The sequence below is a fragment of the Pseudomonas sp. GW822-FHT04H02 genome (assembly GCF_058800645.1).
The window spans coordinates 1452945-1495037 of sequence record NZ_JBXAMM010000001.1 but is presented as its reverse complement, the minus strand read 5'-3'; the positions used below and the strand labels follow the sequence as shown (position 1 = coordinate 1495037).

Genomic DNA, 42093 nt, shown 5'->3' with positions numbered 1-42093 from the left:
GGCGAAGGCTGTTCGCCGGCAAGCCGGCTCCTACAGGGGAGGTTTCAGTGCGGCAGGTACACCGTCAGCATCTGGCCGGGCTTGAGGGCCTGGGCCGCGCGGGGGTTCCAGCGCTTGAGGTGCTGCATCTCGACATTGAAGCGCTTGGCTACCATGTACAGCGAGTCGCCCTGCTTGACCTTGTACTGAGTCGACTTCTTCTTGTTGCTGGCCAGGCTGGTTTTCTTGCTGGCCACCTTGCGGGTGTCCTGCATCACCAGCGTCTGGCCGACCTTGAGGTTCTTGCCGCTGAGCTTGTTCCAGCGCTGCAGGTCCTGGACGTCGACCTTGTTGGCCTTGGCAATGAGGGTCAGGTTGTCGCCATTCTTGACCCGGTAGATGCGCTTGGCCCGCAGCGAATCACGCCCTTCGTCGCGGTCGAAGACCGGTTTGAGGGAGCGCTTGCTGATCAGTTCTTCGGGTTTCATGGTGGACAGGCTGGTGGTCAGCAACTGTGCCTTGGAAGTCGGCACCAGCAGGTGCTGGGGGCCGTCGATGGTGGTGCGCTGCTTGAACGCCGGGTTGAGCTGGAACAGCTCGTCCTCGTCGATGTTGGCCACCGCCGCGACCTTGGACAGGTCCATGCGCTGGTTGATCTCCACCACCTGGAAGTAGGGTTCGTTGGCGATCGGGTTGAGGTTCACGCCGTAGGCCTGCGGGGCCAGCACCACCTGGGACAGGGCCAGCAGCTTGGGCACATAGGCCTGGGTCTCGGCCGGCAGCGGCAGGTTCCAGTAGTCGGTGGGCAGGCCGAGCTTTTCATTGCGCTCGATGGCCCGGCTCACCGTGCCTTCACCGGCGTTGTAGGCGGCCAGTGCCAGCAGCCAGTCGCCGTTGAACATGTCGTGCAGGCGGCTCAGGTAGTCCATGGCCGCGGTGGTGGACGCGGTGATGTCGCGGCGGCCATCGTAGAAGCGGGTCTGGCGCAGGTTGAAGTAGCGCCCGGTGGCCGGGACGAACTGCCACAGCCCCACCGCATCGGCCCGGGAATAGGCCAGGGGGTTGTAGGCGCTTTCGATGACCGGCAGCAGGGCCAGTTCCAGCGGCATGTTGCGCTCTTCGAGACGCTCGACGATGTAGTGGATATAAAGGCTGCCGCGCTCGCCGGCATTTTCCAGGAAGGAAGGGTTGCTGGCGAACCACAGGCGCTGCTGTTCAATACGCGGGTTGACGCCCAGGCCTTCTTGCAATTGGAACCCCTGGCGCATGCGTTCCCAGACGTCCTGGGGTACTTGCGGGGTGGGCTGGTTGCTCAGCCAGATGGGTTTCTGCTTGATGCGGGCGTTGAAATTCTGTGTGTGTGTCGCGTCGCTCTGCGGGGCATGGCCGGTGCTTTGGCAGCCCGCAAGAGTCGCTGACACAGCTACCGCGATGGCCTGGGCCAAGCGCGTCAATGCGTCTGAACTGATGGAATAACGAATAGATGACGACATTGGCTGGAAGTAAGTTCCGGGCAAAAATGTCGGGCGATTCTAGAAAGCACCCGGGGTGCGGTCAACCATTCAGAATTTTTGTACCAATCGATAGCCTGCTTAGAACTTATCTTTCCAAGCCCTCAGAGCCGCAAAGACCGCACTCTGCGACTGGTTATCCTGGCCATTCCGTTCGTCCGCTTTTTGTTTAACGGATGTTTCACCGGTACGCAGGAACGGGTTGGTCAATTTCTCCAGGGCCAGGGTCGAGGGCAGGGTCATGCGCCCTTGCTCACGCATCTGCGTAACCTTCGCCAGGCGTTCGGCGATGTCCGGGTTGGCCGGTTCCACCGCCTGGGCGAAGCGCAGGTTGCTCAGGGTGTATTCGTGGGTGCAGTAGATCAGGGTGTCGTCCGGCAGCGCGGCGAGGCGGCCGAGGGAGTGGTGCATCTGCTCCGGGGTGCCCTCGAACAGCCGGCCACAACCGGCCGCGAACAGGGTATCGCCACAGAACAGCAGGCCATGGTGGTAGTAGGCGATATGCCCCAGGGTGTGGCCGGGCACGGCGAACACCTCGAACTCCCAGCCGAGGATGCTGACCCGCTGGTTGTCTTCGAGGCCGATGTCGCGGGCCGGGATCTTTTCCCGGGCCGGGCCATAGACCGTGGCCGCGCTGTGCTGCTTGAGGCGTTCGACGCCGCCGACGTGATCGTGGTGATGGTGGGTGATCAGGATGTCGCTGAGCACCCACCCCGGGTGCTGTTCCAGCCAGGCCAGTACCGGCGCCGCATCCCCCGGATCGACGACTGCGCAGCGCTGGCTGCGATGATCTTGTAACAACCAGATGTAGTTATCGGTGAAGGCGGGCAGGGCACTGATCTGTATCATCTTCGGATTCGCCAAGCGGAAAACAATGGCGCATCTTAGAGCTTCTTGGCGTGTTGGAGAATGCAATGACCGATAAAGCCTTCGCTCAGGCAGATCCCGACTGGCTGGCCCTGATCAGTGCGGCCCGGGAGTGGCTGTCCGGCCCCCTGGGGCAATTTCTGCTGGATGAAGAGCGGCGCATGCTCGAAGAGGAACTGGGGCGTTTCTTCGGTGGCTACCTGGTGCACTACGGGCCCTCGGCGCAAACCCCGCCGGCGGCGCCCCAGGTGCAACGCAACGTGCGTCTCGGCGCGCCCTTGCCCGGGGTGGAGATCGTCTGCGAGGAGCAGGCCTGGCCCCTGAGCGAGCACGCCGCCGATGTGGTGGTGCTGCAGCACGGCCTGGATTTCTGCCTGTCGCCCCATGGCCTGCTGCGCGAGGCGGCCAGCAGCGTGCGCCCTGGGGGGCATCTGCTGATTGTCGGCATCAACCCCTGGAGCACCTGGGGCCTGCGCCATGTGTTCGCCCATGATGCGTTGCGCCTGGCCCGCTGCATCTCCCCGTCGCGTGTCGGCGACTGGCTCAACCTGCTGGGCTTCGCGCTGGAGAAACGCCGCTTCGGGTGCTATCGTCCGCCGCTTGCTTCAACGGCATGGCAGGCGCGGCTGGCCGGCTGGGAGCGCAGGGCCGGGCACTGGCAACTGTCCGGCGGCGGCTTCTACCTGTTGGTGGCACGCAAGATCGCCGTGGGCCTGCGCCCGGTGCGCCAGGTGCGGCGCGAGCCGATGGGCAAGCTGGTACCGCTGCCCATGGCCAAGGTCAACCGCCGCAACGCCGAGCCTTGATGAACTGTTGAAACCCTCTTTTTATACACTCCCGGCCGGCGTAGCCCGGCCCTGGGCCCGGTCGATCGCGGTCGGCGGGCCAATGGCAATTTTCTGATGGAAGGCGTGGATGAGCGATAGCGTAGAAATCTTTACCGACGGTGCCTGCAAGGGCAATCCCGGCCCCGGTGGCTGGGGCGCGCTGCTGGTGTGCAAGGGCGTCGAAAAGGAGCTCTGGGGCGGCGAAGCCAACACCACCAATAACCGCATGGAGCTGATGGCGGCGATCCGCGGCCTGGAAGAGCTCAAGCGCCAGTGCGATGTGCAACTGGTCACCGACTCGCAGTATGTGATGAAGGGCATCAACGAGTGGATGGCCAACTGGAAGAAGCGCGGCTGGAAGACCGCCGCCAAGGAGCCGGTGAAGAATGCCGACCTGTGGCAGCAGCTCGACGAACAGGTCAACCGCCACAACGTCACCTGGAAATGGGTGCGTGGCCACACCGGCCATCACGGCAACGAGCGGGCCGACCAGTTGGCCAACCGCGGTGTCGACGAGGTCCGCGGCTACAAGCAGTCCTGATGCCCTGAGCGGCCAATCAGCGACAAGGCAGCGGCCGTTCGAGCCGCTGCTTCATTTCCCCCATCGCACGGGGCGAATCCACCAGCACCGCATCCATCCTCAGGCAAGTGGCCGCCTGGTAGTCCTCGGCCGTATTGATGCCGATCGCCAGCATCCGCACCTTGCCCCGTGACTGAAAGCAATCCACCGCAGCGGGCGTCCACAGCCGGGCATCGACCTGGGAGCGCGCCTCGCCCAGGGTAAAGGTCTCGACCAGTTGCACCGGGCGCCGGTACTCGAAAGCCACCCAACTGCCGGGTGCAGGTGGTGCGTTGCAGTGGTGGGCGAGGGCGACGCTGGCCAGCCGGTCCCGGGTACTGTCCCTGGATTCGAACAGCCGGGCCTGGGGATAGGGCGCGAAAGCCTGCTGGTAGCCGGCATCGGTGGAGTAGATCAGCACCCGGTTCCAGGCGTGCAGCTGTTCCAGCAAGCGGGCGACGGCCTGGGCCTGGGGGGCAGCCGGCAGGGCCTTCATGTCGAGAATCACCGGCACCGACTCGGGGATCGCCATCAGCGCCTGACGCAACGACGGCAGGCTCACCGGCTGGGCGCGATAGGGAAAGCTCACCTGGCCATCGGCTGCTGTCTGCTTGAAATTCCACCCGGCATTGAGTGCCTGCAACTGCGCCAGGGTGTGCTGGTTGACTGCGCCTGTGGCCTGGGTATTGGTGCTCAGGTCGGCCGGTCGGTACAGCACCGGTACGCCATCGCGGCTGAGTTGCACTGTCAGCCAGAGCATGTCGACGTTATTGCGCAGGGCGTTGTCGATGGCCAGCAGGGTGTTCTCGGGAAAGTCCGCGGCGCCGCCGCGATGGGCAACGATCAGCGGCCGTTGTCGGCTGTCGCTGTCGGTGTGCGCAAGGGAAGAGCAGCCACTGATGCAGGCCAAGGCCAGCAGCAGTGGGAGCATCTGTCGAGTCTTGAGCATGGGAGGGCGGTTCCTGTGGGGTGAGTGCAACGCCGGGTATCAGCACCCGCGCGCCTGGGTGGGGCCGCACGGTAACGCAATAGCCTTGTTCGCATAAAGGAACGGCTGGGGCGCGCGATGAATTAGCTGCGGATGCGCCTGGGGGCTCAGAGCGCAAGCATGGCGCTGGCCAGTTGCAGGTCGCTACAGGGCGGGACGCCGAGCTCCTGGCGAATGTGCATCAGGGCGGCTTCCAACCGGGCGCCACGGATCTCGCCGGCGCTGGCCACGAAGGCCGCGGCATCGCTCTGGGCGGCGAGCACAAGTTTGTCGTCCTTGAATGAGCTGCTGGCTTTGGAGCTGCCCTCGGTTGAGCTCAGGGTCAGGCTCATGCTGATGTCGGTGCTGATCACCAGGGCGCTGGCCTGGACGAGGTCGGCGCACAGGCAGGCGCAGAGCGCGCAGGCCAGTCGGGTTTTGCTGGGGGTCATGGCAGGGCTGGGTCCGGCGGAAAATATCGTCGGGCACCCTAGCGCTTTGCGTTGCAGCGAACTGCAGCAGCTTTGCTAAGGATTGTTAAAAACTGCACAGGCTGGGGGCTGATGAATCCGCCATGGGTGTCCTGCCGCCAGAGCGTGCTAAAATCCCGCGCTTTGAAACACTTCCACCGTTGAGAACTGACCCCTGATGGCCAACAGATCTGTTGTACTCGATACCGAAACCACCGGCATGCCGGTGACCGACGGCCACCGGATCATTGAAATCGGTTGCGTCGAGTTGATCGGTCGGCGCCTGACCGGCCGGCACTTCCACGTTTACCTGCAACCGGATCGCGAGAGCGATGAGGGCGCCATCGGCGTCCACGGCATCACCAACGAATTCCTGGTGGGCAAGCCGCGTTTCGCCGAAGTCGCCGACGAGTTCTTCGACTTCATCCAGGGCGCGCAGCTGATCATCCACAACGCGGCGTTCGACGTTGGCTTCATCAACAACGAATTCGCCTTGATGGGCCAGCACGAACGGGCCGACATCACCCAGCACTGCACCATCCTCGACACCCTGATGATGGCCCGCGAGCGGCACCCGGGGCAGCGCAACAGCCTCGACGCCCTGTGCAAACGCTACGGCGTCGACAACTCCGGCCGTGAACTGCACGGCGCCTTGCTCGACTCGGAGATCCTGGCCGACGTCTACCTGACCATGACCGGTGGCCAGACCAGCCTGTCGCTGGCCGGCAATGCCTCGGACGGCAACGGCTCTGGCGAGGGGGCCGGCCAGGCTTCGGAAATCCGCCGCTTGCCGGCCGATCGCCCGCGCGGGCGGATCATCCAGGCCAGCGAGGCCGAACTGGCCGAGCACCAGGTGCGCCTGGAAATCATCGCCAAGTCCGCCGGTGCCCCGGCGCTCTGGACCCAGTTGCTCGAAACCCAGCAGTAAGCCTTTGCTGTGGCCGCTGCCGCTGCCGCTGCCGCTGCCGCTGCCGCAGGCGGCGAACGGCGCCGTAGGAGGCGCCGCGATATTGAGGGCCGCAGGGGCCTGGCGGGAGATCGCCAGGCAAGGCCCTTCGTTCCTTTTCGCAGCTTCGCGGGCCCAGCAGCGGCTACAGGCGTGGCTGGGAATGGACCGGCAATTGTTCCAGAGCGACGTTTTGTTACACCCAGCCCATGCCTGGGGTGACACGAAGCGTGCGCAGCTTCTACCCTGAGTTGATTGGCGGGGCCTGCCCGCCGTTTCAGGACACTGAGCCCCATGTATAAAGACCTGCAGTTTCCGATCCTGATCGTGCATCGCGACATCAAGGCCGATACGGTCGCGGGGGACCGGGTCAGGGGGATCGCCCGGGAACTGGAAAAGGACGGGTTCAGCATCTTTTCCGCGGTGGACTATGCCGAAGGGCGGCTGGTGGCTTCGACCCATCACGGCCTGGCCTGCATGTTGATCGCCGCCGAAGGGGCCGGGGAAAACAAGCACCTGTTGCAGAACATGGTGGAACTGATCCGCCTGGCGCGGGTACGTGCGCCGCTGCTGCCGATCTTTGCCCTGGGCGAGCAGGTGACCCTGGAAAACGCCCCCGCCGACGCCATGAGCGAACTCAACCAGCTGCGGGGCATTCTCTACCTGTTCGAGGACACGGTGCCGTTCCTGGCCCGGCAAGTGGCCCGGGCCGCGCGGGGCTACCTGGATGGCTTGCTGCCACCGTTCTTCAAGGCCCTGGTACAGCACACCGCCGACTCCAACTATTCCTGGCACACCCCGGGGCACGGCGGTGGCGTAGCCTATCGCAAGAGCCCGGTGGGGCAGGCGTTTCACCAGTTCTTTGGCGAGAACACCTTGCGTTCGGACCTGTCGGTGTCGGTCCCGGAGCTGGGGTCGCTGCTGGATCACACCGGCCCGCTGGCGGAAGCCGAGGCCCGTGCCGCGCGCAACTTTGGCGCCGATCACACCTTTTTCGTGATCAATGGCACCTCCACCGCCAACAAGATCGTCTGGCATTCCATGGTCGGTCGCGATGACCTGGTGCTGGTGGACCGCAACTGCCACAAGTCGGTGCTGCACTCGATCATCATGACCGGGGCCATTCCCCTGTACCTGTGCCCGGAGCGCAACGAACTGGGGATCATCGGGCCGATTCCCCTGAGCGAGTTCAGCGCCGAGTCGATCCAGGCCAAGATCGATGCCAGCCCGCTGACCCGCGGCCGGCCGCCCAGGGTCAAGCTGGCGGTGGTCACCAACTCCACTTATGACGGCCTGTGCTACAACGCCGAGCTGATCAAGCAGAGCCTGGGCAACAGTGTCGAGGTGCTGCACTTCGACGAAGCCTGGTACGCCTATGCGGCCTTTCATGAGTTCTTCGCCGGGCGCTACGGCATGGGCACGTCCCGCAGCGCCGACAGCCCGCTGGTGTTCACCACCCATTCCACCCACAAGCTGCTGGCGGCCTTCAGCCAGGCCTCGATGATTCACGTGCAGGATGGCGGCGCCCGGCAACTGGACCGCGACCGCTTCAACGAAGCCTTCATGATGCATATCTCCACCTCGCCGCAGTACAGCATCATCGCCTCGCTGGACGTGGCTTCGGCGATGATGGAAGGGCCGGCAGGGCGCTCGCTGCTGCAGGAAATGTTCGACGAGGCCCTGAGCTTTCGCCGGGCCCTGGCCAACCTGCGGCAGAACATCGCCGCCGATGACTGGTGGTTCTCGGTGTGGCAACCGGAGCGGGTCGAGGGCATCGACCAGGTGCGCACCGAGGACTGGCTGCTGGAACCTGAGGGCGAGTGGCACGGTTTTGCCGGGGTCACCGATGACTATGTGCTGCTGGACCCGATCAAGGTGACCCTGGTCATGCCCGGCCTGACCGCGGGCGGCGCCCTGAGCGAGCACGGGATCCCGGCGGCGGTGGTCAGCAAGTTTCTCTGGGAGCGCGGGCTGGTGGTGGAAAAGACCGGGCTCTATTCGTTCCTGGTGCTGTTCTCCATGGGCATCACCAAGGGCAAGTGGAGCACGCTGCTCACCGAACTGCTGGAGTTCAAGCGCAACTACGACGCCAATGTCAGCCTGGCCAGCTGCCTGCCCAGCGTGGCCGGGCAGGACCCGCAGCGCTACCAGGGCATGGGCCTGCAGGACCTGTGCGACCAGTTGCATGCCTGCTACCGCAGCAACGCCACGGCCAAGCACCTCAAGCGCATGTACACGGTGCTGCCGGAGGTGGCCATGAAGCCTGCCGATGCCTATGACCATCTGGTGCGGGGCGAGGTCGAGGCGGTTTCCATCGATCAGTTGCAGGGGCGTATCGCTGCGGTGATGCTGGTGCCCTATCCGCCGGGCATTCCGCTGATCATGCCGGGCGAGCGTTTCACCGATTCAACCCGTTCGATCATCGATTACCTGGCCTTCGCCCGGGCCTTTGACAGCAGCTTCCCGGGGTTTGTCGCCGATGTGCACGGGCTGCAGCATGACGATCTGGGCGACGGGCGCCAGTACACCGTCGATTGCATCAAGGCATGAGGAGTTTCCCGGCCATGCAACCTGTTGTGAATCCCCGTTATCCGGGCCTGGCGGTGCGAGTCGCCGATGAGGGCTTTGCCGCTTATATCTGGGGCAGCGACTTCAGCTTCGAGGTCAGCGCCTATGCCGTGGCCGAACGCGAAGTGCCGGTGGCGGACTGGGCCCTGCGACGGATCGTGCCCTATCGCAAATGCTATGGCATCGACCCGGAGGAGTTCAGCAGCTACCGCAATGCCGCGGACAGCGAGATCTTCATGGCCTATCTGGACGACCAGCCGGTGGGCCATGTGGTGGTCAGCACCAACTGGAACGGTTACGCCCATATCGATGAGCTGGCGGTGCATGCGCCGGCCCGGCGCCACGGGGTAGCCAGGGCGCTGCTGGATGTGGCGCAGTTCTGGAGTCGCAGGAAAAAACTGCCGGGGATGATGCTGGAAACCCAGAACAACAACCTGGGGGCCTGCCGCCTCTACGAGCAATGCGGCTATGTGGTAGGGGGCGTGGACCACCTGCGTTACCGCGGTATCGACCCGCAGACCGCCGAGGTGGCGATCTTTTGGTACCGGCTGTTCGCCAATGAGCTGGAGGAGCCGGCGCTTTAACCTGCCAGCAGGGCCTCGGCCTGTTCCGTGAGCAGCTCCAGCAGGGCAGTGGTCAGCGGCGAGCTGTCGCTGCCGTGGCGCCGCAAGGCGTACAGCGTGACGCTGATGGGGGGCGACAGCGGGCACACATCGAGCCCGGCGCTGCGGGCGCCGACGGCGGTGAAGGGGTCGACGATGGCCAGACCTTCGCCAGCTTCCACCAGGCTGCGCATCATCTGATAGGTCTGCACCCGGGTCTGGATCACCGGGCTGGGGCGCAGGTTCTGCAATTTGCTGGCAAGCATCACGCTTAGCGGGTCCTGGCCCTCCAGGCCGACCATGGCCTGGCCGGCCAGATCCTGCAGGGCGACGTATTTCTGCTTGGGTTGCAGCCAGCCGTGGGGCGCCAGGAGAAACAGCTTGCCCTGGGCCAGGGCCTGGCTGTGGATGTCCGGGTGCTGCGGGTCGTGCAGGCTCAGGCCCAGATCGCAGTCACGCAGCAGCAGGCTGTGGACCATGTCCCGGGTGCTCTGGCCGAGCAGGCTGCAAGGGGTGTCGGCGAAGCGCCGGCGCAGGGCGGCGATGCACTGGGGTAGCAGTTGCTGAACCAGCGGCGGGGTGCCGACGAGGCGCAGCGGTGGCGCCTGGTGGAACCTCAGGCTGTCGGCCAGGCGCTGCACCGGCTCGAAAGCGTCATACACCCGGGTGATGGCTCCCTGCAGCTCCCGGGCTTCACGGGTGGCCTGCAAACGGCCGCGAACACTGGCGAACAGCATGAAGCCCAATTGGCTCTCGGCGTCGCGCAGCAGGGCCTCGACCTCGGCCACCGAAAGTTGCAGCAGTTCGGCGGCAGTGCCCAGGTGAGCGGTTTGCAGGAGCGCCTGAATCACTTCGATATGACGTAAACGCATGCTTGAAGTCCATCTCCAGCCGTCGAGGGGTCAAGCAACGAATCCTAACCCAAGTGTGGCGACACAACAGCTGGCGATGATGCTCGCGAAGAATCACTGAGCTACATAGGTCTCGGGCTCGCGCACGATGGTTACATCCGACTGCACCAGCAGGAACTGGTTGTCATCGAGTTTCTTGACCCGGTCGCCGATGGCCAGGCGGTAGGTGGTCACGGGCTCCGATCCGGCCGCGCCGTCCTCCGGGGGCATGGATTCCTGGAATTCGTGCACTGAGTACACCCGTCCCTCGGCATCTCTTGCATGGAATTGTCCGACAAGTACTGCTGCCATTCTTTAGAGCCTCTGGAGATAAAACACGCAAATTCGGTGGTGTAGACCCGGTGTCCCCAGGGGAAGTTTTACCCCGGGAAAAAAATAATCCGCTACCGGTGCCAGCCTCGTTATCGCGGGCTCGCTGGCAACAGGCCATGGCTTGGGAATTATCGGGGTGGGGTAGCAGATATCACCTCGGGTCATCTATAACTAACACCTTCTTTACGCCAACGGTTGGAAACTCCCATGAGCAATGTCTACAAGGTCGCAGTACTGGTCGGCAGCCTGAGAAAGCAGTCCCTGAACCGCAAGGTCGCCCTGGCCCTGGCCGAGCTGGCGCCTGCCAGCCTCCAGCTGAACATCGTCGAGATCGGTGACCTGCCGCTCTACAACGAAGACATCGATGCCACGCCACCAGCGGCCTACACCCGTTTTCGCGAACAGATCCGCGGCGCCGACGCGGTGCTGTTCGTTACCCCGGAATACAACCGCTCGGTACCGGCGGCGCTGAAAAATGCCATCGACGTCGGCTCGCGGCCCTACGGTAAAAGTGCCTGGAGCGGCAAGCCGGGGGCGGTGATCAGCGTTTCTCCGGGGGCCATTGGCGGTTTTGGCGCCAACCACCACCTGCGCCAGTCCCTGGTGTTCCTCAATGTGCCCTGCATGCAGCAGCCCGAGGCGTACCTGGGTGGCGCTGGCTCGGCATTCGACGAGGCCGGCAAACTGTCCGAAGCAACCCGGCCGTTCCTGCAGGGCTTCATCAACGCCTACGGGCAGTGGGTCGAGCAGCAACGCAAGGCCTGATTCCCCACCATCATTCCCTGCATACTCAAGACCCACTCTCATGTTGATTGCCGTATCGATTTTCCTGCTGACCATTACCTTGGTGATCTGGCAGCCCAAGGGCCTGGGCGTTGGCTGGAGCGCCGTGTTCGGGGCGGCCCTGGCGCTGTTGTTCGGGGTGGTGCAATGGGCGGATATCCCGGTGGTCTGGCAGATCATCTGGAATGCCACCGGTACCTTTGTCGCGCTGATCATCATCAGCCTGCTGCTGGACGAGGCCGGGTTCTTTGCCTGGGCCGCGCTGCATGTGGCGCGCTGGGGGCGAGGGCGGGGCAGGCGGCTGTTTGCCTTCATGGTATTGCTGGGGGCGCTGGTCTCGGCGCTGTTCGCCAATGACGGCGCCGCGCTGATCCTGACCCCCATCGTCATTTCCATGCTCCTGGCCTTGCGCTTTTCACCGGCCACGACCCTGGCCTTTGTCATGGGCGCGGGGTTCATTGCCGACACCGCGAGCCTGCCGCTGGTGGTTTCGAACCTGGTGAACATCGTCTCCGCGGACTTCTTCAAGATTGGCTTCAACCGTCATGCGCTGGTGATGCTGCCGGTCAACCTGGTGAGCGTGGCCGCCACCCTGGTGGTGCTGCTGTGGTTCTTCCGCCGCGATATCCCGCTGGATTACGACCCCCGACAACTGGCCGAGCCCGCCAGCGCCATCCATGACCGGGCGACCTTCATGGCTGGCTGGTGGGTGTTGCTGATCCTGCTGCTGGGCTGTTTTGCCCTGGAGCCGCTGGGCATTCCCATCAGCGCTATTTCCGCGGTGTGCGCGGCGCTGCTGCTGGCGATTGCCGCCCGCGGGCACCGGATCTCCACGCGCAAGGTGCTCAGGGAAGCGCCCTGGCAGATCGTGATTTTTTCCCTGGGCATGTACCTGGTGGTGTACGGCCTGCGCAATGCCGGGCTCACGGCGTACCTGGCCGGCTGGCTGGATGCCTTTGCCGGCGGCGGGATCTGGGGCGCGGCCCTGGGCACCGGGTTGCTCACGGCGGGCTTGTCATCGCTGATGAACAATCTGCCGACAGTGCTGATCGGCGCCTTGTCCATCGATGCCAGCCAGGCCACCGGGGTGGTCAAGGACGCGATGATCTACGCCAACGTCATCGGCAGCGACCTGGGGCCGAAGATCACCCCCATCGGCAGCCTGGCGACCCTGCTCTGGCTGCATGTACTGGAGCGCAAGGGTATTCACATTGGCTGGGGGTACTACTTCCGGGTCGGCATCGTGCTGACGCTGCCGGTGTTGCTGGCGACCCTGGCGGCCCTGGCGCTGCGCCTGTCTCTGATGTAGGCGCCGGCTTGCCGCATAGGGGCGTCTTCGCCGGCAAGTCCGCTCCTGCGGCAGATTGTCAGGAGGGCTGCGGGGGGATGTGGGGCCAGAGATCGGCCACCAGGAACAGGCGTTCGGCTTCTTCCCAGCCGCCTTCAGGGGTTTGCTCCAGGCGTACCAGCAACTGCGCCGGGGCCTGGGGGGCAAGTTCCGCCAGCCATTGCTGCAGTTGCGTGGCGGTCCAGGCCTGCTCGGCCGGGTAGTGGGCCGGCGCCAGCCAGGCGTGGCGGGGCAGGGGCTGCCAGCGCCCCGGGGCGCTCTGGGCGAAAAATGCCGGCCAGTCGCGCTGATGCAGCCAGCGCCCGCACAGGTGTTGCGGGTGGGCGCCCTGGGGCGGTTCGGCGCGACCCGGCCAGGGGTACAGCAGGTAGCCCCCCAGCCACAGGTGCGCGCTGAACTGGTGGATATCCAGTGCCGCCAGGGCTTCGCGGCTTTCGTCCCGGGCGGAAATCGGCAGTTGGTGCCCATCCAGGTGCGCCAGCTTGCGGTCCAGGCGGTCATGGCAGCCGGGGCCCAGCCATTGGGCGCTGTCCTGGCCATTGCCGGCCTGGGGGCCCAGGTACAGCTTGATCGCCAGTTCCAGGTGGTGCACGCCGTCACGGTCGCGCAGCAGCATGTCCAGTTCGCCCAGGGTGTGGCCGCCGCGGCGGATTGGCAGGTTGGCCGCCAGCAGCTCGACCCCGGGGGCGTGGCGGACGGCAAATTGCCAGAGGCGTTCGTAATACAGGCCCAGGCGCCGGGTCGGGCCCTCGGCCAGCCACTGGCGCAGGGCGCGGCTGTCCAGGTCCTGGCAGCGCAGCCAGTGGGCCAGCAGTTGCGGCGCCTGGACCCAGTCGCTGCCGGCGAGCGGGTGGCGCTGTGGCCAGGGCGTGTGGCTGAGCATCGGCGGCGCGAGGATGACCCAGGCGAGGTCGCGGACTTCAGGTTGACGCAACTGGCGGGGAAGGCCGAGCAGATCAGGGAACAGGAGCATCTTGCGAGCATAGACGCAAACCCGGGCCGATCGCGATAAATGCGTGCCACTCGCAGTTGCGGCAGGGCTGGCTAAGCCCGTGTGGCTGAAAGGATTTTGTCTAACGCCGGGTTTCGCCCATAATCCTCCGTTTCGCCCGTACCCGAACCCCGCAGGAGCCCCATGGAGCAATTTCGCAATATCGGCATTATCGGTCGCCTGGGCAGTTCCCAGGTGCTGGACACAGTTCGCCGACTGAAAAAGTTTCTGCTGGCGCGGCACCTGCACGTGATCCTTGAGGACACCATCGCCGAAGTGCTGCCCGGCCACGGCCTGCAGACTTCCTCGCGCAAGTTGCTGGGCGAGGTCTGCGACATGGTGATCGTCGTGGGTGGCGACGGTAGCCTGCTGGGCGCCGCCCGGGCCCTGGCGCGGCACAACATCCCGGTGCTGGGGATCAACCGCGGCAGCCTGGGCTTTCTCACCGACATCCGCCCCGACGAGCTGGAGGTCAAGGTCGCCGAGGTGCTGGACGGCCACTACCTGGTAGAGAACCGCTTCCTGCTGCAGGCCGAGGTGCGCCGCCATGCCGAGGCCATCGGCCAGGGCGATGCGCTGAACGATGTGGTGCTGCACCCGGGCAAGTCGACGCGGATGATCGAGTTCGAGATCTACATCGACGGCCAGTTCGTCTGCAGCCAGAAGGCCGACGGCCTGATCGTCGCCACACCCACCGGTTCCACGGCCTACGCCCTGTCCGCCGGCGGGCCGATCATGCATCCCAAGCTGGATGCCATTGTGATTGTGCCGATGTACCCCCATACCTTGTCGGGAAGACCGATCGTGGTCGATGGCAACAGCGAGCTGAAAATCGTCGTGTCCAAAGATATGCAGATCTATCCGCAAGTTTCCTGTGACGGGCAGAACCATTTCACCTGTGCCCCGGGCGACACCATCACGGTCAGCAAGAAGGCGCAGAAGCTGCGCCTGATCCACCCGCTGGACCACAACTACTACGAGGTCTGCCGGACCAAACTCGGCTGGGGCAGCCGGCTGGGCGGTGGAGGCGACTGATGCTCGATCCCGCGCGTAGCTACGACCTGATCGGTGACGTGCACGGTTGCGCCCTGACCCTGGAGCACTTGCTGGATCGGCTCGGTTATCACAAGCAGGCCGGCGTCTGGCGGCACCCGTCGCGCATGGCGGTGTTCCTCGGCGATATCATCGACCGCGGCCCGCGTATCCGTGAGTCCCTGCACATTGTCCACGACATGGTCGAGGCCGGTCAGGCCCTGTGCATCATGGGCAACCACGAGTTCAATGCGCTGGGCTGGAGCACTCCGGCGGCCGAAGGCAGCGGCAAGCAGTTCGTGCGCGAGCACACCCCACGCCATGCCCGGCTGATCCACGAGACCCTGACCCAGTTCGAACAGCACCCGGGTGACTGGCACGATTTCCTGCAGTGGTTCTATGAGTTGCCGCTGTTCGTCGACGCCGGGCGCTTTCGCGTGGTGCACGCCTGCTGGGATGCCGGCCTGATCGCTCCGCTGCGCCAGCAGTACCCCAACGGCTGCATCGACCGCGAGTTCCTGCAGTCCGCGGCCGTTCCCGACAGCTTTGCCTGTACCGCCTTCGACCGTTTGCTGCGGGGCACCGACATGCGCCTGCCCCATGGCCTGACCATGACCAGCGGCGACGGCCTGACCCGCGCTTTCTTCCGTACCAAGTTCTGGGAAGACGACCCGCAGACCTACGGCGACATCGTGTTCCAGCCCGACGCCTTGCCCGAGCCTGTGGCCCGCACGCCGTTGTCCCCGGCCGAGAAGAACAGCCTGCTGCGTTATGGCGCCGAGGAGCCGATGCTGTTCGTCGGGCACTACTGGCGCAGCGGCAAGCCGGCGCCGATCCGTCCCAACCTGGCGTGCCTGGACTACAGCGCGGTGCTCTACGGCAAGCTCGCCGCGTATCGGCTGGACCAGGAAACCCGCCTGGATCCGAATAAATTTGTCTGGGTCGACGTTGAACGGCCCGAGGTAGTGCGATGAGTGCGGTAGCGGTATTGCGCCTGCCCCTGGCGACGGACCTGAGCGGCTTCGTCAAGCTGCTGCAACGCATGCAGGTGCCTCACCGGGTCAGCGAGGAGGCGGGGGAGCAGGTGCTCTGGGTGCCGGAATCCATCAGCGAGGACGTGCGTGGCCTTTACCAGCGCTTTCCCCAGGGCGACCCCGATCAGCAACTGGACATTCCCCAGGCCAGTGCCCCGGCGCGCCCCGGCTTCGTCCAGCAACTGCGCAGCAGCCCGGTCACCGCGCTGATCCTGCTCTTGAGCCTGGCGGTATGCGGTATCACCTTGCTCGGCGACAACCTGCAGACCCTGAGCTGGTTCACCTTCCTCGAGTTCCGCGTGGTTGGCGACTACATCCAGTTCAGCTCCCTGGCCGACAGCCTGGCAGCGGGGCAGTGGTGGCGCCTGGTGACGCCGATGCTGATCCACTTCGGCTTCCTGCATATCGCCATGAACGGCATGTGGTACTGGGAGCTGGGGCGGCGCATCGAAATGCGCCAGGGCGGCATCAACCTGCTGGGCCTGACCCTGCTGTTCAGCCTGGTGTCGAATTACGCGCAGTACTACTTCAGCGGGCCGACCCTGTTCGGCGGCCTGTCCGGGGTGCTCTACGGCCTGCTGGGGCATTGCTGGATCTACCAATTGCTGGCCCCCAACCCCATCTACCGCCTGCCCCGGGGCGTGCTGGTGATGATGCTGGTGTGGCTGCTGCTGTGCCTGTCCGGGCTGGTCTCGATGATCGGTTTCGGTGAAATCGCCAACGCCGCCCACGTTGGCGGGTTGCTTATCGGATGCCTCACCGGCCTGTTGGGCGGCTTGTACAGCCGCAGACGGGCCCTTTAAACGCTGGAGTCTTGTATGTCGTCCTTTGTTGAAATGATCGAAAACATCACCCCCGAGATCTACCAGAGCCTGAAACTGGCGGTAGAGATCGGCAAATGGTCCGATGGCCGCAAGCTCACCGCCGAACAGCGTGAACTGTCCCTGCAGGCGATGATCGCCTGGGAAATGCAGAATCTGCCCGAGGATCAACGTACCGGCTACATGGGCCCGCAGGAATGCGCCTCGAAGTCGGCGCCGGTGCCGAACATCCTGTTCAAGTCGGATGCCATCCATTGATCGAGATTGGCCGCGGTTCCATCAGTAAAATGTCGGCGCGCCTTGACGGGTCGAACGTTGAATACGCTTTTCGCCTGGGCGACAGCGAGGTACCGGTCAACCCCTTGATCGGCACCACAGTGCGCCTGGAATACCTGGGTGCGATCCATTGCAGCCATTGCGGGCGCAAGACCAAGACCAGCTTCAGCCAGGGCTACTGCTACCCGTGCATGACCAAGCTGGCCCAGTGCGATATCTGCATCATGAGCCCGGAACGCTGCCACTACGACGCCGGTACTTGCCGCGATCCGTCATGGGGCGAGCAGTTCTGCATGACCGACCACGTGGTCTACCTGGCCAACTCGTCGGGGATCAAGGTCGGCATCACCCGCGCCACCCAACTGCCGACCCGCTGGCTCGACCAGGGGGCCAGCCAGGCGCTGCCGATCATGCGCGTGGCGACCCGCCAGCAATCGGGCTTCGTCGAAGACCTGTTCCGTTCCCAGGTGGCCGACAAGACCAACTGGCGCGCCTTGCTCAAGGGTGATGCCCAGGCGGTGGACCTGGTGGCAGTGCGCGAGCAGCTGTTCGCCGCCTGCGCCGAGGGCCTGTTGGCCCTGCAGGAGCGTTTCGGCCTGCAGGCGATCCAGCCGGTGACCGATATCGAGCCTCTGGAAATCCGCTATCCGGTCGTGGAGTACCCGACCAAGATCGTCAGCTTCAACCTGGACAAGAATCCGATCGCCGAAGGTACGTTGCTGGGGATCAAGGGCCAGTACCTGATCTTCGACACCGGCGTGATCAACATTCGCAAATACACGGCGTACCAGCTCGCCGTGCATCAGTAGAAGGAATTCGCCATGCGCACCGACCAACCGAAGATGATCTACCTGAAGGACTATCAGGCCCCCGAGTACCTGATCGACGAGACCCACCTGACCTTCGAGTTGTTCGAGGACCACAGCCTGGTCCATGCGCAGCTGGTGATGCGTCGCAACCCGGCCCGGGGCGCCGGCCTGCCGCCCCTGGTGCTGGACGGCCAGCAACTGGAACTGCTGTCGGTGAGCCTGTCCGATCAGGCCCTGAGTGCCAGCGACTACCAGCTGGACGACAGCCACCTGACCCTGCACCCGACCAGCGCCAGTTTCACCCTGGACACCAGCGTGCGCATCCACCCGGAAAGCAACACCGCCCTGGAAGGCCTGTACAAGTCCAGTGGCATGTTCTGCACCCAGTGCGAGGCCGAGGGCTTTCGCAAGATCACCTATTACCTCGACCGCCCGGACGTGATGAGCAAGTTCACCACCACCGTGGTCGCCGAGCAGCACAGCTACCCGGTGCTGCTGTCCAACGGCAACCCGATCGCCAGCGGCCCGGGAGAAGACGGTCGGCACTGGGCGACCTGGGAAGACCCGTTCATGAAACCGGCCTACCTGTTCGCCCTGGTGGCCGGTGACCTGTGGTGCGTGGAAGACAGCTTCCGCACCCAGAGCGGTCGCGACGTGGCGCTGCGCATCTATGTCGAGCCGGAAAACATCGACAAGTGCCAGCACGCGATGAACAGCCTCAAGAAGTCCATGCGCTGGGACGAAGAGACCTATGGCCGCGAGTACGACCTGGACATCTTCATGATCGTCGCGGTCAACGACTTCAACATGGGCGCCATGGAAAACAAGGGCCTGAACATCTTCAACTCCAGCGCCGTGCTGGCCCGTGCCGAAACCGCCACCGACGCCGCGCACCAGCGGGTCGAGGCCATCGTTGCCCACGAATACTTCCATAACTGGTCGGGCAACCGGGTGACCTGCCGCGACTGGTTCCAGCTGTCGCTCAAGGAAGGTTTCACAGTGTTCCGCGACGCCGGTTTCTCCGCGGACATGAACTCGGCCACGGTCAAGCGCATCCAGGACGTGGCGTACCTGCGGACCCACCAGTTCGCCGAAGACGCCGGCCCCATGGCCCACGCCGTGCGTCCGGAAAGCTTTATCGAGATCTCCAACTTCTACACCCTGACCGTGTACGAAAAGGGTTCGGAAGTTGTCGGCATGATCCACACCTTGCTCGGCGCCGAAGGCTTCCGTAAGGGCAGCGACCTGTACTTTGAGCGCCATGACGGCCAGGCCGTGACCTGCGACGACTTCGTCAAGGCCATGGAAGACGCCAACGGCGTCGATCTGACCCAGTTCAAGCGCTGGTACAGCCAGGCCGGTACGCCGCGGCTGGCGGTGAGCGAGTCCTACGACGCAGCGGCGAAAACCTACAGCCTGACCTTCCGCCAGAGCTGCCCGCAAACCCCGGACAAGGTCGAGAAACTGCCGTTCGTGATTCCGGTGGCCCTGGGCCTGCTCGATAGCACCGGTGCCGACATGGCCTTGCGCGTGGCGGGTGAAGCCGCCGCCCAGGGCTCGTCCCGCGTGTTGTCGGTGACCGAGGCCGAGCAGACCTTTACCTTCGTCGACATTGCCGAACATCCGCTGCCCTCGCTGCTGCGGGGTTTCTCGGCTCCGGTGAAGCTGAGCTTCCCCTACAACCGTGACCAGCTGATGTTCCTCATGCAGCACGACAGCGACGGTTTCAACCGCTGGGACGCCGGCCAGCAATTGTCGGTGCAGGTGTTGCAGGAACTGATCGCCCAGCACCAACAGGGCCGGGCGCTGGTGATGGACGAACGTCTGGTGGCTGCCCTGGGCACTGTGCTCGCCGATGACAGCCTGGATCAGGCCATGGTCGCCGAAATGCTGTCCCTGCCGGGCGAGGCCTACCTCACCGAGATCAGCGAAGTGGCGGATGTCGAGGCGATCCACGCGGCTCGCGAGTTTGCCCGTCAGCAACTGGCTGACAGTCTGTTCGATGCCCTGTGGAAGCGCTATCAGGCCAATCGGCAGGTGTCCAAGGCCACCGCCTACGTGGCCGAGTCCGAGCATTTTGCCCGTCGCGCGCTGCAGAACATCGCCCTGTCGTACCTGATGCTGACCCACAAGCCCGAGGTACTGGCTGCGGCCATCGAACAGTTCGACAGCGCCGACAACATGACCGAGCGCCTGACCGCCCTGGCAGTGCTGGTCAACTCGCCGTTCGAGGCCGAGAAGGCCAAGGCCCTAGAAGTATTCGCCGAGAACTTCAAGGACAACGCCCTGGTCATGGACCAATGGTTCAGCGTGCAGGCCGGCAGCCCGTTGCCCGGTGGCCTGGAGCGGGTCAAGGCACTGATGCAGCACCCGGCGTTCAACATCAAGAACCCGAACAAGGTGCGGGCGCTGGTGGGGGCGTTTGCCGGGCAGAACCTGATCAACTTCCACGCCGCCGATGGTTCGGGCTATCGCTTCCTGGCGGACCTGGTGATCCAGCTCAACGGCTTCAACCCGCAGATTGCCTCGCGGCAACTGGCGCCGCTGACCCGCTGGCGCAAATACGACAGTGCCCGCCAGGCACTGATGAAAGGCGAACTGGAGCGCATCCGCGCCTCCGGCGAGCTGTCCAGCGATGTGTTCGAAGTGGTGAGCAAAAGCCTCGCCTGAGGCTTGTATCGCCCCCGGCATCGCCTTCGCTGGCAAGCCAGCTCCTACGGACCCAAGCCACCGCATATCCCCCCGTAGGAGCCGGCTTGCCGGCGAAGAGGCCCTCAAGCCTTGTACCGCCCTCGGCATCGCCTTCGCTGGCAAGCCAGCTCCTACGGACCCAAGCCACCGCATATCCCCCGTAGGAGCCGGCTTGCCGACGAAGAGGCCCTCAAGCCTTGTACCGCCCTCGGCATCCCTTCGCTGGCAAGCCAGCTCCTACGCGAGCGGTGGTGGTGGGGAGGCAGGGGGGATTTGGCTCTGTAGCGCTTCGCTCAAGTCGCGGTGATAGTTCTGCGCGCCGATGGCGTGCAGGATGCCGACCCGCTCCAGCTTGCCGTGCACCTTGAGGTTGGCTTCGCACAGCTTCACCACAATCGCGCGCTTGTGCAGCTGGCCTATCACTTCTTCCAGGGTCTGCAGCCCGGTGATGTCCATGAACGGCACATGCTTGAGGCGGATGATCAGCACCTGCGGGTCGCTGTGGGTCTGGGCCAGGGCCCGTTCGAAGGTCTCCGCGGCGCCAAAGAACAACGGCCCTTCGATGGTGTAGATCAGTACGCCCGGTGGCAGGTGCTGCTGGCCACTGCGGTGCAGTTCCTGCTGCAGATCCTGTTCCACCACTTGTTGCACTTCCACCGAGGAGGCCATGCGCCGCAGAAAATGCAGCATGGCCAGGACCACGCCGATGTTCACCGCGATCACCAGGTCGCTGAACACGGTCAGCACAAAGGTGCACAGCAGGATCGCCACATCGGCCCGGGGGGCCCGTTGCAGCATGCGCTTGAAGTGGTGCAGCTCGCTCATGTTGTAGGCCACCACGAACAGGATCGCCGCCAGGGCGCACAGCGGAATGTTCGCTGCCAGCGGCGCCAGGAACAGGATGATCAGCAGCAGCACCAGGGCATGGACGATACCCGCCAGCGGGCTGCTGCCGCCGTTGCGGATATTGGTGGCGGTACGGGCAATGGCGCCGGTGGCGGCGAAACCACCGAACAGCGGGGTGACCAGGTTGGCGATGCCCTGGCCCATCAGTTCCTGGTTGGAGTCATGGCGGGTGCCAGCCATGCCATCGGCCACCACCGCCGACAGCAGCGATTCGATGGCCCCGAGCATGGCGATGGCGAAGGCCGGGCCGATCAGGTCCAGGACCTGCGGCAGGCTGACCTCTGGAAACTGCAACGCCGGCAAGCCCTGGGGAATGCCACCGAAGGCACTGCCAATGGTGGCCACGCCCTGGAACTGGAACAGCGACTGCAAGGCCGTGGCCAGGGTCATGGCCAGCAGGGGGGCCGGCAAACGCTTGAGCTGGGGGATGCGCGGCACCCATAGCAGCAGCGCCAGGCTCAGCAGGGCCAGCAGGGTGGTGGTCAGGTGCAGTTGGGGCAGGGCTTGCAGCAGGTGCCAGAGTTTCTGATGAAAGTGCTCGCCGCTGACCGCGGGCAGGCCTAAGAAATCCTTCCACTGGCTGACCCAGATGATTACCCCGATACCGGCGGTGAAGCCCAGGATCACCGGGTCCGGGATGAACTTGATCAGGGCGCCCAGGCGGCTGATGCCCAGCAGGAACAGGATCAACCCGGCCATCAGGGTCGCCAGTTGCAGGCCGCCGACCCCGTATTGGGCGGTGACCCCGGCAAGGATCACGATAAAGGCCCCGGTGGGCCCGGCGATCTGCACCCGGCTGCCGCCGAACAGCGACACCAGCAGGCCGCCGACGATGGCGGTGTAGATACCCTGTTCGGGCTTGACCCCGGAGGCGATGGCGAAGGCCATGGCCAGGGGCAGCGCCACCACTGCGACAATCACCCCGGACACCAGGTTGCGGCCCCAGTGTGCACGTCCCAGCAATCCGGCTTTCCACGCCTCGCGTATGGCAATCATGGCTCTGTCCTGAAGTCTGTCCGGCTCATCATAGCCCCGGCCGGGGAGTGTCGGCCCCTGTCCTGGATCAGGCTTTGTCCCACTGTCGCGCAGACGCGGCCTAGACACATCCATCAGTCTTGCGAATGGCCGATCATGCAGGGTTTCGGCAGGGGCTGATGGTTAACAAAAGATAACGTGGCGTCGATTGTCATACCTTTCCAAAGCCCGATAGGATAGCCCGCAGCCGAAGGGGCTCTAGATTGCAGTTTCCAGGACGATCGTCATGATCGCCCAGGCCTGCGCAGCCCCCTCAAGGCGCCCTGAGAGGTTGAATGACCTGACAATAATAATGGGGGAATGGTCTATGAGTGAGCCTGTCATGGGTGTGGTTGTTGGCCGCCCGCCGGCGCTGCGCACGTTCGCACTGTTGGCTACAGCGCTCTCGCTGTTGGGCGTCGTGACGCTGTCGACGCCAGTCCTGGCCGCTGCCACTGCAGCGGATTCTGTCTATTCCATCGAATCGCCCAAGGCGGCGAAAAGCCTGATGCTCGATGTGGTCCACGCCGGCAAGCGCCTGGTGGCGGTGGGCGATCGCGGGCACATTCTCTATTCCGACGACCAGGGCCAGACCTGGGTCCAGGCCAAGGTGCCGACCCGGCAACTGCTGACGGCGGTGTACTTCGTCGATGATAAGCGCGGCTGGGCGGTGGGCCACGATGCCCAGGTCCTGGCCAGCAGCGACGGCGGTGCCACCTGGACCCGGCAGTTCCAGGACCTCAAGCGCGAGGCACCCTTGCTCGATGTATGGTTCAAGGACACCCAGACCGGCTACGCCGTGGGCGCCTACGGGGCCCTGCTGGAAACCAGCGATGGTGGCCAGCATTGGGAGGACGTCAGCGACCGCCTCGACAACGAGGACCAGTTCCACCTCAACGCCATTGCCCAGGTCAAGGATTCCGGGCTGTTCATTGTCGGCGAGCAGGGCAGCATGTTCCGCTCCGCCGATGACGGGCAGACCTGGGAGCGCCTCGAAGGCCCCTATGAAGGCTCGTTGTTCGGCGTGATCGGCACCGGCCAGCCGGCCACTCTGCTGGTCTATGGCCTGCGCGGCAATCTCTACCGCTCCACGGATTTTGGCAGCACCTGGGAACAGGTGGAGTTGAACGCCGCCCGTGGCGCCCTGGAGTTCGGCCTGTCGGGGGCGACCCTGCTGGACGATGGCTCGCTGGTGATCGTCGGCAACGGCGGCAGCGTGATCCGCAGCACCGACCACGGCCAGACCTTCAGCGTATTCAACCGTGCGGACCGCATCTCGCTGTCGGCGGTCACCGCTGCCGGCAACGGCGACCTGATCCTGGCCGGGCAGGGCGGTGTACGGATTTCTGCAGCAACGGGCGCTGAACTCGGCCAATAAGCCGGGCACATAATAAGAAGGTGGGGAATTCCATGAGCAGTCATCACCAGGACAAGGCGAACTTTCTTGAGCGCCTGATTTTCAATAACCGCCCGGCAGTGATCTTCATCTGCTTGCTGGTCAGCGCTTTCCTGTTCTGGCAGGCGACCCTGATCCGGCCGTCCACCAGCTTCGAGAAGATGATCCCGCTCAAGCACCCGTTCATCGAGCGGATGATGGAGCACCGCAACGACCTGGCGAACCTGGGCAACACCGTGCGCATCTCGGTGGAGGCCCGTGACGGCGACATCTTCACCAAGGACTACATGGAAACCCTGCGGCAGATCAACGACGAGGTGTTCTACATCTCCGGCGTCGATCGCTCCGGGCTCAAGTCGCTGTGGAGCCCCAGCGTGCGCTGGACCGAAGTGACCGAAGAGGGCTTCGCCGGCGGCGAGGTGATTCCCCAGAGCTATAACGGTTCGGCCGACAGCCTCGAACAGCTGCGCAACAACGTGCTCAAGTCCGGCCAGGTCGGGCGCCTGGTGGCCAACGACTTCAAGTCCAGCATCGTCGATATCCCGCTGCTGGAGTCCTACCCGGACCCGCAGGACCAGGGCAAGCTGCTGGCCCTGGACTACCAGAAATTCTCCCACCAGCTGGAAGAGAAGATCCGCGACAAGTTCGAGGCGCAGAACCCCAATGTGAAGATCCACATCGTCGGCTTCGCCAAGAAGGTCGGCGACCTGATCGACGGCCTGATCATGGTGGTGATGTTCTTCGGCGTGGCCTTCATCATCACCCTGGTGCTGCTGTACTGGTTCACCTGGTGCATCCGCAGCACCATCGCGGTATTGATCACCACCCTGGTGGCGGTGGTCTGGCAACTGGGCCTGATGCACGCCTTCGGTTTTGGCCTGGACCCGTATTCAATGCTGGTGCCGTTCCTGATCTTCGCCATCGGCATTTCCCACGGGGTGCAGAAGATCAACGGCATCGCCTTGCAGTCCAGTGATGCCGACAACGCCCTGACCGCGGCGCGGCGCACCTTCCGCCAGCTGTTCCTGCCGGGGATGATCGCGATCCTCGCCGACGCCGTGGGCTTCATCACCTTGCTGATCATCGATATCGGGGTGATCCGCGAGCTGGCCATCGGTGCCTCCATCGGCGTGGCGGTGATCGTGTTCACCAACCTGATCCTGCTGCCGGTGGCGATTTCCTACGTCGGCATCAGCAAGCGCGCCATCGAGCGCAGCAAGAAGGACGCTTCCCGCGAGCATCCGTTCTGGCGCCTGCTGTCCAATTTCGCCAGCCCCAAAGTCGCGCCGATTTCCATCGCCTTGGCCCTGGTGGCCTTTGCCGGCGGCCTCTGGTACAGCCAGAACCTGAAGATCGGCGACCTCGACCAGGGCGCCCCGGAGTTGCGTCCCGATTCGCGCTACAACAAGGACAACAACTTCATCATCAGCAATTACTCCACCAGCTCCGACGTGCTGGTGGTGATGGTCAAGACCGCGGCCGAAGGCTGCTCGCGCTATGAGGCCATGGCGCCCATCGACGAATTGATGTGGAAGATGCAGAACACCGAGGGCGTGCAGTCGGCGATTTCCCTGGTGACCGTCTCCAAGCAGATGATCAAGGGCATGAACGAGGGCAACCTGAAGTGGGAAACCCTGTCGCGCAACCCTGACGTACTGAACAACTCCATTGCCCGGGCCGACGGCCTGTACAACAACAACTGCTCCCTGGCGCCGGTGCTGGTGTTCCTCAACGACCACAAGGCCGCGACCCTGGACCGTGCGGTACATGCGGTGCAGGAGTTCGCCACGCAGCACAACAAGGACGGCCTGGAGTTCATTCTCGCTGCCGGCAACGCCGGGATCGAGGCCGCGACCAACGAGGTGATCAAGGAGTCCGAGCTGACCATCCTGATCCTGGTCTACATCTGCGTGGCCGGCATGTGCATGATCACCTTCCGCTCCTGGGCGGCGACCCTGTGCATCGTTCTGCCACTGGTGCTGACGTCGGTGCTGGGCAACGCGCTGATGGCCTTCATGGGCATCGGGGTCAAGGTGGCGACCCTGCCGGTGGTGGCGCTGGGGGTGGGCATCGGCGTGGACTACGGCATCTATATCTACAGCCGCCTGGAGAGCTTCCTGCGGGCCGGCCTGCCGCTGCAGGAGGCCTACTACCAGACCCTGCGCTCCACCGGCAAGGCCGTGCTGTTCACCGGCCTGTGCCTGGCCATCGGCGTGTGCACCTGGATCTTCTCGGCCATCAAGTTCCAGGCCGACATGGGCCTGATGCTGACCTTCATGCTGCTGTGGAACATGTTCGGTGCCCTGTGGCTGCTGCCGGCCCTGGCGCGATTCCTGATCAAGCCGGAGAAGCTGGCGGGGCAGAAGGGCAACTCGCTGTTCGCCCACTGATCCCGTTGCATGAGTACTCAGCCGCACCCTCGGGTGCGGCTTTTTCATGCCCGGTGTTCCGAGGGGAAAGCAGGTGGTGCTGAAGAAGCGGGCGGCCCCGGCAGTGCCTGTCGGAGGATGTATCCGGGGCAGTCGCTTGCGCGGCGCAATGCTGGCCCAACCCGGCAGCGCCAATCAGCTATCATTGCGCCTTTCCATCTGATGACTGATCGCTATGACCGCTGCTACCGACACCTTGATCTGCGCCCTTGAAGCCTGCGACATGCTGGAAATCGACGGCCTGCACGCTTTCGATTTCACCCTCGACGAGCAGCGCCTGCTGATCGAGTGCATGGACGGCCGCGCGGCCAAGCGCTGGAGCTTTACCCTGGCCCAGGTCCAGGCCGCGACCTTCGACCAGGACTTGCAGAGCTGGACCCTGGCAGGCGACTCCGGTGAGCACCGCCTGGTGTGCATGAGCGCGTTCAGTGCCCGCGACGAAGAGGAAGGTGAACATGAAGATGCGTAATTTCTGGCCCCTGCTGATGGCCGGCAGTGTCGGTGCCATGGCGGTCCAGGCCGCGCCGGCCACCGAAACCCATGAGCTGCTGGTGGGGTCCTATACCCAGGGCCAGAGCCAGGGTCTGTACCGCCTGCAATTCAATGAGCGCACCGGGCAGATCGACCCCAAGCCGCTGCAGGTGGTGAAGAGCTCCAACCCGTCCTGGCTGACCTTGTCCAAGGACCTCAAGTTCGTCTTCGCGGTGAATGAGAACAGCCCGGGGCAGGCCGACCCCATCGGTCGTGTCAGCAGCTACAGCCTGGCGCCGAAAACCCATCAACTGAGCCTGATCAACCAGGTGCAGAGCCAGGGTAACGAGCCCACCCATTCCAGCCTGAGTGCCGACGGCAACTACCTGTTCGTCAGCAACTATTCGGTGGATGTGGATCCGGGCGGCAGCCTGGCGGTGGTGCCGGTCAGCGATGACGGTCATCTGTCGCCGGTGGTGCAGCTCACCAGTCATCCGGCCAGCCGGGTCGACCCCGAGCGCCAGCAATCGGCCCACGTGCATTCGTCGGTGCCGTCCCCGGACGGCAAGTTCCTGTTCGCCAACGACCTGGGTGCGGACAAGATCTTCGTCTATCGCTATGACCCCAAGGCCAATGCGGAACACCCGCTGAGCCCGGCCGACCCGGCCTTCGTCCAGCTGCCGCCGGGCAGCGGCCCGCGGCACCTGCTGTTCAGCGCCGATGGCAAGCATGCCTACCTGACCATGGAAATGAGCGCTCAACTGGCGGTGTTCGACTACCAGGACGGCAAGCTGACTCAGCGTCAGATGCTCGACCTGGCGGCCAACGGCTCCAAGGAGAAAAAGGCCGCCGCGGCCTTGCATGCTTCCAAGGACGGCCAGTACCTGTATGTCAGCAACCGGGGCACCGCCAACCAGTTGCTGGTGTTTGCCATCGACCCGGCCAATGGCCAGCTCAAGGAAATCCAGCGGCGTTCGGTGGAAGGCGATCACCCACGGGAGTTCAGCCTCGACCCGAGCAACCGCTATGTGCTGATCGGCAACCAGAAAAGCAACGAGATCGTGGTGATCGAGCGCGACGCCAAGACCGGTTTCCTGGGCAAGACCGTGCAGAAACTGCCGTTCGATTCCCCCAGCGATATCAAATTCCTGGTGCGTCAATAGACCGCAGGCCCCGGCATCCGGGGCCTGACTCCTTCTATTAACGACGCTGATAATGGCTACTGCCGCAAAGAATTTTTTCCCGCCAACCCTCGGGAGTAAGTTTGCTTCACGGCCCACACGGGCAAGCAAGCCAACTGAATACGAGGGTTATACCGATGAACTTCAATCTCTTCTCCGTGATCGCAGCCTCCGCCATTTCCGCCACCGTGGCACTGCCTGCCAGCGCCAGCGTGGAAATCAGCCAGAAGAAATCCAGCACCAACACCTACACCCAGAAGTACCTGCAACAAAGCGCCAACTTCTACGCCGCCCTGGATCACAAAGCCCAGCAATGAGCGCTCCGGATCACCCCGCAAGCAGCAAACCCAAGGTATGCAGGAGCGAAGTCACTGAAGCAGTGATGTCGCTCCTGCATCACCTGTTTGCGACTTATTCTTCCCGCCAGGCAAATTTTGCTTGGTAGTGTCATATAGCCATGTGTTTAAATTTGACGCTGAATTATTGACTCTTTCCCGAGCAAGGATCGATAGCATGGTGATGCGTCTGACCGTGGTTCTGCTGTTGCTCTACTCCACCCCCATCCTGTCCTCTGCCCAGCCTGTCGAAGGCGAGCCGGAGACTTCCCGCGAGCGTCTGACCAGCCTGTTGCAGGACTGAGACGCCGGTTTAAAGCATCAAGAAAATTGATGATGGCTATGGATATAAACGTCTTTTTACTGGCGTTTGATTGATAGATCCTCTGGGCACGAAAACGCCTCAGGAGATCACCATGGCCCGTTCGATCCTCAGTTCCGCCAAGCACGGCGCCTACCTGGCGCTGGGGCTTTATCTGCTTCTGATGCTCTGGGCCAGCCTGGCTGCGGGCCTGCCGAGCGCTGCGTTGATTGATTCCGGCGCGGCAAGCGGCCAGGGCCCGGTACTCCATGCCGAAGCGGGGAGACGGCCATGAAAGGGCGCCGTCTGATGATCACCGCCTTCCTCGCGTTCTTCACCAATGGCACCAGCCTGCTGGGGCTGGGCCAGGGCTCGGCCGGAGCATTGGCGCGGGCCATCGAATGCAATCACCAGATCGCCCATCACAGCCAGGCGGCCAAGGCTCCGGCGCTGCTGGCGGGCAATCCACCGGGCAAATCCGCTGCGGCCTTTCCCGGGCCTTTCGCCCTGGATTGCCCACAGGCACGGGTATGCCCGGCCATGGCGGCCTGAGACGAGAAGAGGGGGGCAAGAGAAGAAGGGGCCCCGGAACCGGGACCCCATGCAGCGATGTCAGTCCTTGGACGAACCGCGTTTCACCAGTTTCATCACCACCACGAAGAACACCGGCACGAAGATCACTGCCAGGGTCGCGGTGATCATGCCGCCGATCACCCCGGTACCGATCGCCTGCTGGCTGGCGGAGCTGGCGCCGGTGGCGATGGCCAGGGGCACCACGCCGAGGATGAACGCCAGCGAGGTCATGACGATGGGGCGCAGGCGCAGGCGTGCAGCCTGCACCGTGGCATCGATCAGATCATGGCCTTCGTCGTACAGGCTCTTGGCGAACTCGATGATCAGGATCGCGTTCTTCGCTGACAGGCCGATGATGGTGATCAGGCCGACCTTGAAGAACACGTCGTTGGGCATGCCGCGCAGGCTCACCGCCAGCACTGCGCCCAGTACCCCCAGGGGCACCACCAGCAGCACCGAGGTGGGAATCGACCAGCTCTCGTAGAGCGCCGCCAGGCACAGGAACACGATCAGCAGCGACAGGCCCAGCAGCATCGGCGCCTGGCTGCCGGACAGCCGTTCCTGGAGTGACAGGCCGGTCCATTCCAGGCCCAGCCCGGTGGGCAACTGCGCCACCAGCCGTTCGATTTCCTGCATGGCTTCACCGGTACTGTGGCCAGGGGCCGGCTCGCCGGAGACGGCAATGGCCGGGTAGCCGTTGTAGCGGGTCAGTTGCGCAGGGCCCAGGCTCCAGCTGGCGCGGACGAAGGCCGACAGCGGCACCATCTTGCCGGCGCTGTTGCGCACGTTCAGGCGCAGCAAGTCTTCGACCTGGCTGCGCTGGTCGCCTTCGGCCTGGATCACCACCCGCTGCATCCGCCCCTGGTTGGGGAAGTCGTTGACGTAGGACGACCCCAGGGCGGTGGATAGCAGGCTGCCGATATCGGTAAAGGACACGCCCAGGGCGTTGGCCTGCTTGCGGTCGACCTCCAGTTGCACCTGCGGCGCTTCGGCCAGGGCACTTTCCCGGACGTTGGCCAGGATCGGGCTCTTTTCCGTGGCCTTGAGCAGCTCGTCCCGAGCCTGCATCAGGGCCGCGTGGCCGACGCCGCCACGGTCCTGCAGGCGGAACTCAAAGCCGCTGGAGGTGCCCAGGCCATCGATCGGCGGCGGCAGCACGGCGTACACCACGGCATCCTTGATCGCGCCGAGGGCGGCGTTGGCGCGGTCGGCGATGGACATCGCCGAATCCTCGCTGCCCCGTTGCGACCAGTCCTTGAGCGTGGTGAAGGCCAGCGCGGCGTTCTGCCCGTTACCCGAGAAGCTGAAGCCGAGAATGATGGTGCTGTCGCCGACTCCCGGTTCGCTGGCGTTGTGCGCTTCGATCTGCTCCACCACCTTGATCGTGCGGTTCTGGCTGGCACCAGGTGGCAGCTGGATGTCGGTGATGGTGTAGCCCTGGTCCTCCACTGGCAGGAAGGAGGAGGGCAGGCGGCTGAACAGCAGCGCCATGATCGCCAGCAGCGCCAGGTAGATCAGCAGGTAGCGGCCGGTACGCTTGAGCGCATAGGTCACGCCGCCCTGATAGCTGTCGCTCAGGCGTTCGAAGCGCCGGTTGAACCAGCCGAAGAACCCCGTGCGTTCATGGTGTTCGCCCGCCGCGATGGGCTTGAGCAGGGTGGCGCACAGGGCCGGGGTCAGGGTCAGGGCGAGGAACGCCGAGAACAGGATCGAGGTGGCCATGGACAGCGAGAACTGCTGGTAGATCACCCCCACCGAGCCGGGCATGAAGGCCATGGGGATGAACACCGCTACCAGCACCAGGGTGATGCCGATGATGGCCCCGGTGATCTGCTGCATCGCCTTGCGCGTGGCTTCCTTGGGCGACAGGCCTTCGGTGGCCATGATCCGCTCGACGTTCTCCACCACCACGATGGCATCGTCCACCAGGATGCCGATGGCCAGCACCATGCCGAACATGGTCAGCACGTTGATCGAGAACCCCAGGGCCAGCATGGTGGCGAAGGTGCCCATCAGGGCCACGGGCACCACCAGGGTGGGGATCAGGGTGTAGCGGATGTTCTGCAGGAACAGGAACATCACCAGGAACACCAGCACCATGGCTTCGGCCAGGGTGTAGAGCACCTTGGTGATCGAGACCTTGACGAAGGGCGAGGTGTCGTAGGGGATCTTGTATTCCACGCCGGCCGGGAAATAGCGCGACAGCTCGTCCATCTTGGCGCGGATCAGGGTCGCGGTATTCAACGCGTTGGCCCCGGGGGACAACTGCACGCCCACCGCGGTGGACGGCTTGCCGTTCAGGCGGGTGCCGTACTGGTATTCCTGGCTGCCGACTTCCACCCGGGCCACATCGCCGATGCGTACCGTGGAGCCGTCGGGGTTGGCCCGCAGGACGATATCGGCAAACTCTTCAGGGCTGGACAGCTGGCCCTTGACCAGGATGGTCGCGGTGATTTCCTGGCTGGCGGGGTTGGGCAGGTCGCCGATGCTGCCGGCCGGAACCTGGGCGTTCTGCGCCGCCACCGCGGCGTTGACGTCGGCCGGGGTCAGGTTGAAACCGATCAGTTTCTGCGGGTCGAGCCAGATCCGCATGGCCCGCTCGGCACCGTACAACTGGGCCTTGCCGACGCCATCGAGGCGGCGGATCTCGTTCATCACGTTGCGCGCCAGGTAGTCGCTGAGGGCGACATCGTTCAGGCGGCCGTCACTGGAGGTCAGGGTGATCAGCAAGAGGAAGCCGGCGGAGACTTTCTCCACCTGCAGGCCCTGCTGGGTCACCGCCTGGGGCAGGCGCGGTTCCACTGCCTTGAGACGGTTCTGCACGTCCACCTGGGCCAGTTCCGGGTTGGTACCCGGCTGGAAGGTGGCGGTGATGGTGGCGCTGCCGAGGCTGCTCTGGGACGAGAAGTACAGCAGGTGGTCGGCACCATTGAGCTCCTGCTCGATCAGGCTGACCACCGATTCGTCCAGGGTCTGCGCCGAGGCGCCCGGGTAGGCGGCGTAGATCTCGATCTGCGGCGGGGCCACGGTGGGGTATTGCGCCACCGGCAGTTGGGGGATCGCCAGGGCACCGGCCAATAGGATGAAGAAGGCGACCACCCAGGCGAATACCGGGCGGTCAATAAAGAATTGCGGCATGTGTACTACCTACTGGCCAGGGTTCTGGACGTGCGCAAGGGGGCTGGCGTCGATTTCCACCGGCTCGCCGGGGCGGGCGTGTTGCAGGCCTTCGACAATCACCCGGTCACCGGGCTTGAGGCCCTCGGTGACGATCCAGCGATCGTTCTGCACTCCACCCAGTTGCACCGGGTGCTGCGCCACGTTGTTTTGCGCATCCACCAGCAGCACCTGGGCGATGCCGGCGCTGTCGCGCTGGATGGCTCGCTGCGGCACGCTGATGCCTTGCTGGTTGACCGCCTGTTCCAGGCGCACGCGCACGAAACTGCCGGGCAGCAGGTCGAGGTCCGGGTTGGGGAACTCGCTGCGCAGGATGATCTGCCCGGTACTCGGGTCAACGCTGATATCGGCGAACAACAGCTTGCCCGGCAGCGGGTAGAGGCTGCCGTCGTCCTGGATCAGGGTCGCCTTGGCCTGGTCCTTGCCCACCTGCTGCAACTGGCCGGCGCGGAAGGCCCGGCGCAGGTCGTTGAGTTCACGGGTGGACTGGGTCAGGTCGGCGTGGATCGGGTCCAGTTGCTGGATCAGCGCCAGCGGCGTGGTCTCGTTCTGGCCCACCAGGGCGCCTTCGGTGACCAGGGCGCGGCCGACCCGGCCGGAAATCGGCGCGGTGACGGTGGCATAGCCGAGGTTGAGCTTGGCCCGCTGCACCGCGGCCTGGTTGGCGGCGACGTCGGCGCTGGCCTGGCGTGCCGCAGCCCGGGCATTGTCGTATTCCTGGCCGCTGATGGCCTGGTCGGCGACCAGCTTGGAATAGCGCTGCTCCTGCAACTGCGCCTGGAAGGCGGTGGCCTCGGCCTTGCGCAGGCTGGCCTGGGCGCTGTCCAGGTCAGCCTTGAACGGGGCCGGGTCGATGCGGAACAAGACCTCGCCCTGCTTGACGTCGGAGCCTTCGCGGAAGGTCCGTTGCAGCACCACCCCGGCCACCCGGGCGCGGACTTCGGCGATTCGTGGCGCGGCGATGCGCCCGCTCAGTTCGCTGGTGATGGACAGGGCCTGGCTCTGTACGGTTTCGATCCGTACCTTGGCCGGTGGCGGCGTCTGCTCGCCTTCGGTCTTGCCACACGCGCTCAGCGCCGCTGCCAGAACGACCAGGCAGAATGGCGCAAAGAGTTTATTCGACATGCTGATACCCCAATAATGACCTCGGCATGCTAAGGGCATGGGTCAAGGCCCGCTGTGAAGCTGTGTAGGTGCTGTGTGAAAAAGTGTGAAGCCTGCGCACCGGTGCGGCCAGGGTTGTATATCCTTGGCGCCTTGCTGGTTTTGCCCGGTGCCTTATAAAGAACGCCGGTATTCTGTATTTCTTCAATAAAGATCGCTCTCCATGCCCAATATTCTTCTTGTCGAAGACGACACTGCGCTGTCCGAACTGATCGCCAGCTACCTGGAACGCAATGGCTATCAGGTCAGCGTGATCAGCCGTGGTGACCAGGTGCGGGAGCGGGCCAAGGCCAGCCCCCCGGACCTGGTGATCCTCGACCTGATGCTGCCGGGCCTGGATGGCCTGCAAGTCTGCCGCCTGTTGCGCGCCGACTCGGCGACCCTGCCGATCCTGATGCTGACCGCGCGGGATGATAGCCATGATCAGGTGCTGGGTCTGGAAATGGGCGCCGACGACTATGTGACAAAACCTTGCGAACCGCGAGTGCTACTGGCCCGGGTCCGTACTTTGTTGCGCCGCAGCAGCCTCAGCGAGCCGCAGAGCGCCAGCGACCAGATCCTCATGGGCAACCTGTGCATCGACCTGTCGGAGCGCACCGTGACCTGGCGCGAGCAGTTGGTGGAGCTGTCCAGCGGCGAGTACAACCTGCTGGTGGTGCTGGCCCGGCATGCCGGTGAAGTGCTGAGCCGCGACCAGATCCTGCAGCGCCTGCGGGGCATCGAGTTCAACGGCACCGATCGTTCGGTGGACGTGGCGATCTCCAAGCTGCGGCGCAAGTTCGATGATCACGCCGGCGAGGCGCGCAAGATCAAGACCGTGTGGGGCAAGGGTTACCTGTTCAGCCGTTCCGAGTGGGAATGCTGATTCCATGCTGCGCATCCTGGTCCGTCTGTACCTGATCACCATCATTGCCTTCAGCGCCGCGATCTACCTGATCCCGGACCTGGTGATCAAGGTTTTCCACGAGCGTTTCCTGGACTACAACCTGGACCAGTCCCGGGGCCTGCAGAGCCTGATCGTCAAGCAGTTCCGCGCCTTGCCGGCGCAGCAGTGGCCGACCCTGGTCAAGGAGATGGACGAGGAGTTCCACCCGCTGCAGGTGGCCCTGGTGCGCATCGACGACCCGGATTTCAGCGATTACGAGCGCGAGCGCCTGCAACGCGGCGAGAAAGTGGTGCGCCTGGGCGATTGGGGCTGGCGCACCCTGGCGGTGTCGCCGCTGGATGAGCAACTGGCGGTGAAGCTGGTGGTGCCGCCGGACCCGCTGGACGTCAACCTGCTGTACTGGAGCATCAATGTCCTGATCGTCGCCGTGCTGCTGGCCTGCCTGCTGCTCTGGGTGCGCCCGCACTGGCGTGACCTGGAGCGCCTCAAGCGCACCGCCGAACGCTTCGGCAAGGGCCATCTGGGCGAGCGCACCCAGCTGCCCGCCAGTTCCAACATCGGCAGCCTGGCCAATGTCTTCGACACCATGGCCGGGGATATCGAAAAACTCCTGAACCAGCAGCGTGACCTGCTCAACGCGGTGTCCCACGAACTGCGCACGCCCCTGACCCGGCTGGATTTCGGCCTGGCCCTGGCGCTCTCCGACGATTTGCCGGCGGCCAGCCGCGAGCGCCTGCAAGGGCTGGTGGCGCACATTCGCGAACTGGATGAACTGGTACTGGAGCTGCTGTCCTACAGCCGCCTGCAGAACCCGGCGTGCCTGCCGGAGCAGATCGAGGTGTCCCTGGACGAGTTCATCGACAGCATCCTGGGCAGTGTCGACGATGAGCTGGAGTCGGATATCGTCATCGACGTCCTGCTGCACGGTGCCCTGGAACGTTTCACCCTGGACCCGCGGCTGACCGCCCGGGCCTTGCAGAACCTGCTGCGCAATGCCACCCGTTATTGCGAGAAACGCATCCAGGTGGGGGTGCTGGTCAGCGACGACGGCTGCGAGATCTGGGTCGACGATGACGGCATCGGCATTCCCGACGACGAGCGCGAGCGGGTGTTCGAGCCGTTCTACCGCCTGGACCGCAGCCGCGACCGCGCCACCGGCGGCTTCGGCCTGGGCCTGGCGATCAGCCGCCGGGCCCTGGAAGCCCAGGACGGCACCCTGACCGTGGAAGCCTCGCCCCTGGGCGGCGCGCGTTTTCGCCTGAGCCTGCCGCCCCCGCCCAGGGCCTGAATCCGTAGGAGCCGGCTTGCCGGTGAAAGGGCCGCAGAGCCCGGCGCTTGTCTCAAGGCCGCCTACCAGGCGGTGCGGCGCGGATTCGTTGGAGGAGCCGGCTTGGCGGCGAAGAGGCCCCTGAGCCGAGTGCCCCTGCGGATAACGCCTTCGCTGGCACGCCAGCTCCTGTAGCCTGCTCCTGCAGCGGGGGTGCAACTGACAGGAGTTTCATGCTGTCTGTTGTCGGGCACGGTTTATCCTGTTCGTACTCACCCGCAATGAGGAGGTTCATCCATGAACGATCAGGCGATTCATCATGCTGCGGCCGACGGCTACCAACAGGCCGCCGATACCTATGTGCGGGGCCGGCCGGACTATCCGCCAGCCCTTGAGCCCTGGCTGCGGGAGACGCTGGGCCTCGGGCCGGGCAGGGTGGTGGTGGACCTGGGCGCCGGCACCGGCAAGTTCACCGGCCGCTTGCTGGCCACGGGGGCCCAGGTGATCGCGGTGGAGCCGGTCGAGCAAATGCGCGCCAGGCTGGCGGCGGCCCAGCCCGAGGCCCAGGTACTGGAGGGCAGCGCCGAGGCGCTGCCGCTCAAGGATGCCTCGGTGGATGTGCTGGTCTGTGCCCAGGCCTTTCACTGGTTTGCCCACCGCGCGGCACTGGAGGAAATCCATCGCGTGCTCAAGCCCGGCGGCAAGCTGGCCCTGGTGTGGAACCTGCGGGATGCCCGGGTGCCCTGGGTGGCGCGCCTGGACGCCATCGTCAATGCCTTGCAGGTCGATACCCCGCGCTATTACACCGGTGCCTGGCGCCAGGCCTTTCCCCACCCGGGTTTCGGGCCCCTGCAGGAACAGCATTTCACCCAGGGCCACAGTGGCACGCCGGAGGACGTGATCTTCAACCGTGTGCGCTCCACCAGCTTCATCGCCGCCTTGCCCCAGGCCGAGCGCGAGGCCGTGGACCGGCAGATCGCCGCCCTGATCGACAGCGAGCCGCAGCTGCGGGGCAAGGCCCAGGTCACCGTGCCTTACACGACCGCCGCCTTCTATTGCACCCGGCAAGGCTGAGCTCATCACCCCCACATCGCCCCCATGTAGGCGCTGGCTTGCCAGCGAAGGCGTTATCCGGACGGGGCTCGGCTCAGGGGCCTCTTCGCCGGCAAGCCGGCGCCTGCAGGGGCGGTGGCCAGTCCCGCTTTTGGCCGATGCGCTGCCTTACGGCCCGCCGCCGCCACTTGCTATAGTTCGGCCCTCATTTTCTGCCCAGTAAAGGATCACTGCCATGTCCGAATACCAAGCCTTTCGCGTCGAACTTGCTGACAACATCGCCCATGTGCAGATCAACCGCCCGGAAAAGATCAACGCCATGAACGCCGCGTTCTGGAGCGAGATCGTCGAGATCTTCCGCTGGATCGACGACACCGACGCAGTGCGCGTGGTGGTGCTCAGCGGTGCCGGCAAGCATTTCTCTTCGGGCATCGACCTGATGATGCTGGCCGGGGTGGCCAACGAACTGGGCAAGGATGTGGGCCGCAACGCGCGCCTGCTGCGGCGCAAGATCTTCCAGCTGCAAGCCTCGTTCAACGCCGTGGACAACTGCCGCAAGCCGGTGCTGGCGGCGATCCAGGGCTATTGCCTGGGGGGCGCCATCGACCTGATCAGCGCCTGCGACATGCGTTACGCCGCGGACGATGCGCAATTCTCGATCAAGGAAATCGATATCGGCATGGCTGCGGATGTCGGCACACTGCAACGTTTGCCACGTATCATCGGCGACGGCATCCTGCGCGAGCTGGCCTACACTGGGCGCACCTTCGGTGCCGAGGAAGCACGCAGCATTGGCCTGGTCAACCGGACCTACAGCGATGCCGCAAGCCTGCTGGACGGGGTCATGGGAATTGCCCGGGAGATCGCCGCCAAGTCGCCGATCGCGGTCAGCGGCACCAAGGAAATGCTCAGCTACATGCGTGACCACCGTATTGATGACGGCCTGGAATATGTCGCCACCTGGAACGCTGCCATGTTGCAGTCCAACGACTTGCGCGTGGCCATCGCCGCCCATATGAGCAAACAGAAACCCGAATTTCTGGATTGATTGACGATGATTGAACGCTGGACCACCGCAGTACTCGACACCGACCTTCCCGGCGGCTGGGCCGTGGCCCGCGGCCCGGACGGCTTTCTCTACGACGACAACGGCGCGCTGTTCCCGCGGCACTGGCTCAAGGGCCAGGACCTGCCGCTGCTGGCGGAACACGGCATCGGCCATCTCGATGGCGAGCCGGTGTACCTGCTGGAACTGAGCGCCCGCGCCGAAGTGCCGGGCTGCGGCTGGAAAGGCCTGCGGGCCTTCATGCTGGAGGGCGATCACACCCTGTACAAGGTCCTGGGCTATGCCGCGCAGATCGGCACCTGGGCCCGGGAGCACCGGTACTGCGGCAGTTGCGGGCGGCCCATGGCCCAGGTGCCGGGGGAGCGGGCGATGTATTGCCAGCCTTGCGACCTGCGCAGCTACCCGCGCATTTCACCGAGCATGATCGTGCTGATCACCCGCGGTGACGAAATCCTCCTGGCTCGTTCGCCGCGCTTTGTCACCGGGGTCTACAGCACCCTGGCAGGCTTTGCCGAGCCGGGCGAGTCGGCGGAGGACTGCCTGATTCGCGAGGTGCGCGAAGAGGTGAGCATCGAAGTCAGGAACATCCAGTACGTGGGCAGCCAATGCTGGCCGTTCCCCCATTCGATGATGCTGGGCTTTCACGCCGAATACGCCGGCGGCGAGATCATTCCCCAGGAAGACGAGATCGAGGACGCCCAGTGGTTCAGCGTCCATGCGCTACCGCCGTTGCCGGCCTCGCGCTCGATTGCCCGCTACCTGATCGATCTCTATGTGGCGCGCCGCCTAGGCCACGCTGAACCAGTGCTGCCAGGCTAGGCGCACGGTCAGCCCAAGGACCACGGTGATGAACACCGGGCGAATGAACTTGGCACCACCGCTGATGGCGGTGCGTGCGCCGAAGAAGGCCCCGACCATCACCGACAGGCCCATGCACAGGCCGATGATCCAGTCCACCTGCCCGGAAAACACGAACACCGACAGCGCCGCGATGTTGCTGACGAAGTTCATGCTGCGGGCCACGCCGCTGGCCTTGACCAGGTCGATGGGGTAGAGCAGCAGGCTGCTCACGGTCCAGAACGCCCCGGTGCCGGGGCCGGCCACGCCGTCATAGAAGCCCAGGCTGAAGCCCTGGCTCGATTGCCACTTCTTCTTGATCGGTGCGTCGCTGTCCAGTGGCGCCTTGGGCGTGCCGCCGAACAGCAGGTACAGGCCGCAGGCGAAGACGATCACCGGCAGCATCTTGTTCAGCCATTCCGCCGGCAGGTAGTGAGCGACGATGGCCCCGGTCAGGGCGCCCACCAGGGTGCCGACAATGGCGTGGGTCCATTGCCTGGGGTGGAACAGCTTGCGCCGATAGAAGGTGAAGCTGGCGGTGGCCGAGCCGAAGGTCGAGCTGAGTTTGTTGGTGCCCAGCACCAGATGCGGCGGCAGGCCGGCGGTGAGCAGGGCCGGGGTGGTGAGCAGGCCGCCGCCGCCGGCAATGGCGTCGATGAAACCGGCGATGAAGGCCACGAGGGCGAGAATGGCGAGGGTGGTCAGGTCTACGCTGAGTTCGAAGGGCATGGGGTCGGCTTATTTCGGCGAGAAGCGCAAAGGGGGCTGCGCGAAAGTCCGCCATATTACCTGCAACCCAGCCCGCCGCGCGACCGCCTCGACCTTGGTCGGATGCCTCTCCCTGAACCGAGCGCCCGCCTGGATGACGCCTTCGCTGGCAAGCCAGCTCCTACGGGGCGGTGCGCCGAGATTTCGCTGCAGGAGCCGGCTTGGCGGCGAAGAGGCCGCTGGGCCGAGCGCTCGCCTGGATGACGCCTTCGCTGGCAAGCCAGCTCCTACGGGGGGCGGTGCCTGAGGTCAGCGCTGGGGGCCGTTGCCAATCTGCCAGACAAAGGGTGGCTCGCTGCCGTTGATCTTCCAGTCGCCGACGATCCGCGCCTTGTAGATCACCGGGTTGTGCGAAGACACGGTGCGCGCATTGCGCCAGTGCCGGTCCAGGGCCTTGCCCTGGCGAATGTCCGAAGCCCCCAGGGCATTGAACAGCTCGCTGGTGGCGCGCTGGACCAGTTCGGTGACCACCACCTGGGCCGTGGCCGATTCGATTTCCGCCGCCACATTGGCCGCGCGCTCCTGGGCCGGATCCCCGGCAAAGCGCGCCAGGTAGGCCTGTTGCGCAGGGGCTGCAGCACGCAGGGCGGCGGCTTCGGCGGCATACACCAGGGCCGCGATCTCGCCCACCACCTGCTGCACCTGGGCATCGGCGCTGGCCTGGGGCGCGTTGCCGTGGCTATAGATGCGCTTGCGCACCCGCACTTCGTGGGCCACATCACGTAGCGCCGCGCGGCCGATGCCGGCCAGGGTCGCCAGCAGCACCAGCTGGTAGAAAGCAGTCTGGTATTTGAAGCGGGTTGCGAAGTCGATGATGTTCTCGGCGTCCACTTCAGCGTCCTGGAAGCGCGAGGTGCCGCTGCCGGTGGTGCGCTGGCCGAAGCCGTCCCAATCGTCGCTCTGCTCGATGCCCGACTGGCGGGTGCGCACCGCGGCAATCACGTCGCCGCCGGTGTCCGTGCGCTGGGCATAGACATCGATCCAGTCAGAGAAAATGCTTCCGGTGCTGTAGAACTTTTCGCCGTTGAGGCGCCATTTTTCGCCATCCGGAGAGACTTTGGTGATGACCTGGCCGATGTCCACGGCGCCGATTTCGGTCCAGGCGCAGCCGACGATATCGCCTTCGACAAAGCGCTTGAACCACAGGTCCCGGCCCGGTCCGGGCGTGGCATTGAGCCGATCCTCGACAAAGGCAAAGTGCCCGCGCAGGGCCTGGGGCACGTTGGCGTCGGCCTCGGCCAGCTCGATCAGCAGCTGGAACAGCTGGGGCAGGGAAGCGCCGCCACCGCCATATTCCAGCGGCACCCGTACCGCGCCGAATCCGGATTCCTTGAGCCACTGGATGGGCTCGTAGGGCAGTTTGCGTTGCTGTTCCCGTTCCACCGCGCCACTGGCGATGCGCTGGAAGATCGGGCGAAAGCCTGCGGCCAGGGTCTCGTAGTCGACCCCCACGGACAGCGGATTGATTACCTGGTGTTCAGTCATGGTGTAGCTCCTGGGTTCGGCAGAAAAAAGCGCTGCAGGGTCCAGGCCGATTGCACACACCATGCCGAAGCCGCAAACGCCGGTTTGCCGGGGCAAGGGCTCCGGCAGAGCGCCTGCAACTGTTGCTCCGCCAACAGTTCATCAACAAAACAGCCCGTTTCCAGGGTTGGCCGGCCCCGCGCCGCCGCAGGCAGCGAGCCTCAGCCATTGCCCGGGAGAGGGCGTGCTTGAGGCTCCACACGGCGTCTGGCGGCCTACGCGCCGAGGGCTTCCAGGCCCTGGCACGCTTGCTGCTCTGCTCCGGGGTACTTTCCCAAGTCCCGAGGACCGAACCATGAGTCAGCAAGCCGTGAAATTTGCCTACTGGGTGCCCAACGTCAGCGGTGGGCTGGTGGTCAGCAAGATCGAGCAACGCACCCATTGGGGCATCGACTACAACCGCAAGCTGGCGCAGATCGCCGAGCAGGCCGGCTTCGAATACGCCCTGACCCAGATCCGCTTCACCGCCGGCTATGGCGCCGAGTACCAGCACGAGTCGGTGGCTTTCAGCCACGCACTGCTGGCGGCTACCGACAAGCTCAAGGTGATTGCGGCGATCCTGCCCGGGCCCTGGCAGCCGGCCCTGGCGGCCAAGCAACTGGCGACCATCGACCAACTGACCAATGGCCGTATTGCGGTGAACATCGTCAGCGGTTGGTTCAAGGGTGAGTTCCAGGCCATTGGCGAGCATTGGCTGGAGCACGACGAGCGCTATCGCCGGTCCGAGGAATTCATTCGCTGCCTGCGCGGGGTCTGGAGCCAGGATGCCTTCACCTTCAGGGGCGATTTCTATCGCTTCGACCACTACAGCCTCAAGCCCAAGCCCCTGGGCCAGCCGGAGATCTTCCAGGGCGGCAGCTCGCGGGCTGCCCGGGACATGGCGGCCCGGGTTTCGGACTGGTACTTCACCAACGGCAACAGTGTCGAGGGGATCAAGGCCCAGGTCGATGACATCCGCGCCAAGGCCGCGGCCAACCAGCACTCGGTGAAGATCGGAGTGAACGCCTTCGTGATCGCCCGGGACACCGAGGAGGAGGCGCGGGCGGTGTTGCAGCAAATCATCGATCAGGCCGACCCGGAGGCGGTGAATGCCTTCGGTGACGCCGCCCGGCAGGCCGGCAAGGCGTCCCCCGAAGGCGAGGGCAACTGGGCCAAGTCGAGTTTCGAGGACCTGGTGCAGTACAACGACGGGTTCAAGACCAACCTGATCGGCACGCCACAGCAGATTGCCCAGCGCATCGTGGAGTTGAAGGCGGTGGGTGTGGACCTGGTACTGGCCGGGTTCCTGCATTTCCAGGAAGAGGTGGAGTATTTCGGCCAGCGCGTGCTGCCCCTGGTACGCGAGCTGGAGGCTCGGGCGCGGTCCAAGGAACAGGAAGCCGCCGCCTGAACCGCCCCTTGCCGGCGAACGGGCCTCGCAGCCTTGTGCCGGGCTTGAGGG

Annotated in this window: 39 protein-coding genes; 27 read left to right on the top strand and 12 right to left on the bottom strand. The window is 64.6% G+C overall.

Annotated elements, in window-relative coordinates:
* Positions 1-44: 44 nt before the first annotated feature.
* Together AC1RMG_RS06695 and gloB are read right to left on the bottom strand one after the other, a co-directional pair.
* Positions 45-1472, bottom strand: coding sequence for a transglycosylase SLT domain-containing protein (locus AC1RMG_RS06695; protein ID WP_493168746.1), 1428 nt, complete (start codon positions 1470-1472; stop codon positions 45-47).
* Positions 1473-1571: 99 nt separating this feature from the next.
* On the bottom strand, positions 1572-2339 hold the full coding sequence (gene gloB, locus AC1RMG_RS06690; protein ID WP_053151892.1) for a hydroxyacylglutathione hydrolase: 768 nt from the start codon (positions 2337-2339) through the stop codon (positions 1572-1574).
* A 65-nt stretch (positions 2340-2404) separates the two neighbouring features.
* Between gloB and AC1RMG_RS06685 the strand changes: the two genes are divergently transcribed.
* Positions 2405-3163: a methyltransferase domain-containing protein gene (locus AC1RMG_RS06685; protein WP_011061580.1), complete on the top strand. Its 759-nt coding sequence runs from the start codon at positions 2405-2407 to the stop codon at positions 3161-3163.
* A gap of 109 nt (positions 3164-3272) precedes the next feature.
* The gene (gene rnhA, locus AC1RMG_RS06680) at positions 3273-3725 is read left to right on the top strand and encodes a ribonuclease HI (protein ID WP_019092917.1); all 453 of its coding nucleotides are present in this window, start codon (positions 3273-3275) and stop codon (positions 3723-3725) included.
* A gap of 16 nt (positions 3726-3741) precedes the next feature.
* Here the strand turns inward: rnhA and AC1RMG_RS06675 are convergent, their stop codons facing one another.
* Together AC1RMG_RS06675 and AC1RMG_RS06670 are read right to left on the bottom strand one after the other, a co-directional pair.
* Positions 3742-4692, bottom strand: a complete 951-nt coding sequence (locus AC1RMG_RS06675; protein WP_493168744.1) for a glycerophosphodiester phosphodiesterase family protein — start codon at positions 4690-4692, stop codon at positions 3742-3744.
* A 146-nt stretch (positions 4693-4838) separates the two neighbouring features.
* The gene (locus AC1RMG_RS06670) at positions 4839-5162 is read right to left on the bottom strand and encodes a DUF2388 domain-containing protein (RefSeq protein WP_493168743.1); all 324 of its coding nucleotides are present in this window, start codon (positions 5160-5162) and stop codon (positions 4839-4841) included.
* A gap of 196 nt (positions 5163-5358) precedes the next feature.
* On the opposite strand from AC1RMG_RS06670, the gene dnaQ reads away from it, so the two are divergent.
* The 3 genes from dnaQ (at position 5359) to AC1RMG_RS06655 (ending at position 9278) form a co-directional block, all read left to right on the top strand.
* Positions 5359-6108 (top strand): DNA polymerase III subunit epsilon, encoded by a 750-nt coding sequence (gene dnaQ / locus AC1RMG_RS06665; protein WP_015635815.1) that lies wholly within the window; start codon positions 5359-5361, stop codon positions 6106-6108.
* 312 nt (positions 6109-6420) lie between these two features.
* Positions 6421-8676: an Orn/Lys/Arg family decarboxylase gene (locus AC1RMG_RS06660; protein ID WP_015635813.1), complete on the top strand. Its 2256-nt coding sequence runs from the start codon at positions 6421-6423 to the stop codon at positions 8674-8676.
* A gap of 14 nt (positions 8677-8690) precedes the next feature.
* Positions 8691-9278: a GNAT family N-acetyltransferase gene (locus AC1RMG_RS06655; protein ID WP_404672610.1), complete on the top strand. Its 588-nt coding sequence runs from the start codon at positions 8691-8693 to the stop codon at positions 9276-9278.
* On the opposite strand, the gene AC1RMG_RS06650 is transcribed toward AC1RMG_RS06655, so the two are convergent.
* Both AC1RMG_RS06650 and AC1RMG_RS06645 read right to left on the bottom strand, forming a co-directional pair.
* Positions 9275-10168 (bottom strand): LysR family transcriptional regulator, encoded by an 894-nt coding sequence (locus AC1RMG_RS06650; RefSeq protein WP_011061573.1) that lies wholly within the window; start codon positions 10166-10168, stop codon positions 9275-9277. The genes AC1RMG_RS06655 and AC1RMG_RS06650 overlap by 4 nt on opposite strands.
* 93 nt (positions 10169-10261) lie before the next feature.
* On the bottom strand, positions 10262-10498 hold the full coding sequence (locus tag AC1RMG_RS06645; protein WP_011061572.1) for a hypothetical protein: 237 nt from the start codon (positions 10496-10498) through the stop codon (positions 10262-10264).
* A gap of 228 nt (positions 10499-10726) precedes the next feature.
* On the opposite strand from AC1RMG_RS06645, the gene AC1RMG_RS06640 reads away from it, so the two are divergent.
* Positions 10727-11284: an NADPH-dependent FMN reductase gene (locus AC1RMG_RS06640; RefSeq protein ID WP_401154234.1), complete on the top strand. Its 558-nt coding sequence runs from the start codon at positions 10727-10729 to the stop codon at positions 11282-11284.
* Positions 11285-11324: 40 nt separating this feature from the next.
* Positions 11325-12611 carry an arsenic transporter gene (locus AC1RMG_RS06635; protein ID WP_493168740.1) on the top strand — a complete coding sequence of 429 codons (1287 nt, stop codon included), beginning with the start codon at positions 11325-11327 and terminating at the stop codon, positions 12609-12611.
* Positions 12612-12669: 58 nt separating this feature from the next.
* Here the strand turns inward: AC1RMG_RS06635 and AC1RMG_RS06630 are convergent, their stop codons facing one another.
* Positions 12670-13623, bottom strand: coding sequence for a DUF1853 family protein (locus tag AC1RMG_RS06630; protein WP_026019952.1), 954 nt, complete (start codon positions 13621-13623; stop codon positions 12670-12672).
* 162 nt (positions 13624-13785) lie between these two features.
* On the opposite strand from AC1RMG_RS06630, the gene AC1RMG_RS06625 reads away from it, so the two are divergent.
* Genes AC1RMG_RS06625 through pepN form a run of 6 tightly spaced genes read left to right on the top strand, consistent with a single transcriptional unit; the run spans position 13786 to position 20283 of the window.
* On the top strand, positions 13786-14676 hold the full coding sequence (locus AC1RMG_RS06625; RefSeq protein ID WP_007920913.1) for an NAD(+) kinase: 891 nt from the start codon (positions 13786-13788) through the stop codon (positions 14674-14676).
* Complete coding sequence (locus AC1RMG_RS06620; protein WP_169891843.1) at positions 14673-15647, top strand: metallophosphoesterase; 975 nt, start codon at positions 14673-14675, stop codon at positions 15645-15647. The genes AC1RMG_RS06625 and AC1RMG_RS06620 overlap by 4 nt, the downstream gene beginning before the upstream one ends.
* Positions 15644-16510, top strand: coding sequence for a rhomboid family intramembrane serine protease (locus tag AC1RMG_RS06615; protein WP_041118467.1), 867 nt, complete (start codon positions 15644-15646; stop codon positions 16508-16510). Before AC1RMG_RS06620 ends, AC1RMG_RS06615 begins: the two co-directional genes overlap by 4 nt.
* Positions 16511-16525: 15 nt before the next feature.
* The gene (locus AC1RMG_RS06610) at positions 16526-16786 is read left to right on the top strand and encodes a YeaC family protein (protein WP_011061566.1); all 261 of its coding nucleotides are present in this window, start codon (positions 16526-16528) and stop codon (positions 16784-16786) included.
* A complete protein-coding gene (locus AC1RMG_RS06605; protein ID WP_019092921.1) occupies positions 16783-17613 on the top strand; it encodes a DUF2797 domain-containing protein in 831 nt (276 codons plus the stop codon). The genes AC1RMG_RS06610 and AC1RMG_RS06605 overlap by 4 nt, the downstream gene beginning before the upstream one ends.
* Positions 17614-17625: 12 nt before the next feature.
* Positions 17626-20283: an aminopeptidase N gene (gene pepN / locus AC1RMG_RS06600; RefSeq protein WP_493168737.1), complete on the top strand. Its 2658-nt coding sequence runs from the start codon at positions 17626-17628 to the stop codon at positions 20281-20283.
* Between the two features lie 258 nt (positions 20284-20541).
* On the opposite strand, the gene AC1RMG_RS06595 is transcribed toward pepN, so the two are convergent.
* Positions 20542-22206 carry a SulP family inorganic anion transporter gene (locus tag AC1RMG_RS06595; RefSeq protein WP_410036709.1) on the bottom strand — a complete coding sequence of 555 codons (1665 nt, stop codon included), beginning with the start codon at positions 22204-22206 and terminating at the stop codon, positions 20542-20544.
* A 346-nt stretch (positions 22207-22552) separates the two neighbouring features.
* Here AC1RMG_RS06595 and AC1RMG_RS06590 point away from each other — a divergent pair, with 346 nt between their 5' ends.
* The 8 genes from AC1RMG_RS06590 (at position 22553) to AC1RMG_RS06555 (ending at position 28889) form a co-directional block, all read left to right on the top strand.
* Positions 22553-23602, top strand: a complete 1050-nt coding sequence (locus tag AC1RMG_RS06590; RefSeq protein ID WP_493168735.1) for a WD40/YVTN/BNR-like repeat-containing protein — start codon at positions 22553-22555, stop codon at positions 23600-23602.
* Between the two features lie 32 nt (positions 23603-23634).
* Positions 23635-26010: an efflux RND transporter permease subunit gene (locus AC1RMG_RS06585; RefSeq protein ID WP_011061561.1), complete on the top strand. Its 2376-nt coding sequence runs from the start codon at positions 23635-23637 to the stop codon at positions 26008-26010.
* 214 nt (positions 26011-26224) lie between these two features.
* Positions 26225-26518, top strand: coding sequence for a DUF5629 family protein (locus tag AC1RMG_RS06580; RefSeq protein ID WP_011061560.1), 294 nt, complete (start codon positions 26225-26227; stop codon positions 26516-26518).
* Positions 26505-27683 (top strand): lactonase family protein, encoded by a 1179-nt coding sequence (locus tag AC1RMG_RS06575; RefSeq protein WP_019094608.1) that lies wholly within the window; start codon positions 26505-26507, stop codon positions 27681-27683. The genes AC1RMG_RS06580 and AC1RMG_RS06575 overlap by 14 nt, the downstream gene beginning before the upstream one ends.
* A 155-nt stretch (positions 27684-27838) precedes the next feature.
* Positions 27839-28018, top strand: a complete 180-nt coding sequence (locus AC1RMG_RS06570) for a hypothetical protein (protein WP_015635803.1) — start codon at positions 27839-27841, stop codon at positions 28016-28018.
* A gap of 196 nt (positions 28019-28214) precedes the next feature.
* The gene (locus tag AC1RMG_RS06565; RefSeq protein ID WP_015635802.1) at positions 28215-28340 is read left to right on the top strand and encodes a hypothetical protein; all 126 of its coding nucleotides are present in this window, start codon (positions 28215-28217) and stop codon (positions 28338-28340) included.
* Between the two features lie 112 nt (positions 28341-28452).
* Positions 28453-28632 (top strand): hypothetical protein, encoded by a 180-nt coding sequence (locus tag AC1RMG_RS06560; RefSeq protein WP_041118455.1) that lies wholly within the window; start codon positions 28453-28455, stop codon positions 28630-28632.
* Entirely contained in the window at positions 28629-28889 is a 261-nt protein-coding gene (locus tag AC1RMG_RS06555) for a hypothetical protein (protein WP_041118453.1), read from the top strand. Before AC1RMG_RS06560 ends, AC1RMG_RS06555 begins: the two co-directional genes overlap by 4 nt.
* A 60-nt stretch (positions 28890-28949) precedes the next feature.
* On the opposite strand, the gene AC1RMG_RS06550 is transcribed toward AC1RMG_RS06555, so the two are convergent.
* Together AC1RMG_RS06550 and AC1RMG_RS06545 are read right to left on the bottom strand one after the other, a co-directional pair.
* Positions 28950-32048: a multidrug efflux RND transporter permease subunit gene (locus tag AC1RMG_RS06550; RefSeq protein ID WP_493168733.1), complete on the bottom strand. Its 3099-nt coding sequence runs from the start codon at positions 32046-32048 to the stop codon at positions 28950-28952.
* A 9-nt stretch (positions 32049-32057) separates the two neighbouring features.
* On the bottom strand, positions 32058-33212 hold the full coding sequence (locus AC1RMG_RS06545; RefSeq protein WP_370059203.1) for an efflux RND transporter periplasmic adaptor subunit: 1155 nt from the start codon (positions 33210-33212) through the stop codon (positions 32058-32060).
* A 202-nt stretch (positions 33213-33414) separates the two neighbouring features.
* Here AC1RMG_RS06545 and AC1RMG_RS06540 point away from each other — a divergent pair, with 202 nt between their 5' ends.
* From AC1RMG_RS06540 to nudC, 5 genes are all read left to right on the top strand, one after another.
* Entirely contained in the window at positions 33415-34116 is a 702-nt protein-coding gene (locus AC1RMG_RS06540) for a response regulator (protein ID WP_011061552.1), read from the top strand.
* Between the two features lie 4 nt (positions 34117-34120).
* Entirely contained in the window at positions 34121-35425 is a 1305-nt protein-coding gene (locus AC1RMG_RS06535) for an ATP-binding protein (RefSeq protein WP_011061551.1), read from the top strand.
* Between the two features lie 276 nt (positions 35426-35701).
* Positions 35702-36478: a class I SAM-dependent methyltransferase gene (locus AC1RMG_RS06530; protein ID WP_370059202.1), complete on the top strand. Its 777-nt coding sequence runs from the start codon at positions 35702-35704 to the stop codon at positions 36476-36478.
* Positions 36479-36692: 214 nt separating this feature from the next.
* Positions 36693-37505, top strand: a complete 813-nt coding sequence (locus AC1RMG_RS06525) for a crotonase/enoyl-CoA hydratase family protein (protein WP_015635797.1) — start codon at positions 36693-36695, stop codon at positions 37503-37505.
* A 6-nt stretch (positions 37506-37511) separates the two neighbouring features.
* Positions 37512-38342: an NAD(+) diphosphatase gene (gene nudC / locus AC1RMG_RS06520; protein ID WP_011061549.1), complete on the top strand. Its 831-nt coding sequence runs from the start codon at positions 37512-37514 to the stop codon at positions 38340-38342.
* On the opposite strand, the gene AC1RMG_RS06515 is transcribed toward nudC, so the two are convergent.
* Positions 38310-39089 (bottom strand): TSUP family transporter, encoded by a 780-nt coding sequence (locus tag AC1RMG_RS06515; RefSeq protein WP_011061548.1) that lies wholly within the window; start codon positions 39087-39089, stop codon positions 38310-38312. The genes nudC and AC1RMG_RS06515 overlap by 33 nt on opposite strands.
* 288 nt (positions 39090-39377) lie before the next feature.
* Positions 39378-40613, bottom strand: coding sequence for an acyl-CoA dehydrogenase family protein (locus tag AC1RMG_RS06510; RefSeq protein WP_370059200.1), 1236 nt, complete (start codon positions 40611-40613; stop codon positions 39378-39380).
* Between the two features lie 334 nt (positions 40614-40947).
* Between AC1RMG_RS06510 and sfnG the strand changes: the two genes are divergently transcribed.
* Complete coding sequence (gene sfnG / locus AC1RMG_RS06505) at positions 40948-42042, top strand: dimethylsulfone monooxygenase SfnG (RefSeq protein WP_011061546.1); 1095 nt, start codon at positions 40948-40950, stop codon at positions 42040-42042.
* Positions 42043-42093 lie beyond the last annotated feature (51 nt).

Bases quoted from the DNA above. Each gene is read 5' to 3' on its own strand.
- AC1RMG_RS06695 (WP_493168746.1), bottom strand. From the start codon at position 1,472: ATGTCGTCATCTATTCGTTATTCCATCAGTTCAGACGCATTGACGCGC.
- gloB (WP_053151892.1), bottom strand. From the start codon at position 2,339: ATGATACAGATCAGTGCCCTGCCCGCCTTCACCGATAACTACATCTGG.
- AC1RMG_RS06685 (WP_011061580.1), top strand. From the start codon at position 2,405: ATGACCGATAAAGCCTTCGCTCAGGCAGATCCCGACTGGCTGGCCCTG.
- rnhA (WP_019092917.1), top strand. From the start codon at position 3,273: ATGAGCGATAGCGTAGAAATCTTTACCGACGGTGCCTGCAAGGGCAAT.
- AC1RMG_RS06675 (WP_493168744.1), bottom strand. From the start codon at position 4,692: ATGCTCAAGACTCGACAGATGCTCCCACTGCTGCTGGCCTTGGCCTGC.
- AC1RMG_RS06670 (WP_493168743.1), bottom strand. From the start codon at position 5,162: ATGACCCCCAGCAAAACCCGACTGGCCTGCGCGCTCTGCGCCTGCCTG.
- dnaQ (WP_015635815.1), top strand. From the start codon at position 5,359: ATGGCCAACAGATCTGTTGTACTCGATACCGAAACCACCGGCATGCCG.
- AC1RMG_RS06660 (WP_015635813.1), top strand. From the start codon at position 6,421: ATGTATAAAGACCTGCAGTTTCCGATCCTGATCGTGCATCGCGACATC.
- AC1RMG_RS06655 (WP_404672610.1), top strand. From the start codon at position 8,691: ATGCAACCTGTTGTGAATCCCCGTTATCCGGGCCTGGCGGTGCGAGTC.
- AC1RMG_RS06650 (WP_011061573.1), bottom strand. From the start codon at position 10,168: ATGCGTTTACGTCATATCGAAGTGATTCAGGCGCTCCTGCAAACCGCT.
- AC1RMG_RS06645 (WP_011061572.1), bottom strand. From the start codon at position 10,498: ATGGCAGCAGTACTTGTCGGACAATTCCATGCAAGAGATGCCGAGGGA.
- AC1RMG_RS06640 (WP_401154234.1), top strand. From the start codon at position 10,727: ATGAGCAATGTCTACAAGGTCGCAGTACTGGTCGGCAGCCTGAGAAAG.
- AC1RMG_RS06635 (WP_493168740.1), top strand. From the start codon at position 11,325: ATGTTGATTGCCGTATCGATTTTCCTGCTGACCATTACCTTGGTGATC.
- AC1RMG_RS06630 (WP_026019952.1), bottom strand. From the start codon at position 13,623: ATGCTCCTGTTCCCTGATCTGCTCGGCCTTCCCCGCCAGTTGCGTCAA.
- AC1RMG_RS06625 (WP_007920913.1), top strand. From the start codon at position 13,786: ATGGAGCAATTTCGCAATATCGGCATTATCGGTCGCCTGGGCAGTTCC.
- AC1RMG_RS06615 (WP_041118467.1), top strand. From the start codon at position 15,644: ATGAGTGCGGTAGCGGTATTGCGCCTGCCCCTGGCGACGGACCTGAGC.
- AC1RMG_RS06610 (WP_011061566.1), top strand. From the start codon at position 16,526: ATGTCGTCCTTTGTTGAAATGATCGAAAACATCACCCCCGAGATCTAC.
- pepN (WP_493168737.1), top strand. From the start codon at position 17,626: ATGCGCACCGACCAACCGAAGATGATCTACCTGAAGGACTATCAGGCC.
- AC1RMG_RS06595 (WP_410036709.1), bottom strand. From the start codon at position 22,206: ATGATTGCCATACGCGAGGCGTGGAAAGCCGGATTGCTGGGACGTGCA.
- AC1RMG_RS06590 (WP_493168735.1), top strand. From the start codon at position 22,553: ATGAGTGAGCCTGTCATGGGTGTGGTTGTTGGCCGCCCGCCGGCGCTG.
- AC1RMG_RS06585 (WP_011061561.1), top strand. From the start codon at position 23,635: ATGAGCAGTCATCACCAGGACAAGGCGAACTTTCTTGAGCGCCTGATT.
- AC1RMG_RS06580 (WP_011061560.1), top strand. From the start codon at position 26,225: ATGACCGCTGCTACCGACACCTTGATCTGCGCCCTTGAAGCCTGCGAC.
- AC1RMG_RS06575 (WP_019094608.1), top strand. From the start codon at position 26,505: ATGAAGATGCGTAATTTCTGGCCCCTGCTGATGGCCGGCAGTGTCGGT.
- AC1RMG_RS06570 (WP_015635803.1), top strand. From the start codon at position 27,839: ATGAACTTCAATCTCTTCTCCGTGATCGCAGCCTCCGCCATTTCCGCC.
- AC1RMG_RS06565 (WP_015635802.1), top strand. From the start codon at position 28,215: ATGGTGATGCGTCTGACCGTGGTTCTGCTGTTGCTCTACTCCACCCCC.
- AC1RMG_RS06560 (WP_041118455.1), top strand. From the start codon at position 28,453: ATGGCCCGTTCGATCCTCAGTTCCGCCAAGCACGGCGCCTACCTGGCG.
- AC1RMG_RS06555 (WP_041118453.1), top strand. From the start codon at position 28,629: ATGAAAGGGCGCCGTCTGATGATCACCGCCTTCCTCGCGTTCTTCACC.
- AC1RMG_RS06550 (WP_493168733.1), bottom strand. From the start codon at position 32,048: ATGCCGCAATTCTTTATTGACCGCCCGGTATTCGCCTGGGTGGTCGCC.
- AC1RMG_RS06545 (WP_370059203.1), bottom strand. From the start codon at position 33,212: ATGTCGAATAAACTCTTTGCGCCATTCTGCCTGGTCGTTCTGGCAGCG.
- AC1RMG_RS06540 (WP_011061552.1), top strand. From the start codon at position 33,415: ATGCCCAATATTCTTCTTGTCGAAGACGACACTGCGCTGTCCGAACTG.
- AC1RMG_RS06535 (WP_011061551.1), top strand. From the start codon at position 34,121: ATGCTGCGCATCCTGGTCCGTCTGTACCTGATCACCATCATTGCCTTC.
- AC1RMG_RS06530 (WP_370059202.1), top strand. From the start codon at position 35,702: ATGAACGATCAGGCGATTCATCATGCTGCGGCCGACGGCTACCAACAG.
- AC1RMG_RS06525 (WP_015635797.1), top strand. From the start codon at position 36,693: ATGTCCGAATACCAAGCCTTTCGCGTCGAACTTGCTGACAACATCGCC.
- nudC (WP_011061549.1), top strand. From the start codon at position 37,512: ATGATTGAACGCTGGACCACCGCAGTACTCGACACCGACCTTCCCGGC.
- AC1RMG_RS06515 (WP_011061548.1), bottom strand. From the start codon at position 39,089: ATGCCCTTCGAACTCAGCGTAGACCTGACCACCCTCGCCATTCTCGCC.
- AC1RMG_RS06510 (WP_370059200.1), bottom strand. From the start codon at position 40,613: ATGACTGAACACCAGGTAATCAATCCGCTGTCCGTGGGGGTCGACTAC.
- sfnG (WP_011061546.1), top strand. From the start codon at position 40,948: ATGAGTCAGCAAGCCGTGAAATTTGCCTACTGGGTGCCCAACGTCAGC.